Source organism: Micromonospora sp. NPDC048999, assembly GCF_040649295.1.
In the GTDB taxonomy this organism is placed as follows: domain Bacteria; phylum Actinomycetota; class Actinomycetes; order Mycobacteriales; family Micromonosporaceae; genus Micromonospora.
Genome location: NZ_JBEZFI010000001.1, coordinates 170,435 through 225,020, shown reverse-complemented (window position 1 = coordinate 225,020; position 54,586 = coordinate 170,435). Strand labels below are relative to the sequence as shown.

Here is a 54,586-nt window from a genome sequence, read left to right as displayed (position 1 = left end):
CTGCAGCGACCAGTCGCAGGCCCGGCCCTTCGGGTGCTCCCACGGCCCGCCGGGGCGGTAGCAGCTCACGAAGCGGTTGAAGCCGGCCCGCTTGACCTCCTTGTAGGCGTGCAGGGTGCGCGGGGTGATGTAGCCCGAGGTGGTGGGGTCCTTCGCAGTGCGTGACTCGGGCTTCCACGTCCCGTCGGAGTTGCGACCGGGCCCGATCCGGGCGACCGGCGAGGTGGCCGAGACCAGGCCGCCGGTGAAGCCGCGGCCACCGACCAGCGCCAGCGACTTCTCCGCCTCGGCCTTCGCGCGGGCCATCGCGTTGGTCTGCTTCAGCTGCTCGCGTACCTCGGCGTCGAGCGCGGTCTTGGCCTGCTCCGCGCGGGTCTTCGCCTCGTTGATCGCCGCGAGCTTCTGCGCGTTGACGAGGTTCAGCTCGTCCAGGCCGGCGGCCCGCTCGACGAACGCGTCGGGGGTGTTGCTCTCCAGCAGTACGGCCAGTACGCCGATCCGGCCGGTGCGGTAAGACTGCGCGGCGATCTGGCCGACCTGTGGGCGCAGCGCGTCGAGTTCGGCCCGCGCCGCGTTCACCTCGAGGGCCAGTTGAAGCTGGCGCTTCTCCGAAGCCTTGAGCTTTGCCTTGGCCTGGAGATAGGCGCGGTTCGCGGCGTCGATGACGTCCGTGATGAGCGGAGGGTCGTCGTCCTCCTCGTGCCCGGACGGGTTGGGGCTGGGGGGCGCGGCCGGGGCCGGGATCGGCCCGGCGACGATGGCAAACGCGGTCAGCACGGCCACCACGGGTGTCAACCAGCGGCGCAGGGGTGCCGTCACAATCGTTCCTTCCTTCGACCGCCGACCGGGTTAGCTGCCGGGTTCGGGGCGGAACTGGCCCCTACCGCTCGCGCGGATTCACCCCAGGTACCTGGTTCCCCGGCTCGCCCTCGGGCGATTGGGCGGCGGCACCGCAGGCGCCGATGCGCGCCTTCGGCGGTGACCGGCAGCGACGTTACCTGAGAGCCCCTGCGTCGATCTACGCCCGGAAGCCGGCCAATAGCGCGATTTCGTCGTAGCCCTGCGTGATCAGTATCGCGTTGGAAATCGGTGGTTACGCTGCGCAGCGTCACCATGCAACCTGCGTGCTGCCGTCCGGGCTTCGGCCCGGCCCCGGCTCCTGGTCAGCCGCGTTTCATCAGCCGGCCGACGGCGGCCATCATCTCGGTGGCCATCTCGTCGGCGCGGCCCTCGGCGGCACCCTCCCGCATGCAGTGCCGGGCGTGCCCGTCGAGCAACCCGAGGCCGACCTTGTCCAGGGCGGCCTGGATGGCGGAGATCTGGGTCAGCACGTCGATGCAGTAGCGGTCGTCCTCGACCATCTTTTCGATGCCGCGGACCTGGCCCTCGATACGGCGGAGCCGCGCGAGCAGCTGTTCCTTGCTGGCGGTGTAGCCCCGGGTCGGGGTCGTCGGTGCGGTCATGACGTCGAGGATAGCGTACCCCTAGGGGGTATGGTACGTTCGCTGTCGGGGGTCGATACCCCCACCGGGTAGCGGTAATGGAAGGAAAAACTCGCGATGGTTACCACCACGTACCAGGTGCAGGGCATGACCTGTGAGCACTGCGTCAAGTCGGTCAGCGCCGAGGTGGGCGCGATCCCGGGCGTCAGTGACGTCCAGGTCGACCTGGCCGCCGGCAGTGTCACGGTCACCAGCGAGGGCCCGTTGGACACGGACGCCGTCCGCGCCGCCGTGGACGAGGCCGGTTACGACCTCCAGTGAACACGGTGACGAAGGTGGGCGGTTTCATCCTCGGCCTCGTGGCGGTGTTCGGCACGGCGTACGGGGTCGGCCAGCTGACCGGCCCCGTCACGCCCGCCGTCGAGACCCGCCACGACGCCACCGACCCCGGCCACCCCGGCGATGGGCGGTCCCCGGACGCCGAGCATGGCGTCCACGATCACGGGCACAATTGACCGGAGGTGCCGCGATGACATCAACCGCTTCGTCCCTGCCGCTCGCGCCGAACCTGATCGAGCTCACGATCGGCGGCATGACCTGCGCCTCCTGCGCCGCCCGGATCGAGAAGAAGCTCAACCGGATGGACGGCGTCGAGGCCACGGTCAACTACGCCACCGAGAAGGCCGCCGTCCGGTACGCCGACGACGTCACCCCGGCCGACCTGATCGCCACGGTGGAGAAGACCGGCTACACGGCCGCCGTGCCACCGCCGCCAGCCCAGGCCCCGGCCGAGGCGCCCGCCGAGCCGGCGGACGAGCTGGGCGGGCTGCGTACCCGGCTCTGGGTGTCGGCCGTGCTGGCCGTGCCGGTGATCCTGCTCGCCATGGTGCCGGCCTGGCAGTTCACCTCCTGGCAGTGGGCATCGCTGACCCTGGCCGCACCGGTCGTGGTCTACGGCGGGCTGCCGTTCCACCGGGCCGCCTGGATCAACCTGCGGCACGGCGCGGCGACCATGGACACCCTGGTGTCGCTCGGCACGCTCGCCGCGTTCGGCTGGTCACTCTGGGCGCTCTTCCTCGGCGACGCCGGGATACCCGGAATGACCCATCCGTTCCGCCTCGACATCACCCGCACCGACGGCGCCGGCAACATCTACCTGGAGGCGGCGGCCGGGGTGACCGTCTTCATCCTGGCGGGGCGCTACTTCGAGGCCCGGTCCAAGCGGACCGCCGGGGCCGCCCTGCGGGCGCTGCTCGAACTGGGCGCCAAGAACGTCGCGGTGCTCCGCGACGGGCAGGAGACCCGGATCCCGGTGGACCAGCTCGCGGTCGGCGACCGGTTCGTGGTCCGGCCGGGCGAGAAGATCGCCACCGACGGCGTCGTCGAGGAGGGCACCTCGGCGGTGGACGCCAGCATGCTCACCGGCGAGTCCGTGCCGGTCGAGGTCGGGCCCGGTGACACCGTCGTCGGGGCCACCGTCAACGCCGGCGGCCGGCTGGTCGTCCGGGCCACCCGGATCGGCGGCGACACCCAGCTCGCCCAGATGGCGAAGCTGGTGGAGCAGGCGCAGACCGGCAAGGCGGCCGTGCAGCGGCTCGCCGACCGGATCTCCGGGGTGTTCGTGCCGATCGTGATCGCGCTGGCCGTCGGCACGCTGGGCTGGTGGCTCGGCGCCGGAGGCGGGGCGACGGCCGCCTTCACCGCGGCGGTGGCTGTGCTGATCATCGCCTGCCCGTGCGCCCTCGGCCTGGCCACCCCGACCGCGCTGCTGGTCGGCACCGGGCGGGGCGCCCAGCTCGGCATCCTGATCAAGGGACCGGAGGTGCTGGAGTCCACCCGCCAGGTCGACACCGTGGTGCTGGACAAGACCGGCACCGTCACCACCGGGCGGATGACCCTGGTGGAGGTGCTTCCCGCCGCCGGCCAGGACGCCGACGAGTTGCTGCGGCTGGCCGGCGCGCTGGAGGCGGCCTCCGAGCACCCGATCGCCCGGGCGGTCGCCGAGGGCGCGGCACAGGTGGGACCGCTGCCGGCGGTCACCGGCTTCGCCAACGCCGAGGGGCTCGGCGTGACCGGGTCGGTCGACGGCCGGGACCTGGTGGTCGGGCGGCTCCGGCTGCTTCGGGAGCGAGGCCTCGACGTACCGGAGGCGGTCGTGCAGGCTGCGGCCGACGCGGAGGCCGCCGGGCGGACGGCGGTCCTCGCCGGCTGGGACGGCCGGGCCCGTGGCGTGCTCGCGGTGGCCGACGTGGTGAAACCGACCAGCCGGGCCGCGGTCGCGCGGCTGCGCGAACTGGGGCTTGCCCCGGTGCTGCTGACCGGTGACAACACCACGGTCGCCCGGGCGGTGGCCGCCGAGGTCGGCATCGATCAGGTGATCGCCGAGGTGCTGCCCGCCGACAAGGTGGACGTGGTGCGGCGCCTCCAGGCCGAGGGGCGGACGGTCGCGATGGTCGGCGACGGCATCAACGACGCCGCCGCGCTGGCCCAGGCCGACCTCGGGCTGGCCATGGGTACCGGCGCCGACGTGGCGATCGAGGCGTCCGACCTGACGCTGGTCCGGGGCGACCTGACGGCCGCGGTAGACGCCATCCAGCTCTCTCGCCGGACGCTGCGCATCATCAAGGGCAACCTGTTCTGGGCCTTCGCCTACAACGTGGCGGCCCTGCCGCTGGCCGCCGCCGGCCTGCTCAACCCGATGATCGCCGGTGCCGCGATGGCCTTCTCGTCGGTGTTCGTGGTGGCGAACAGCCTCCGGCTGCGCCGTTTCCGCCCGGCCGCCTGAGCTGGCGCGTCGCGTCACCTCTGTGAAATCGGCGATTGAGTGGCCGGATGGCGGGGTATCTCCATCGCGTCACGGAAACCGCTGAGTGGAGGTTCCCATGGGCATGGATGACAAGATCAACAATGCGGCCGAGAAGAGCGCCGGCAAGATCAAGGAGAGTGCCGGCCGGGCCACCGACAACGAGCGTCTCGAGGCCGAGGGCCGCGCCGACCAGACCAAGGCCAACCTCAAGCAGGCCGGTGAAAAGATCAAGGACGCCTTCAAGAGCTGACGTACGTTCCTACGCGCGCCTGGCCGGCACCCCGCCGACCAGGCGCGCGGCGCGTAGCTCCAGATAGCGCTGCTCGGGCCGGCTGGTGGTCGCCCGCGCGGCGGCCAGGTACGACTCCCGCGCCTCGTCGCGCTCGCCGGCCAGCTCCAGCAGGTGCGCGCGGACGGCGGCGAGCCGGTGGTGCCCGGCGATGCGCTCGTCGGCGGCCAGCGGCGCCAGCAGGGCGAGCCCGGCCCGGGGGCCGTCCACCATGGCCACCGCGGCGGCCTGGTTGAGGGTGACCATCGGGTTCGGTGCGATCCGGGCGAGTACCCGGTAGAGCCCGACGATCTGCTGCCAGTCCGTCTCCGCCGCCGTCGACGCCTCGGCGTGCACCGCCGCGATCGCCGCCTGCACCTGGTACTGCCCGGGTGGCGACCAGGTCAACGCCGCGGTCACCAGGGCGATCCCCTCCTCGATCTCCCGCCGGTCCCAGCGGGTGCGGTCCTGCTCGGACAGGGGGACCAGGTCCCCGGCCGGGCCGGTCCGGGCGGCCCGGTGCGCGTCGGTGAGCAGCATCAACGCCAGCAGTCCGGTGACCTCGCCGTCGTCCGGGAGCAGCCGGTGCAGGTCCCGGGCCAGCCGGATCGCCTCGCCGGTCAGCTCAGCCCGATGCAGCTCACCGCCGCTGGAGGCGGTGTAGCCCTCATTGAAGATCAGATATAGGACGTGCAGCACGGCGCGCAGCCGCTCGTCGCGGTCGGCGGCCGACGGCAACACGAAGCGGGCGCCCGCCGCCTCGACCCGCTGTTTGGCGCGGCGGATCCGCTGGCTCATCGTCGCCTCAGGCACCAGGTATGCCCGAGCGATCTCCGCCGTGCTCAGCCCGCCGACCGCCCGCAACGTGAGCGCCACCTGGGCGGCGCCGGTGAGCGCCGGATGGCAGCAGAGGAACAGCAGCTTCAGCGTGTCGTCCCCGGTCGGCGGCTCCTCGTCGGCGGCCGGTGCGACCGCCGCGTACGCCGGCTCCCGGATCGCCACCGCGACCTCGCGGTTGCGGCGGGCCCGCTCACTGCGCCACTCGTCGGTGAGCCGGCGGGTCGCCACGGTGACCAGCCACGAGCGGGGGCGGTCCGGGATGCCCTGCTCCGGCCACTGGGTGGCGGCGGCGACCAGCGCCTCCTGGACGGCGTCCTCGCACGCGTAGAACTGGCCGTGCCGGCGGACGAGCACGCCGAGGACCTGCGGCGCGAGGCTGCGCAGCAGGTCCTCGACGCGCGCGGATGTCACATCTCCGCCCCGGCCTGGTGCATCAACGCGCGGATCTCCAGCGCACCGAAGCCATGCCGCACGTCCGGCCAGTTCGCGGCGATCTCCGCGGCCCGCTGCGGGGTCTCGCAGTCGACCATCAGGTAGCCGGCGAACTGCTCCTTGCTCTCCACGAACGGCCCGTCGGTGATCTCGACGCCACCGGCCTGGGGCCGGACCGTACGGGTCTGCGACGGGTGGGCCAGCGCCTCGCCGCCGACCAGTTCCCCGGACTCGGTCAGCTCCTTCATGATCACGTCGACCTCGCCGAAGATCGCATTCCGCTCCTCCTCGGACAGCCCCTCGACGAAGCCGGGCCGGTTCCAGATCAACAGCATGTATTTCACGGGTTTCTCCTCGGGTACGGACCACCGGCGGTGGCGCTTCTCGTGGTACGGGTCGGAGCCGGGACGTCCGATCCGACATCTTTCCCGAGAAATGTCAGCGACCGGGACGCACCGCGCGGCGCGTCTCGGCCGGATGACCGGCCTGCGGACGGGTGGCCAGAGTGATAACGTCCAATATCCACGCTGGACTCGCGGGGGGAGCGCAGATTGACGACGTCGGTTGAGACGGAAACCCTGCGAGGCGCGGCCGAGTCCTACCTGTTGTACGGCAAACAGCTGCACGACGACGTGGCCAACTCGCTGCCCAGGTGCTCGATCCCGGGCACGGCGATTCCGACCCCCGACTGCGGGTTCACCGCGACATACTCGGCCGCCTACACCGCCGCTGACCTCGGCGCACGGGCCTGCGCCGACGTGTTCACCTCGATCGGTAACGCCCTGCTCCGGGTGGCGAACCACTACGACGGCCAGGAGGCCGAGAACGCCAAGATGTTCGGCGGCAAGCCGATCCCGGCGCCTTCCTTTCCCGTGCCGCGCGAGATGTCGACGTCGGCGAGCGGCGGCGAGGCGGCCCGGTTCGTCGCCATGGAGGGCGGCATCGTCATCGCGCTGGAGACCGCGACCGTCGGTTTGATGATCGCCGCCGCCGCGATTCCGGCGCTCTTCGTCCACTTCGCCGGCATCGCCGCGCTGGCCCTGCTCAAGGACCCGATCCCGTATTTCGACGCTGCTGGCGGCTGGGGCGAGATGGAGCAGCACCTGTCGCTCGCCGCCGCGCAGGCCCTGCCGCTCGCCGAGCGTGTCGTAAATGAGGCGAAGTGGGCGGGTGACGGCGCTGCCGCGTTCGTCAACTACGTCGCCAATCAGTTCGGTCCGACGGTCGACCAGCTCTCCTCGCTGGTCAGCGAACTCAAGAACCAGTGCATGGCGATGGGCGTAATGATGTCGCTCGCCGACACGAGTTACCTCGTGGGCACCGCCGTCATCACCTGCGGGCTCATCGCCGCCGCCCTCGACCCGGAGCCGATCTCGCGCGAGACGCTCGGCTGGACGCTCTCGGCGCAGTATGTGCTGGAGGTCGGCGGCCTGATCGTCGAGGTCGCCGGCACCGCCACCGCCGTGGCGCTGACCAGCGGCGCGATCGTCAGTGAGACGCAGAAGCTCAACGGATACTTCGGGCAGCAGAGCGACCACATGACCGTCAACTCCGCCGCGCTCACCCCCCAGCGGATGACCGAGATCCAGACGTGGGAGAAGGGCGGCTGGACGAACGACAAGGTTCCCTACCCCGCGAAGCAGCCGTCGTCAACTTCTCGGCCCTGAAGGACCGAGCTTGCTCGGTCCTTCAGGGTGGTTGACCAGCCCTAGGAACCTCTGGAAGGGAGGTGACTACGTTGCATACAGGTCGGAAGACCCACTCCGGGGTGCTTCCTCAGCCCCGGACCCTGGAATCCGTGTCAGCAGACACGGCCCCGAGAAGCCACGAAACGGGACACGGACGCCGCACGGCAGCCGGTGTGCGACATGGGCGAGGGGAGACCGGCGTGAGCCGGCGTCACCCGGCACCCGCCTCGGCGGGGACCGGCGAGGGCCGTGAGGCCCACACTCATCCGGTGGTGTTCGTGGTTGACCGACATCACCGGCCGCTGCAACCATGCGGCCCGGCGCGGGCCCGGAAGCTGCTCGCCTGCGGCCGTGCGGTGGTGCACCGGCACACCCCGTTCGTGATCCGGCTCAAGGACCGTGAGGTCGCCGACTCGCAGGTGGGCGGGGTTGAGCTCGGCGTTGACCCGGGTTCGAAGTTCACCGGTATCGCCGTCTTCCGCGCCGACAACGACGTACGTACGGGTCTGTTCGCGATCGAAGTCCGCCACAGGGGCGGGCAGATTCGTGACAAGCTGGCCGCTCGCGCTGCGGCCCGCCGTGGCCGCCGGTCACGGAACCTGCGCTACCGGGCACCCCGGTTTCTGAACCGCCGCAAGCCGGACGGGTGGTTGGCGCCGTCGCTGCGGCACCGGATCGACAACACCATGTCCTGGGTCCAGCGGCTGCGCCGGTGGGCCCCCGTGACCGGCCTGCATGTGGAGCGGGTCGCGTTCGACACCCAACTCATGCAGGACCCGGACATCGCCGGGGTCGAGTACCAGCACGGCACCCTGCACGGGTACGAGGTACGTGAGTATCTGCTGGCCACGTGGGGACGCACGTGCGCTTACTGCGATGCCACGGGGGTGCCGTTGAACATTGACCACATCGTGCCGCGTTCGCGGCGCGGCTCGGACCGGGTGTCGAACCTGACCCTGGCCTGTGTGCCGTGCAACCAGGCGAAGGGCGCCACCCCGGTCGACGTTTTCCTCGCGGACCGGCCCGCTGTGCTGGCCCGGATCCGACGCCAAGCGAAACTGCCGCTGCGGGACGCCGCGGCCGTGTCGGCAACCCGGCGGGCGCTGTGGCAAGCCCTAGCGGCCACCGGCCTGCCGGTGGAGGTAGCCACCGGCGGGCGCACCAAGTGGAACCGGCACCAGACCGGCGCGCCAAAAACCCACACCCTCGACGCCCTCCACGTCGGGACCATCACCGCCGTGCGGTCCTGCCCGGGGCAGGTGCTGGTCGCCGCCGCGACCGGACGCGGCTGCTACGCCCGCACACGCTGCGACCGGTACGGATTTCCCCGGCTGCGGATGCCAAGGAGCAAATCGGCGTACGGGTTCCAAACCGGCGACTTGGTGCACGCTGTCGTACCCGCCGGCAAGAACAAGGGCCGGCACGTTGGTCGGGTCGCTGTGCGAACCACCGGGCGCTTCAACATCCGCACCAGCCACGCCCTTGTGCAGAGCATCCATCAACGGCACGTCCGACTGCTGCAACGCGCCGACGGATGGGCCTACACCCGAGAGGAGGAGCGGCGTTTCCTCCCGACCCTGAACGGCCGGGTTTCCACGCGGCAACGCGGATGACGGACGTCCGCACCCAACGTAACCGCGTCCTGGCCCAGGTGCTGCCGCTGCTCGCACTGGCGTTGGTCGTCTCCGGCGTCGCGGCCTACCTGCTGCTCGGCCCGTCCGAGGTCGCCGGCTGGATCGTCGCCGCGGTCGGCCTGGCGATCGCCGTCGCCGCGATCGTGCTGTTCCACCGCTTCCCGACCGCCGAGGCCCGCAAGCTGTACCCGCCGGGCCAACTCGGCCTCGCCCGGGTCGGCTTCTGGTGGCTGGCGGCGCTGTCGCAGGGGCCGGCCTTCATCGCGCTGACCCTTCTCATGGACCGGAGCTGATCACCCGTGAACGAGTTCGTCGAACGGTTCCTCGAGACCAGCGAGCGCTACTATCGCAGCGAGAGCGCGCCGGAGAAGCTCACCGAGGCGGCACGCGACTTCCAGGCCGGCCTGACCGAGCTGATGAGCCAGACGGCGTCGGCGACGGACCAGCGCGGCTACGTCGATGCGACGGTCTCCCTCGGCCGCAAGGTCGTCAAGACGCACATCAGCCCCCACGCCATGCGCGACCTCGACGCCTGGGAGCTCGGCGAGGCGTGCAAGGAGGCGATCGCCGAGGCTCGGCTGGTCGCCGCCGAACAGTTCAAGGCCCAGGTGGGCGACTTCCCCGACCGGTTCAAGCACCTCGACCCGGCCGAGCTTGTCCGCAGGAACAGGGTGTGACATGACGACAAGGGACCCGCACGAGATCGTCGAGGCGCTGCGCAACCTGGTTGACGACCCGGAAGGCCTCCAGCGCCGCGTCCAGGGCGTCGTCAGCGACGTACAGGGCGAGACCTTCACCGGCACCGCCCTCGACGGTGCCGTCACCGCCACGGTCAGCGGCCTCGGCGCCCTACAGTCGATCGAGATCAGCACCATGGCGAAGCGCACCACCGACAACCTGACCCTCGGCGACGCCGTCACCGAGGCGGTCGCTGCCGCAGAGCACAATGCCCGCGCCACCCTCGTCAGCCGAGTCGTCGGTGACGCCATGCGCCAGCGCTTCGGCGTTCTCCTCGACGAATCCCGCCTCCGCCGGCTCATCCCCGAGTAGCCCGGTCCCTTGCCGCCGATCCTTGGCCCGGTCAGTGGCCTCGGCGAATCGGCCGGCGTGCCGGAGCGCCGACGTCGAGCGAGGCCCGGTCGGCGGCGGAGGTGCCCGAGCTCCAGCCTGCGGCGTCGCGCACCTGGAGTCGGTGCCGGGTGACGCCGGGAAAGAGCTGGTCGACGCGTTCCCGGACGGCGTCCGAGCGGGCGGCGAGCACCGGCAGCAGCCGTTGGCCACCCGGCTCCTCGGCCGCCTCCTGGTCCGCCGCCGCGGTGGCCGTCCGCAGCCGTTCCCCGATCCGCAGCGCGAACGCGTTGAGGAACGACTCGTCGTACGCCTTGGTGCGCCGGCCGCTGCCCGCCCGGCCGCTGCCCGCCCGGCCGTTGCCGGCGTGGTGCTCCGCCCGGCCGCGCAGCATTGCCGCGGTCGCCTGCACCAGCAGCGAGGTGTGCAGCAGCTCGACCGCCGCCAGGTCGGCGGGGAAGCCGAGCACGGTGGCGAAACCGAGGTCGTCGGACCACACCGACTCGCACCGGTTCGCCGCCGCCACCTCCTGGATCAGCAGTGCCTTGGCCGCCGCGTACGGGGCGTCGGTGCCGAGCCGGACGCCGCTGGGCTGGTCCGGCCGTTCGGCGGTCGCGTCGAGCAGCGCCGCGTCGATGCTGTGCCGGGCCATCAGCTCCTGCGCCTTCCCGGTGAGCGCCTCCGCCTCGGCCGGGAAGGTGGTCGACTCGGCCTTGGCCAGCAGCGCGCGTACCCGGTCCAGCATCCGCGACCCGCTGGCCGAGACGGCGGCGCGTGGGGCGGCGGCCGGGCCGCCGGGTGGCGGGCGGAGTACCGCGATCGGTGGCAGCCCCTCGACGAGCACCAGCGCGTCGACGGCGTCCCGCAGCGCGCTGATCCGGTCGCCCTCGGCCCGCCGGTCCAGCCATTCGGCGTCGCCGTCCCACCGCGCGTCGAGCTCGGCCAACTGGTCGTCGAACCACGGCGGAACCGGGCCGGGCTGCTCCCGGCGCTGGGCGGCCAGCCCGTCGCGGAGCAGCCGCGCGCCGCGCGGCGTCAGCCGCCGGGTCACGATCCGGTCCAGGTCGACCGGCTGCCAGCCTCGTGGCCAGAGTCGCCCCAGGCCGCGGACCAGGCGGGCGAGCAGCGCCGCGTCCGCCGCCGGACCGTCGGCGACCACCAGCCGGTCCAGCGCGCGCTCGGCCTGGCGTACGTCGGTGCCGCGCGCCGCCGCGAGGGCGTCGGCGAGCAGTTGCTCCGCGTCCGACACGCGTGGGCCTCCTCTACTCCGGGGCACCTGACCGGATCGCCGGGCGAGGCCCACATGATCCACTGGGGGTGCGGCAAATCGGGTTGTCGTGCAAAATGGGACGCCGCGAGATGACGCCGGTCGTACCGGCCGCCGCGGGGCCGCCCCAGAAGGAACGGTACCGGCGGGCCGGGCACCGCCGGCGGTGAGCGCCCTCACCTCGGGCGATCAACCGCCCGGCCCGGCGTCCGTACTCCCGGCAGACCGAGACGAAGTGGATCGGAGATCGACGTGGGCAGGCGGGCAAGGCGGGACCGGGGTCTGCACCGGCGTCGCGCGTCCCGCGCGGGCTCCCTGCCGTTGCTGGCGCTGGTGATCGCGGTCGGGCTGGCCGCCGGTGGCGCGTACGCCATCCGGCGTGGCGCCGCCGACCTGTTGGCCACCGCGGGCACCCCGACGACCGTCCCGTCCCGGACGACCACCGCCGGCACCCGACCGGACGCCTCGCGTCCGGCGTCGACCGCGCCCGTCCCGGCCGCCGGTCGGGTCGCCCCCGCGCCGAAGATCACCTACCCGCCCCAGGGCACGGGCGGCTTCCGCACCGCCACCACCTCGGGCAAGGTGGCGGGGCGCGGCGGCCGGCTGCTCCGCTACCGGGTGGCGGTGGAGGGGGGCATCCGCAACGTCGACGTCGAGTCCTTCGCCCGACAGGTGGAGACGATCCTGTCCGATCCGCGTGGCTGGACCGGCGGCGGCGAGTGGCGGCTGCAACGGGTCGGCCGGGACGACGCGGCCAATTTCACCGTGCTGCTGACGACCCCGGTGACCCGGGGACAACTCTGCGCCGACACCACCGACCACTACACCTCATGCCGCGTCGGTGACCGGGTGGTGATCAACGTGGCTCGCTGGGCCCACGGCGTGCCGTATTTTCCCGATCTCGGCCAGTACCGCCAGTATCTGATCAACCACGAGGTCGGGCACCGGCTGGGCCGGGGTCACGAGCGCTGCCCCCGGGCCGGCGGCCCGGCGCCGGTGATGCAGCAGCAGACGCTCGGCCTGCACGGCTGCACCCCGAACGCCTGGCCCCGGGTCGACGGCGCGCTGCACACCGGCCCGAGCGGCCAGTACGCCGACCCGATCCCGCCGGAGGCCTGAGCCGCCTCGAATATCCCGGTGGGCCGTCCACACCGCCGGCGGCCCGGAGGTGTCGGCTACAGGGATATCTGCTGTGGTCGATCTCACGTTAGCGTCTCCGCACGCCGGCCGTCCCGCCGGCTCCCCGACGGGAGAACGCTATGAAAACACCGTGGAAAGCCGCCGCCACCCTCGCCGCGGCCCTCCTGCTGGCCCTGCCCGGCGGGACCGCCGCCCGGGCGGCGAGCACGCCCTACACCAAGACCCCGGTCGCCGGCTCGCTCAGCGCCTACCACGTCTCGGCCGTGTACGCGGCCGGGGTCTCCTCCGGTGGGTACATGGCCACCCAGCTCCAGGTCGCGTACTCGTCCCGGATCCGGGGCGCGGCCGTCTTCGCCGCCGGCCCGTACTACTGCGCCCAGAACAACGTCGCCCAGGCGCTCTACGGCTGCGGCGACAACAGCTACCCGACGTACGTGTCGACCCTGGAGAGCTACACCCGCACCTGGGCGGCGTACGGCTGGGTCGACGGGACCGGCAACCTCTCCGGCCAGCCGGTGTACGTCTACCACGGCGGCAACGACAACGCGGTGAAGAAGTCCGTCACCGACGACCTGGCCCGCTACTACCAGGACTTCGGCGCCAGCGTCCGGTACGACTCCGGCAGTGCCGCCGGCCACGCCTGGGTCACCCCGTACGGCACGGTCGGCTGCACCGCGACCGCCTCGCCGTTCCTCAACGACTGCGGCACCGACCCGCAGAACGCCTTCCTCGGCAAGCTGCTCGGCGGGGTTTCCGCGCCGAACACCGGCCCGCTCGGCGGCACGCTCATCCGGTTCAGCCAGGACAGCTTCGCGGTCAACGGCTGGGCCAACGGGCTGAGCCTGGACGCCAGCGGCTTCGCGTACGTGCCGAGCGCCTGCGCCGCCGGCCAGACCTGCCGGCTACTGGTCGCCCTGCACGGCTGCGCCCAGGGGTACGCCAAGGTCGGCACCGCGTTCGTCGACCGGGCCAACCTCAACCAGTACGCCGACACCAACAAGTTGATCGTGCTCTACCCGCAGGCGGTCGCCACCGGGGTGAACCCGAACGGCTGCTGGGACTGGTGGGGCTACCTCGGTGCCACCAACTATCCGATCAAGGGCGGCGCCCAGGTCGAGACGATCATGAACATGGTTCGCCGGTTGGGCGGCTGACGGCGCCACTCGCACGGCCGGGGCCGGTGTCGCCCGGGCGTCGGTCAGGCCGCCCAGCGGTCGGCGGCCCGGGCGGAGCCGGGGTACGGCGGCGGCAGCAGCCGCAACCCGGGTGACTCCGGTTGCTCCTCGGCGGGCAGGCGCCAGCGCGGCCCCTCCGGGCGCTCGCGGTTAGCCGGTCCGCCGGGCCGTGGCAGGGCGCGGGACAGCGCGACGACGACCCCGTATCCGGCGAGCAGGAGCCCGTGGCTGATCAGGCGGGCGATCTCCACCCGCCCGGTGGCCAGATCGTTGACCGAGAGCAGCACCAGCGTGCCGACGAACGCCGACAGCATCGGCACCAGCCCCGTCGGCGGTGTGCGTCGCGTCGCGACGAACAGGAAACCGGCGCCGACGGCGACGTTCCAGGCCGCCGACTCGTGCCACAGGTGCCCCGACGCCAGCGCGCCGGCCGCCGCGTGGGCGTGCGCGTCGGTCGCTCCCCGCCCGATCTGCGTCAGGCCGAGGATGACCTGCAGCGCGCCGATCAGCCCCAGCGCCGTCCGCAGGGTGAGCGCGAGCCGCGTCCGCCGGCGTGGAGCCGGTGCGGGCAGCTCGGCGAGGATGATGTCGGTGAGGTCGTCGCCGGCCACGGTGACCGACAGCCGGGCCCGGCGGGTCACTGCGGCGGCCCGGTCGTACCAGGTCCGGCAGTCGCCGCATTCGTTCAGGTGGGTCTCCGCGGTCACCCGCTCGGCGGGGGTCTCCTCCCCGTCCAACTGTGCCGACAGCACTTCGCGCCAGTGGTCACACCCCATGTACCGGTAGTCGTTCCGGGGGTGGTGTCGGTTCCCGCGTATTTTTGCTGAGTCGTCGTTTTGGCGTAGGTCACCCGGGGGTGCCCCGGTCAGCCGGCCGCGCCGCCGCCGCGCCGCGCGCCCGTCGCGGGGCTGTTCGCTGCGGCGACGAGGTCCTCGCGGGCCCGGGCGACCCGGGAGCGGATGGTGCCGACCGGGCAGCCGCACACCTCCGCCGCCTCGGCGTAGGACATGCCGAGGACCTGGGTGGCGACGAACGCCTCGCGCCGGTCCGCCGGCAGCGCGGCGATGAGCCGCTCCAGCACCACCTGCCGGTCGAAGTCGCTGCGGCGCGCGTCGGGGGCGTCGTAACCGTCGACCATCGGCACCGTCCGCGGGCGCGACGCCGCGGCCCGTACGTGATCCACCGCGACCCGGCGGGCGATGGCGAGCAGCCAGGTCCGCGCCGAGGACCGTCCGGCGAACGACGGGAGCGACCGCACTGCGCGCAGGAAGGTCTCCTGGGCCAGATCCTCGGCCTCGGACGGGGAGGTCAGCGCGGCGAGGAACCGTCGGACCTGCTGCTGCGTCGCGCGGACGAACCGGGCGGCGGCCTCCCGGTCACCCCGACCGGCGGCCAACGCCCACGCGGTGACCTCCGCGTCATCGTCCGCCATTCAACACCTCCGAGTCGGGCTGGTGGAGGATACGCACCCGACCGCAGTCACGACAAGCTGTAGTAGTGACTGTACGGTAGCTTACCGCGATCGGCGCTGCCCACCGCCCCCGCCGGGTGGGGCTACCTAGGTTTCCTTCTGCGTCTGCCAGCGGTCGATGAGCGCCGGCAGCTCGCGCCACAGGTAGTCGTAGAAGTCGCGCATCTCGGCCAGCCGCCGGCCCGCCGCATCGCCGTCCTCACCTATGCCGTACATACGATGGCCGGCCCGATCGGCGTTGATGGTCTTCGCTACCTCTCGCCATTCCACTACTGCGAGGGAGGGGAACCATTGCGTCACGGCTTCCAGTGGGCGCACCTCGCGGCCCTCGCCGGGGTCACCACGCTCATCCTGGCCGTCGCGATGCCCCGCGCCGGCCGCGATCGGCGGTGCGGCCAGCCGCAGATCGACCGCCAAGGACGACGTAAGCTGCTGCCGATCGTGGCGACCGACAAATGCAAACAGGGTCTTTGTAGCTCACTGCACCTTTATCTGATCTACGTTGCAGAGCGGCCGGCAGGCTAACCTGCTCCGTACATCTGGCGGTTCCTGCAAAGTCATCAATTTGCGTTTAGGTTCCCCCATCCATCCCCTATCGGAGGCGCAGCTTTGAAGCTCCGAAACAGGCACCCCCTCAGCGCGTTGGGCATCCTCGTCACAAGCAGTGCCCTCGCCCTGACCGGCGGTGTTCCCGCCCTCGCCGCCGCCGAGACGGCGACGACCTCGTTCACCAGCGAAGTTCACTACGACAACGTCGGCAGCGACCACACCCCGGTCGTGGCGGGCATCAGCAACAGCGCGAATCCGGTCAACCTGCAGCTGCTCGGCATCAACGACTTCCACGGCCGGCTGGAGTCCCCGGCCACCGTGGGTGGTCAGCCGGCCGGCGGCGCCGCTCAGCTCGCCGGCCTGGTCGGTCAGCTGCGGGCGCAGAACCCGAACACGGCGTTCTTCTCCGCCGGTGACAACATCGGCGCGTCCACCTTCGTCTCGGCGATCGACGGGGACACCCCGACGATCGACGCGCTGAACGCCATGGGGCTGGTCGCCTCGGCGGTGGGTAACCACGAGTTCGACAAGGGCGTCGCCGACCTCAGCAGCCGGGTCTCCGACCGCGCCGCCTTCCCGTACCTGGGTGCCAACGTCTACCGCGGCAACGACCGGGTACTGCCCCCGTACTCCATCTCCAACATTGGTGGGGTCCGGGTCGGCTTCGTCGGTGTGGTGACCGAGCAGACCGCGTCGCTGGTCAGCCCGGACGGCATCGCCGGCCTGACCTTCCGTGACCCGGTGGCCGAGGCCAACCTGGTGGCCCGCCAGCTCAAGGACGGCAACCCGGACAACGGCGAGGCCGACGTGGTGGTGCTGCTCGCGCACGAGGGCGCCGCGACGGAGAACATCGCCTCCGCCGAGGCGTTGGCCAACGACCCGGTCTTCGGCAAGTTCACCCGGGTCGACGCCAACATCGACGCGATCTTCAGCGGCCACACCCACCAGCCGTACGCCTTCATGATGCCGGTGCCCGGGACGAGCAAGCTGCGTCCGGTGGTGCAGGCCGAGGACTACGGCGTGAAGCTGGGCAAGGTCAACCTCACCTTCGACCCGAGCACGAAGTCGGTGACCGCGGCCGACGCGAAGCTGCTCGACGTGGTCGGCGCGCCGCAGGACCCGAAGGTGGCCGACATCGTGGCCGCCGCCAAGGTCAAGGCGACTGAGCTGGGCAAGCAGAAGCTCGGTTCGATCACCGCGAACATCACGCGGGCCTACACCAACGGCAACGAGGACCGGGGCAAGGAGTCGGCGCTGGGCAACTTCATCGCCGACGTGCAGCTCGCCGGCACCAAGGACGCCGGCCGGGGCGGGGCGCAGATCGCGTTCATGAACGCCGGTGGCCTGCGGTCGGACCTGCTGTACGGGGCCGACGGCACGGTGACCTACTCCGACGCCTTCGCGGTCCAGCCGTTCTCCAACGACGTGGTCACCAAGGGCTACACCGGTGCCCAGATCAAGCAGGTGCTGGAGGAGCAGTGGCAGCCGGAGGGCGCGTCCCGCCCGGTGCTGTGGCTGGGCGTCTCGAAGGGGTTCAGCTACACCTACAACCCCGAGGCGGCCAAGGGCTCGCGGATCACCTCGGTGAAGCTCAATGGCACGCCGCTCAACCCGTCGGGCACGTACCGGGTCACGATGAACTCGTTCCTCGCCGCCGGCGGTGACAACTTCACCACCCTCGGCGGGGGCACGAACCCGATGACCACCGGCGACAACGACCTGACCATGCTGGTGAGCTACCTGGCGGCGAACTCGCCGGTCACCGCGGACACCCAGCCGCGGTCGGCCATCGGCCAGGCCGGGCCGCAGTGCACCACGACGATCACCGGCAAGTACAGCAAGCCGCTGGTGGTCAGCGCGGGCCTGGTCTGCCTGGAGAACGCCACGGTCTCGGGCCCGGTCACGGTCAACCCGGGTGCCTCGCTGGTCGTCATCGGCGGCACCATCAGCGGCCCGGTGTCGGCCACCCGCCCGGTGCTGTTCGAGATCTCCGGCGCGACGGTGTCCGGCCCGGTCACGGTGACCGGCGCGACCGGTGGGCTGAAGATCAGCGACGGCAAGGTGAACGGTCCGGTGTCGATCACCACCAACAGCGGTGGGGTACGGATCGACTCGGTCACCGCAAGTGGTCCGGTCACCGTCACCGGCAACACCGGCAGCCAGCCGGTTGTCGTCGCCGCGAACACCGTCAGCGGGCCGCTGGCCTGCTCCGGCAACACCCCCGCCCCGGTGAACGAGAGCCGGCCGAACAGCGTGAAGGGCCCGGCCTCGGGTCAGTGCGCGAAGCTGTAGTCCGGATGTGAACACCGGTCCGCGGCCGGAGCCTCACAGGCTCCGGCCGCGGACCCTTTTTGCCCGGCCGGCGTTGCCCGGCTCGCCGGCAGGCGAGCCGGGCGACCGCGCGTCAGAGCTGGTCGAGCCAGATCACGATGCCGGTCAGGTCGTTGAGCACGGCCGCGACGCCCGCCCTGATGGCGGCCGCGCAACGCTCCGTGGTGAACGAGTCGGGGTCGTACGTCGAGGACGCGCCGAGCCCCTCGCCACGGAACGAGGCGCCGGACCAGTCGACCGCCGTGACGTTGTGGGTCGGCTCGGCCAGTTCCGCGCCCACCACCAGGAACTGCTGCGACAGGTGGCTCGCGGTGACCAACGCGAGGGGGTCGACGAGGTCGTTGCCCACGCTGACGATGAGGTCCGGGCCCATCTCAAGGGCCCGGGTGATGCCGGGCACGAGGTCGTTGCCGTCTCCGGCGACCACCGTTCTGAGGTCGACGTGCTCGTGCTCGGCCCAGTCCTTCACCGCGGTCACGAGCGCCCGGGTCGGGCGGTCGTCACCTGCGGTGAGCAGCACCACCCGGTAGCCCTTCGACGGGCGGACCCCGGCCCAGGAGCCGGGCTGGGGGGTGACGGTCCCCTCCGGGGTGGGCGGGGCGGCGGGGTCGATGAACCCCGGGCCGAGGGTGCCGACGGCGATGGGCTTGGGGTGTGGCCGTGACCAGTCGCTGCCGGAGTTGCATCCGGTGACCAGTGCGGCGGCCGTGGCCAGCACGGCGACAGCTCTCAGCGGGGGACGCAAGGCGATCGTCCTTTCGGGTGCTCGCAGGTGGTGGGCGGCTCCTTCCTATCCCAGTTCCGGCCGAGGTCAATCCGCTCGCCGCCGTTCCGACGGACTGTTCTTCAACGGTTCGCCGGCGGTCCGACCCGTGTTCAGCCGTGCCGGGCACGGTGCACTCGCCAAGCAAAGGAGTGCCATGTCAACACGTGTCCGCCGGGCCGCCGTCGCCACCGTGGTCGGGGTCATCGCGGCGGTGTCCGTTGTGCTGAGCGCCGGGCCGGCGCTCGCCCACGGGTTCACGTCGACCGTGTACGTCCACGTCACCGAGGGTGACGGGGAGCGCGTGCGGACGAAGCTGGAACTCGAGTACGACCTCTACGTGGTGTCCGCCGCCGACTACCAGCGCGACGATCCCCTCTTCCGGACGGGAATCGCCGCCTTCGACGCCGGTGACACCGCCGGGCAGGCCGCGGCGCTCACCGCCCATGCGAAGTCGGCCGTCGGGTACGTCGCCGAGCGCTTCTCCGTCACCTCCGGCGGCCGGCCCTGCACGCCGAGCCAGGTCGGCGACTTCACGATGGGCGAGCGGGAGGACGTGCCGTACGCCGAGCTGCTGCTCGACTGGGCCTGTGCCGAGCGCGGCGACGAGCACGAGGTACGCAGCGCGCTGTTCCCCGACGCCGAGGGCTACGTCAAGGGCACCAAGACGATCGTCACCTACGACATCGACGGCCGGTCGGGCAGCGCCGCGCTCGACGCCGGCCGTCCGTCCTTCTCGACCGGCCAGGCCTGGTACGAGCGGTTCTGGGAGTTCTTCCACCTGGGCGGGGAACACCTGCTGACCGGGATCGACCACATCCTGTTCCTGCTGGCGCTCATCGCCGGGTCACGGCGCCTGCGCGAGGTCGTGCTCGCCGCCACGAGTTTCACCCTGGCGCACTCGGTGACGTTCATGCTCGCCGCGCTCGGGCTGGTCGACGTGCCGGCGAGCATTGTGGAGCCGGTGATCGCGCTGTCGATCGCCGTTGTGGCCGGCTGGCACCTGTGGCGGCTCTGGCGGCGCGGCGACCACGCGGCCGACCTCGAGACGCCGGGAGGCGGTCACTTTCGGCTGGACCGCGCGGGCTGGACCCGCCTCGGGGTGGTGTTCTGTTTCGGCCTCGTACACGGCCTGGGTTTCGCCAGCGCGTTGGGGATCAACGAGGCGTGGTCGTGGACCCTGCTGTGGTCCCTGCTGGTATTCAACGTCGGACTTGAGGCCGTGCAGTTGGCGATCATCGCGGTCGTCTTCCCGCTGCTGGTCGTGTTGCGGCACCGTATCCCGAAGGTCGGTCTCTGGGCGACTGGCGCGATTTCCGCAGGCGTTTCGGTCATGGGACTGATCTGGTTCGTGCAGAGGGTCCTCGAATCCTGAAAGAGCAGCAGGTTTCCGGGAGGGGCAACCGCTTCGCCCCGTCGGATTCACGGCCGGTTCATCGAGCCGCGAAACCTTGAGTCCGCATTTCCGCACCTCTCTCCTCTCTAGAAAAGGGACGGAATCGATGAGATTGAGCACCCCAGTGCAGGCCCCCGGGCTTGTGCGACGCCGCGTGGCCGCCGGGGCCACGGCGGCGGTCCTGGGCCTCGCCGCCGCCGTCGGCAGCAGCCTGGGCATCAGCGCCAGCGCCGCCGAGACCAGTGCCCTCACCGGCATCATCCTCGGCGTGGGCGCTGACGAGTCCCAGCGCATCGTGACCTGGTACTCCTCGGCCGACACCGCGCAGGTGGTCCAGCTCGCCCCGACCGCCTCGCTCGTCAACGGCGAGTTCCCGGCCGACGCCGTCACCTTCGCCGCCACCGGCGGGGCGAACTTCGTTGCCAGCAGCGGCTTCAACCGGCACGCGACGATCACCAACCTGCGGGAGCACAAGGCGTACTCCTACCGGGTCGGCACCGAGGGCAACTGGTCCCCGACCTACTCCTTCAAGACGCAGGACTTCGAGGGCGACTACGACTTCCTGTTCTTCGGCGACCCGCAGATCGGCTCCTCCGGCAACGTGCCGAAGGACCAGGCCGGCTGGGAGGAGACCCTGAAGGTCGCCACCGCGGCCAACCCGAACGCCGAGCTGCTGGTGTCGGGCGGCGACCACGTCGAGACCGCCGGCACCGAGACCCAGTGGAACGCGTTCCTCGCCCCCGACCAGCTGCGTCAGGTCCCGGTCGCCGCGACCATCGGCAACCACGACGTCGGCGCGAAGTCCTTCGAGCAGCACCACTTCACCCCGAACACCGACCGGTCGGGCGCGCTGTACTCGAACGGCAACCCGGCCTCCAACACGTCGGGCGGTGACTACTGGTTCATCTACAAGGACGTGCTGTTCATCGACATCAACAGCAACAGCTACGCCACCAGCTCGGGTGGCGGCGGTGACGCGGCGCACGTCGCCTACATCACCGATGTCGTCAACAAGCACGGGGCCGAGGCCAAGTGGAAGGTGCTCGTCTTCCACCACGCGATGTACTCGCCGGCCAGCCACGCCAAGGACTCCGACGCCAAGGTGCGTCGGGTCGACTTCCCGACCGCCTTCTCCAAGCTCGGCATCGACATGGTGATGGCGGGTCACGACCACGCGTACTCCCGCAGCTACCTGCTCAAGAACGGCGAGAAGGCGAACCCGGACGAGCAGCCCGGCGCGGCCGACGTGGTCGCCGGCCCGGGCGGGGTGCTCTACGTGACGGCCAACTCGGCCTCCGGCTCGAAGTACTACGACATCACCAAGCCTGACAACAGCGGCACGAGCGGCACCGGCAACGGCGCCGACCCGTTGAACCCGGACAGCTACTGGTACAACTCGTCGCAGAACCAGGAGCACGTCCGCAGCTACGTCAAGGTTCAGGTGCGCAACGACAAGCTCGTCGTTGAGAACGTCCGCAGCGGCACCTGCGCGGCGCCGAACGCGTCGGTGGAGCTGGGTCTCAAGTGCACCAACACCGCCGAGGGCCAGCCGATTGGCTCGATCACCGACAAGGTCACCGTGCACCCGTACCAGGGTGAGGGCCAGAACATCCAGGTCAACGTGCCCAACGCCGCTCCGGGCGAGTTCGGCTGGACGATCGACGGCTACAACGGCCTGGTGGACCTCGGCCTCGCCGAGGAGCACAACGGCGACTACTTCTCGGCGACCGGCCAGATCAACCCGATCGTCGTGTCGGATGGCCGCCGCTCGCTCGCCCCGTGGTCGATCTCGGCCAGCGTGGGTGACTTCCGCGACGGCGACAAGTCGTTCTCCGGCGCCTACCTCGGCTGGACGCCGAAGGTGCTCGAGGACGGCGCCGGCGCCCAGGCCAGCGGTTCGGTGGCCTCCGCCTACGACGACCGCGGCGCGGGCCTGTCCGTCGCGCGCGGCCTTGGCTGGGCCACCCAGGGCCACCCCCGGGGCACGGCCAAGCTCGGCGCCGACCTGGACCTGAAGATCCCGGGCAGCGTCGACAAGGGTAGCTACCGCGCCACCCTCACGATCACTGCGCTGAGCAGCTGATCGGACCCGTTTCACCCGGCGGGGTAGGCACCTTCGGGTGCCCGCCCCGCCGGGCCTGCCCGATCCGCCCAAGATCGCCCGAGGACCCCGAGATGCCCGCGCCCACACCGCGCCGAAAGACCACCACCACCGCCCTCGCCCGTACCGTCGCCCTGGCCCTGCTCGCCGCCGTCGCGGCCGTCGGTCTCGGTGCCGGCCCCGCTCTGGCCCAGACCGGCGACGTCACCTGGACGGTCCGGACCGCCGCGAACAGCTACGGCGCCGACCGGTCGAGCTTCAGCTATGCCGTCATCCCGGGCGGCCTGGTCAAGGACGCCCTGGTCGTGGCCAACCGGGGCCAGGCTCCACTCGACCTGGCCGTCTACACCGCCGACGGCTTCACCACCGGCACAGGCCAGCTCGACCTGCTCACCAGGGACAAGAAGTCCGTCGGGGTCGGTGCCTGGGTCCACGCCGACCGCGACCGCGTGGTGATCCCGCCGGGAAAGACCGTCGAGGTCCCCTTCGAGGCCACCATCCCGGACAACGCCACGCCCGGCGACTACGCGGGCGGCATCGTCACCTCGCTGACCCAGGCCGACGCGGCCGAGGGGATCAATGTGGACCGGCGCCTCGGCATCCGGATCAAGCTGCGGGTCGGCGGCGAGCTCAAGCCGAACCTCACGATCGATGACCTGCACGTCGACTACGCCGGCTCGGCCAACCCGTTCGGCAAGGGCGATGCCACCATCACGTACCGGATCCACAACACCGGCAACGCCATCCTGTCCGGCCAACAGACGGTGTCGATCTCGGGCCCGTTCGGCTGGCTGCGGGCCGACGCGGGCGAGATCGCCTCGCCGCCGGAACTGCTTCCGGGCGAGAGCTGGCAGGTGACGGTGCCCGTCCACGACATGGCGCCCGTGGTCAGGCTGGCCGCGACCGTGACCCTCACGCCGCTGCTCACCGACGCCTCCGGCTCCACCACCCTGCGCGAGCCGATCTCGGTCACCGCGCACGGCTGGGCCCTCCCGTGGACGCTGTCGCTGCTGGTCGCTCTGCTGATCGCCGGCATCGTCGTCGCGCTTCTGCTCGCCCGCCGCAACCGCGTACGGCGCAAGCTGCGCGAGGATGCCCGCGTGGAGCAGGCCGTGGAGCGGGCGCTCCGAACGCAGGAGACGCAGACGCGCTAGAGGTGGAGGGTGGTCCGGGCCTCGTTCTCCTCGAGCAGGTCGGCGGTGAGTTCGGTCAGGAACTGCAGCCGTTCCAGGCCGGCCTGCTCGAACCACGTCTCCGGGTACGCGGTGTCCACGCCGCCGAGCGTGACCGCCACCACGACCGTCTCCGCCCCGGTGTCCGGATCGGTCATCGGCATCAGGGCCCCGTCGCTCAGGTTGCCGCGCTCACCGTTCTGGGCGAGTCGGACGAACGTCGGGTACTTGGCCGCGATCTGTCGCACGAACCGCTCCGGCGCCCCGTCGAGGTCGTCGATCAGCACATTGATCTCGTCCTCCAGGTTGGCCACGAACGCGACCTGCCGTGGACCGTTGGGAACGACGTAGGCGACCAGGCACGTGCCGTCGTCGAGCCGGGTCTCCAGTTCAAGGTAGTTGTCGGTGCTGCGTACGCCGAAGGCGCCGTCAACCATGTCCTGTAGGCCGTGACCGCGACGTTCCTGGACGAAGAATCGCATGTGGACTCCTCTCGGGGCTTGGGATCCTACGTCAGTCAGGCAAACGGGCGGCACCGCGAGCTGTTCAGCCGATCCGTGCGGGGGACCCGGCCCGGCAGCGTCAACGGAACGGCGGGGCCGGACGAGTACCCGGGCGGTGAGGAGGGGTGCGATGACCACGACCCCCGGCGCCTGGGCAGATCGCCAGGGGAGCCAATACATCCGGGTCGAAGGCGGCTTCGGCTACGGCGTGATCGGCGCCGACATCCACGTCTTCGGGGATGGCCTCCCGGTGTACGTGCTGCGGAGCTGGCAGCCGCCCGAGGAGGTCGACGACGCACACCTGACCGAACTGCCCAGCCGGATGCTCAACGCGCGGCATGAGGTCGTCCCGTTCAGCGGGCGCGCCGATGACCTGGCCGAACTCCGCCGCTGGCGGGCCTCGCCCGGCAGGCTGGCGTTGCGATGGCTGCACGGACCGGGCGGGCAGGGCAAGACCCGCCTCGCCGCCCGGTTCGCCGCGGACTCCGCCGCTGCCGGCTGGAGGGTGGTCACCGCCGTCCACGGGCCCGGCACCGTTCTGCCGCCGCCGGGCAGCCAGGATCTGCGCCTGGACGGCGCGGCCGGAGTGCTGCTCCTGGTCGACTACGCCGACCGGTGGCCGTTGGCGCACCTGACCTGGTTGCTCAGCAACGCCCTGCTGCATCGTCCCGGCGTACCGGCACGGGTGCTGCTGCTGGCCCGTGGCACCGAGGCGTGGCCGGCGGTACGCGCCGCCGTGGCCAACCTGGCGGCGGCGACCTCCAGCCAGGCGCTGGGACCGCTTCCCGGGGAGACGGGCGCCCGGGATGACATGTTCCGAGCGGCGCGCGACGCGTTCGCGTCCCGCTACGGCCTGACCGATCGGCACGCGATCACGCCGCCGGGCTCGCTGGAGCATCCGGACATGGCCCTGACTCTGGCCATCCACCTGGCCGCGCTGGTGGCCGTCGACGCGTACGCCACCGGAATCCGGCCGCCGCCCGGCGACTACGGCAGGCTCACGCTGTATCTGCTCGACCGCGAGCATCAGCACTGGGCCACCCGCTACGGCGACGCCGCCCACGACCTCGACCCGACCCGCGGCTCCTACCGCACCCCACCCGCGATCATGAACCAGGCGGTGTTCGTGGCTGCCCTCGCGGGCAGCAGCGCGCGGCCCGCCGCAGCCGCCCTGATCGACCGGCTGGACATCACCACCGACCCGGGCCGACTTCTCGACGACCATGCGCAGTGCTACCCGCCCGCTGGCCCGGACCGGGCAACGGTCCTGGAGCCGCTGTACCCGGACCGGCTCGCCGAGGACTTCCTGGCTCTCACCATCGAGGGGCACGACTCCGACTATCCGGCCCTGCCGTGGGCGGCCAGGCACGCGACCGCGTTGCTGGCACCAAGCAGTCAGCAGGCATGGCACCTGGCCCGATCGGTGATCTTCCTCGCCTCCTCCGCCGCCCGCTGGCCGCACGTCGGTACCCGGCTGCTGATACCCCGGCTACGCGTGGACCCGTCCCTCGCGGTCGCGGCCGGCAGCTCTGGCCTCAGTCTCATCGCCGCCCTGCCCACGATCGACCTGCCGCTGTTGCAGGCGATCGACGCCGTGCTGGAGTTCGAGTCACACAGCGAGCTGGACGTCGGCGCCGCCGCGCTCGCCGACCGGCTCGTCCCGCAGCTGATCGCCGCGACCAGCGACGAGAGCGAGCAGGCCACCCTGTTGGCCCAGTGGGCGTTCCGGCTCGTCAACGCGGGTCGGCTCATCGAGGCCGAGCAGGTCTACCAGCGCGCGGCGGCAACGCGGCGGCGCACCGCCGCAGCCGACCCGCGCCAGCTGCCGGCGCTGGCCTTCGTTCTGACGAACCTGGCCCTGCTGCGGGCCAAGCGGGGCGCCCTCGGGGATGGGGTCGCGCTGGCCCGGGAAGCCTGCGACATCTACAGTCGCGTCACCGACCCGGACGTCCAGGTGTTGCGGGGCCGTGCCGCAGCACTGGCTTCCCTCGCCGGTATCGTCCGCGACCTCGGCCGATCGGACGAATCGTTGGCGGGAGCGCTACAGGCTGTCGACGCATGGCAGGACCTGCTGGAGGTCGACGAACGGTTCGTCCCCGAGTACGTCGATGCGCTCGCCATCGCCGGACCGTTGCTGTCGGACGCCGGCCGCCACGACGACGCGCTCGCCACGCTGGAACAAGCCACGTACTACGGCCGGCGAATCGCCGCCGCAGCCCCGGCCCGCTGGCTGCCCGTGCTGGCCACCGCGCTGCGCGAATTCGGCCGGGCGCTGAGCCGAGCGGGTCGGCCCGTCGAGGCGATCGCCATCCTCGCCGAGGCCGTCGCGGTCGACCGTCAGCTCGTCGAACTCAACCCGGCCGCGCGCGCACCGGCGCTCGCCGACGATCTGCAGACGCTCACCGCGGCATTCGCCGAGTCCGGTCGCTGGTCGGACGCGCTCGGCGCCGCCGAGGAGGCACTGGCCGTGCTTGAGCAGCTCGCAGCCATCGACCCGGCCGCCTACCGGGCTCAGCTCGGCACCTCCCGCAAGGCGCTCGGCGAGATTCTGGCCGCCCTCGGCAGCCCGATCGAGGCGCTGCGGGCGACCGAGGAGGCGGTCGCGGCACACCGAGCCGAGGTCGAGGTCGCGCCGGAGGGCAATCTCCGCTGGCTCGCCGAGAGCCTGGAGGCGTACGCCAACCGACTGTCCGAGGTGGGGCGTCACGAAGAGTCGCTCGACGTGGCCGCCGAGGTGCTGCGGATCAGCCGGCAACTCGCCGCCGCCTCGCCCCGCTCGCACGGCGCCGCCCTGGCCCGGGCGCAGTACAACCTCGGCATCCGGCAGGCCCGCGTCGGGCAGCTGGAGGCCGGGTTGGTCGGTGTCGAGGAGGCGGCGGCCACCTACCGACGGTTGGTCCACGAGAACGAGGACGCCCACCTGCCCGGCCTGGGTGAGTGCCTGACCGGGCAGAGCATGATCTACGGCCAACTCGGCCGGCGGACCGAAGCGCTGGCGAGGGCCACCGAGGCCGTGACGGCCTTCAGACGACTACGCCACGACCGGCCCGACGCCTTCGCGTCGTCGCTCGCGTTCGCGCTCAACAATCTCGCGGCGGCCCACGGACGGCTCGGCCAGGTGCGGGAAGCGGTGTCAGCCGCGGAGGAGTCGGTCGACATTCTCCGCGGAATCGGCACCCCCAACCCGGAAGCGGCCGACGCCTTTGCCCGCGCGCTCAACAACCTGGCCCTCGTGCTGGCGGAGAGCGGTCAGCACGCCCGCGCGGCGGCGCTGAGCGCCGAGTCGGTGCAGATCCGGCAGGCGCTCGCCGCCGAGTCGAGCACGCCGGTCTCGGCGGATCTGGGCGGGGCGCTGTTGGGGTTCGCCCTCGTGCGCGCTTCCGGCGGATTCGACCTCGACGACGCGTGGGCGGCTGCGACCGAGGCGGTGGGCATCTACGAACAACTGGTCGAGCAGCACCCCGACGTCCACGGCGACCAGCTGGTGACCGCGTACCTGGTCATCGCCGAACTCCTCGACCGTGCCGGTCGTCGTCGGGAGGCCGCCGCCCTGCGCCGCCGGCTTGACGGCCGGGCCGAATGAGCCGCACTAACGGATTGGTGACAAAGGCTTGCCCATTCATTGGGCTCCGGCGATTGTGCTCGTTATGCCACCCACCCGAGTCGTACGCGGCTCGATCGCAACCGTCGTCGGTCTCATGGTTGCGGTCGTCGGTATCACCTGGCTGTTTCTCGGCATGCGTGCGGTTATGGCGATCGGCGGTTCGTGTGCCGATGGCGGCCCGTACGTGAGTGCCCGTCCCTGTCCGGACGGCGCGGCGGGCACCATGATCGGCGGCGTGTTCGGCGGGCTCGCCGGCCTGTTCGTATATGCGGCGCTCGGCCTGCGGGCCGGGCCCCGGCTGATCTGGCTCGCCTGGCCGGCACTCTTCCTGAGCCTGGGTTGGAACTTCCTCGACTACGGCCTCAACCCGGCAGGCCGGCACGGCGTGGACGTCGGTCTGCTCGTCGTCGCGGGGGTGTTCGCCGCGATGGGCGGGCTGCCGCTGCTGTTCCTGTTCAACCGCCGCACCCTGCGCGCCGTTTTCTGGGCCGATGCCGAGGCCGACTCGACGCTAAGTCCGACGTTCGACGCACGGGAGCTCCGCGATCTCCGCGCGCATGCTGTCGGCCCTGATTCGACGCCAGGCCGAGAAGATGCTCGCGCGCCGGCTCCCAGGGTCGGGCCCGAGGTTGGCTCCGCCGATGAGCTGGCCGGGGCGCTGGAGCGGATGCACCAGCTCTATGTGGAGGGCGCATTGACCGCCGACGAGTACGCGGCGGTCAAGCGCCGCCTGTTGGGCCGGGAGGCGTCATGACGGAACCGCGATCACCGCAGATCGGTCTCAAGGCATGGTCGGTGATCCTCCACCTCGTTGCGATCGTCGCCGGGATCTGGCTCGGTGTGCTGACCTTCGGGTGGCTCACCAATTGACCTGGCGGCGAGCACCACCTGCACGGGCACGTACACGGTTACGGCAGCCGACGTGGCGGCTGGGGAGATCGTGAATACCGCGCATGCGACGGGCCGGTTCCATGACCAGACGGTGTCGTCCAACGATGCCACCTTCACCGTCACCACTCGGGCGGTGCAGGCCAGCCTGTCGATCGACAAGATGGCCCGGGTCGAGTCGGAATGCAAGAACGAGTGCGAGAACGACGGCTTCGCGGTAAAGGGCGACCAGATCTTCTACACCTACCGGGTGACCAACACCGGCACGGTGACGATCACCAACGTCACGGTCGACGACCCGACCGCCGGGCCCGTGGTCTGCAACAACACCACGCTGGCCCCGGGCACCAGCACCGACTGCCACGCGGTCAACCCGTATGTGGTGACCAAGGCCGACGTCAAGAAGGGCAAGGTCGTCAACACCGCTCGCGCGACCGGCAGGTTCGACGGCTTCGCCGTGGTGTCCGATCCAGCCACGGTCACCATCTGCATCCGCCATGGCAAGTTCGACCACCGCGAGGAGCTGCCGGTAACCGGTGACAGCTCCGCCAACACCCTCGCCCTCGGCGGGGGCCTGGTAGCCGCAGGTGGCGCCCTGCTCGGAGCAAGCCGAATCCGACGCAAGACACCGATCCACTCCTGATCAACACGGCAAACACTCCGGGCGCCGTTCCAAGTGCCCGGAGTGTTCTGCTGATGAAGTTACCGAGGCGGGCAGCAGGACCGGATCGAGACCGAAACTTTCGGCGTCCTGGCCGTAGATTTCATCCATCGGGCGAGACTTCCTCCGAGGGCTTTCCGGGTTCGCCGATTAGCCAAGCCGAGTTACCAGGCGAAACGCAACTTCGGTGAGCCTGGGCCGAGGATGGTCTCTCGCGGTCCTTCCGGAAATCGTTGACAGTCATGTGGGTCCGACCAATACTGCCACCATCGATGAACTTCGACGATCGGCGACTTCAGGCCACGACCCACAACAACGTCGAGTCGTGTCACGCGGTCTTGGCCTCCGGGCCGGTCTTGATGAGAGGACCGCACATGAACGACTCCCCGACCCGCCCGAAGCGCCACGGGCGCGACCGCATCAGGCTGCTCATCGGCGGCGCCTGCGCCGTCGTGCTGGCCGCAGCCTCGGTGACCCTGGCCGGCACCGCCCATGCCGAGGCCGACCGGACCCTCACCTCGAACTCGACCGGCACCCACAACGGCTTCTTCTACTCGTACTGGAAGGACAACGGCAACGTCAGCATGACCATGGGTGCCGGCGGCCAGTACAGCGTCCAGTGGAGCAACATGAACAACATGGTCGTCGGCAAGGGCTGGAACCCCGGCTCGAGCCACACCGTGAACTACTCGGGCACCTTCAGCCCGAACGGCAACGGCTACCTGGCGTTGTACGGGTGGACGACCAACCCGCTCATCGAGTACTACGTCGTGGAGAACTTCGGCAGCTACAACCCGAGCACGGGCGCCACCCGGCTGGGTTCCGTCACCACCGACGGCAGCACCTACGACATCTACCGCACCCAGCGCGTCAACCAGCCCTCCATCATCGGGACGGCGACGTTCTACCAGTACTGGAGTGTGCGGCAGCAGAAGCGGACCGGCGGCACCATCACCACCGCCAACCACTTCAACGCGTGGGCCAGCCTCGGCCTGAACCTCGGCACCCACAACTACCAGATCCTCGCGACCGAGGGCTACCAGAGCAGCGGTAGCTCCAACATCACCGTGAGCGAGGGCGCCGGCGGTGGCCCGTCAACCGGCCCGACCACGCCGGCCCCGACCACGCCAGCCCCCACGACGAGCCCGACGTCGGGCGGCAGCAAGACCTGCCGGGTGACCAACGACGTCAACGCGTGGAACAACGGACTGACCGACAACATCACCATCACCAACACCGGCACGGCCGCCATCAACGGCTGGTCGCTGAAGTTCAACCTCGGGTCCGGGCAGACCATCACCTCCGGCTGGAACGCCACGTTCGCGCCGACCAGCGGCCAGGTGACCGCGACCAACCTCAGCTACAACGCCGCCATTCCACCGGGCGGGTCGACGCAGATCGGCTTCCAGGCCACCCATTCCGGCAACGGCGCCGCGCCGAGCGGGTTCAACCTCAACGGCACCGCCTGCAGCTGAGACAACGATCGGGGCCGCCTTCGCGAAGAAGGCGGCCCCGATCGCTCTACTGTCGGATCAGCCGATGCTCTTCCACGGGCCATAGGGCTGGCCGGGGACCTGGTTACGGGTCCACCACTGGGCGACGTACTTCTTGCCCTGGTAGACGACGGTTTCCCCGGTGTCGAAGATGCGCGACGGGGTCCAGATGGCGGTGCCGTCGGCGGCGGTCGCCATCTCCTGCCACGGGCCGTAGGGGTCACCCGGGGTCTGGTTCTGGGTCCACCAGAGCGCCAGCCAGGTGGAGCCCCGGTAGGAGACCTGGTCGCCGGTGTTGTACACCTTCGAGGCGGTCCAGGCCGGTACGGCCGGCGTCACCGGCGGGTTCAGCCCGACGACGACCGGGTTGTGGTCCGACGCCGAGAACGGGTCGTTGCCGTTGAACAGCAGCGTGGCGTTGTAATTGTAGCGGCTGTAGCCGTAGGCCACCGCCTCCTGGGCGTTGATCTGCCACACGTCCGCCCCGGTGACCAGCGCGCGGGCGGCCGCGTTGGCCAGCACGTGGTCGAGCGAGCCCTGCAGACCGTTGTAGGAGTACGTCGCCTCCGTCGCGTCGAAGGTAGCGGCCAGGTCGGTGTAGCCCTTGGCGTACAGCACCTGCATCGGGTCCTCCTGCGTGTAGGCGTTGAAGTCGCCCAGCAGGAAGATCCGGTTCGTGCCCAGGCTCTCCGCCACCTGCGCGGCGAAGGCGGTCGTGTCCTGCGCCTGCCGCACCCGGGTCGCGTTGAACGAACCCTGGTTCACCGCCGGCGAGGACGTGTTCTCGGCGTCGCCGTCGTACAGCGGGGTCCCGCTGCCCTTGGACTTCCAGTGGTTGGCGACGGCCAGGAACGCATCGGCGTCGGTCGCGCCGACCTTCTTGAAGCCCTGTGCCAGCGGCTGGCGAGCGATCGAGAACGGCTGGCCGGGGCCCGAGTCACCGGTGAGCACGACCGACGACCCGACGGGGGCGACCTCCGCCGGCTTGTAGATGAACGCCGTGCGGATCACGTCCTGCTGGGAGAGCGGCGGCAGCTTGTCCTCGGCCGGCGAGGGCACGTACGCCCACACCGTCGAGCCGGCGGCAGCGTTGAGCGCGTCGACGAGGCCGGCGAGCGCGGTGTCCCGCGGCTGGCCGAACTTGACGGAGTTCTCGACTTCCTCCAGCGACACGATGCTGGCACCGAGCCGGCTGATGCCGACGAGGATCTTCGCCTGCTGCCGTTGGAAGTTGGCGTCGTCGGCGGCACCGCGCGGTCCGGAGCTGTTTCCGGGGCCGGAGCAGGTCTTCACGGTGATGCGGTTGCCGGCCCGGTCGGTGTAGTAGGTGCAGGTGCCCAGACCCTTGGCGACGTACGCCTGCCCGGTCGTCGGGAAGTAGTTCTGCACGTTGAACGTCGCCAGGCGGGCGCTGCCACCGACGGCGGCCGGCTGCTGGTTCTCGGCCCGGGTGTCGCTGAAGGTCGCGACCGCGTGGCCGTCGTCGGTCACCTGCTGCGTCGGCTGGAAGTTCCACAGCGAGAACCGGTAGTCGAGGATCAGCGGCTGGTGGAAGGTGACCTTCGAACCGATGCGGACGGGGTTGTTCTGGGTGAACCACGGCAGCGGCGTGCCGGTGTACGTGCTGGTGCTGTAGTTCCAGCTCGAGCCGTCGTCCAGGGTCACCGTCCGCCCGGCGTTGTCGGCGACCACGGCATACGCCTGGGCGCTTCCAGCAGGGCCGACGTCGGTGGGCTGGCGCAGCGGGGTGTTGCCGGCGGCGAGGGTGAAGGAGCCGTACCAGTTCGCGTTGTAGTTGTCCGCCACGGTGAAATCACCCTGGGGCGCGATCAGCTCGCCCTCGTGCGCTGCCTTCTGAGCATCCGTCGCGAGGCGGGACCACGGGATCACGAGCGGCTTGACGGCGGGCAACGCCGTGGCGAGCTTCGTGACCGTCGGGAAGCTGATCTCGGTCTTGCCCTGGTACTCCTGCACGGTGCCGGTGACCTGGACGCTCTCGCCGATGCTGACCTGGCCAGCCGCGTCGGAGCCGAACACGAAGACCGCGTCGGAGGCGCCCGGCGTGGCGTCTTCCGCCTCGGTGCCGCCGGCGCCGCCGGTCTGCAGGAAGAAGCCGTTGAACCCGCCGGTGGCGTAGGCAGCGGTCACGACGCCTTCGGTCGTCACGGTCTTGTTGAGGTACGGCGACGTGTCGGTGTTCGTGCCCCGGATCTCGGCGATCGGCAGGACCTTCGTCACGGCCACGACGTAGTAGTTGAAGGACGCCGAGCCGCTCGCGCCGGTCGAGTCGGTCGCGGTGACCGTCACCGAGGACGTGCCGGCCGAGGTCGGGGTGCCGGAGACGACCCCGGCCGAGGAGATCACCAGGCCTGCGGGCAGCCCGGTCGCCGTCCACGTGTACGGCGTGGTGCCACCCGAGGCGTTGAGGGTCAGCGGCGCGATCGAGGCGCCGACCGTCGCGTTCTGGTTGCCGGGGTTCGTCACCGTGACGGCCACCGTGCCGCCGTCGGAGGCCGCGTTCTGCGGCGTCGGGGTGGCGACGCGGAAGTCGGCGGCGTTGTTGTCCGTGTCCGTACCGGCCGCGTCGCGCTGATAGCTCAGGACGACCGAGTTGCCGTTAGCGGCGCTGCCCTCCGGGGAGTTGCTGTTCCCCCAGCCGATCTTGTCGATGACGGCCGCGTCGGTGGGCAGCACACCCGAGGTGCTGGCCGCGATGAAGAGCGTGCCACCGCCCGCGCCCGGGTTGATGCTGCCGCCGGTGTTGAGGTCGGGTGTGGGCAGTGCCTCGCCACCGGTGCCGTTGCTCGGCAGCTGGATGAGGAAGTGGCCGTGCGCGGCCACCGTCCCCGACAGCGCGAACACCTGCGCGCCGCTCGGCACGACCGTGCTCGTGGGCGCGCGATACTGCAGGGTGTCGCCGGTGAGGGAGATCGCCTTCGACGTCGGGTTGTAGAGCTCGATGAACTTGTTGAGGTGACTCGCGCCGGACGAGCCGCCGTTGACGTACGCCTCGCTGATGACCAGACCCGTACCGTCCGGATTGGCCGATGCCGGGGCGGTGAGCAACGGGGAGGCTAAGCCAGCCGTTGACAAGGACAGGGCGAGGATCACTCGCCGGATGAGCGCACGGGGCATGGAGTCTGGACCTCCTAGGGGTGGTGATTCGGCTCCGACATTCTGCGGGCCGACCTACGCGGACGCTAGGCGTCTGACAGCGACCCGTCGGCAGATGGGAGCTGAACGCCGCGTAACAGCCTCAGGCACCTTTGCAGAATTGATGCGGTGCTACCGCAGATCAAGTTCAGAAAGGTCCTGAGTCGGCATGAGTGTCACATACGCTGCGGTGCTGTCGATACGCGAGGAGACCGTGCGCGGCATCCCTGGTGGCGCGCGGCGGAGGGTGGTTCAGCCGCTACGAACTTGATGACCTGAACGACTCAACCGATGGCCGGCCGTCGGTGACGGTGGCCGGGTGAGCCAGCGCAGTGATTGCCGAGAACTACGGGGTGCCGTCCGACAATGGACAGCACCCCGTGTTCCGGAACTCAGTTGCCGGACGTCGGGTGCTTCAGGCCGTTGACGAAGTGTGACCATGCCGCCTGGCTGAACGTGAGGGCCGGGCCGCTCACGTCCTTGCTGTCCCGTACGCCGACCTTGCCGGCCAGGTCATCCGCGACCTCGACGCAGTTGCCGGATCCGTTGCTGCGGGTGCTCTTCCGCCAGGTCACGGGGGTCGTGCTGAGCTCCGTCACCGCGCCCGTCCTCTCATAGCTCGTCGATCGCCCCCTGGATCAGGTCGCGCGACTCCCGAGCGCTTGCCGCCGTGGCGACCAGGTGCTCAAAAACCCGGCTGTACTCCCTGACCTGTTGGCCTTCGAGATAGAGGCTACCGGCGCGGGTTTCGATGTAGACGATCCCGGGATCGGCCGGCTCCGGGAAAGCCAGCACGCTGAACGCGCTGCCCATCGAGCCATACTCGCCAGCGCCGAAGGTCAGGATCTGGATGGTGCGGCGGGGCTGCTCCGACTCCTCGGCCAGCCGCTTCAACTGCGCCTTGAACGCCTCGACTCCGCCGACCGGCCGCCGCAGGGCCGCCTCGTCCAACACCACCCAGAGCTTTGGCGGCGTGTCGCTCGTCTGGCGGCGCATTCGCAGCTCGACCCGGCGCTCGACCTCCTCCTTCGGCGCGTCCGGGTGTTCGGCCCGGATGACCGTACGGGCGTAGTCGGCGGTCTGCAGCAGGCCCGGGACCAGTTGGGACTCGAACGCGCGGATCTCCGACGCCTCCGCCTCCAGCCCGACGTAGACCTCGAACCAGTCCGGCAGCACATCGTCGTACGCCTGCCACCAGCCGCGCTTGCGCGCGTCCCGGGCCACCTGGACGAGGGCGGCGACCTCCTCGCCCTCGACGCCGTACAGCTCAAGAAGGCTGCGGGCGACCGGTGGCAGCACGGAGACCTGGGCGTTCTCGACCCGGCTCAGCGCGGACTTCGAGATGCCGATTTCCTTCGCCGCCTGGTCGGCGGTCAGTCCGGTCTGCTCGCGCAGCCGGCGCAGGGCGGCGGCCAGACGCCGCCGACGAACGGTCGGGCTTCCAGTCATGACGACCAGTGTGGACCGAACAGGACTCGACACGCAATGACCCCAAACCAAATCGGGAGTTGCGAAAAGGGATCAGGCCGTTGCACGATGAGTGAGGCTACGGATCGCCTGAGTGATCATGGCGGCCCGAAAGTCGATGAAGCTGCCCTGCTGTCGTACCGCTGATCGTCAGGCTGCGGTGGCAGGTGCCCGGGGTGGGTCCGCCGGTACGCGGCGGGCCGACGGGCCTGCCCCTTCCACAGGTCAATCTCGACGGTGAGAGGCAGGTCCTGCCATGCGTGGTTTCTTCCGGCGTAACCGGCGTCCGCAGCGGTCGGCCAGCGGGCCGACCTGCTACCGCTCGGCGGCCTACCATCCGCTGCGGCCGTGGCAGGTGCGCGGGCAGCGGTTCCGGTCGACGCCGATGGGTCGGCGCGGGCTCGACCCGGGGGAGGTGACGGAGTTCCTCGACCGGGTCGCCGGTGACCTGGCCGCCGTCTACGACGCGCTCGCGCAGAGCCGCCGGGAGACCGACCGGATCAAGGATGCGCTGCGCCGGTGGCAGTCCGAGCAGGCCCGTGCCCGTAACGAGCGGAGCCAGGGACGATGAGCGAACGTTGGATCATCCACCTGCCGGTGGTCGTGACTGACCTGGTCGCCGCGCAGCGGCTGGCCCGGGTGGTGGCGCACTGGACGCACGTGCTGCCGCAGACCGAACCCGGCGGCACCACCGTCTCACCCGAAGACGACCAGAACGTACGCCATTGGGTCTTCTGCGACCGGATCCTTCCCGGCGGCCAGCGGTGCCTGCTGCGGCCGGACCACGACGGCGAGTGCTCCCGCCGGTTCCGGCCGCGCTGAGCGTGGTGGCTCTGAACTCGGATGTCGCTCGTCTGGTTGGCGTGGGTTCGGGACAACGCAGGTCAACGTGGGTCACTCCCTGCCACCCCGGGTCTCTGCGCGGGTCGCTAGACTAGGCCCTCGCGCCCTCGTAGCTCAGGGGATAGAGCATCGGTTTCCTAAACCGTGTGTCGCAGGTTCGAATCCTGCCGGGGGCACCAGGCAAAACGTAGATCATCTTGCTGGCTACGAACTTCGCATGGTCACAGCACCTTCGTGAGAAGCGACAATTTGGCTCATGACGTGCTGCTGGGCACGCATCCCCCGCCTGCTCTCCGGAGCCAGCTACGACGTAGCCACCTACGGCTTCGTAGACCTCCAGCTCTACCGCGAGGTCGCCCAACCGGCCGAGCGCCGGTCACTGCGCGAAGAGGTCGCCGAAGGAGCCCTTCGAGACCAGGCCGTGCTACACAAGTGGGCTGGCATGCTGCCCTCGCCGGTCGAGCCCAAGTTCTGAAGGCCAAGAAGCATGCCACCTCCGCACCACACCACAGGTGCGTCGGCGCGCTCCCCTGCGCCATGCAACCCCGCTCGCTCGCGAATCGTCAGTGGGCTGTGGGAGTGAAGGAGGGCTTATATGAAAACCGAGCGTGACGAGCAGTTCCACAGCTTCGTGCTCAGCCGGCGAGCCGGGCTCGTACGCACGGCGACGCTGCTGACCGCGGGCGACGCGCATCTGGCCGAGGATCTGGTCCAGTCCACCCTGACCAAGCTGTACGTCGCCTGGCCGGCGTTTCAGCGGGCGGACAACATCGAGGGCTACCTGCGCCGGACCCTGGTCAACGCGCTCACCGACGAACGCCGTCGGTGGTGGCGCCGCCACGAACTCTCGGTGGCGGAACTTCCGGACCGGCCCCGCGCCGAACCGGACAGCAGCGGCGACCTCGACGACGGCCTGCGCGGGGCCCTGCGCGATCTGCCACCGAAGATGCGCGCTGCACTGGTGTTCCGCTACTTCTATGACCTTCCCGTAGCCGACACCGCCGACGCCCTCGGTTGCTCCGAGGGAACGGTGAAGAGCCAGACCGCCCGCGCCCTGGACCGGATGCGGGCTGCCCTTGCCGAGTTTCCCCTGACAGGAGCCACCCGATGATGGATCTGCACGACCGGCTCGCTCGCATCGCCGGCCCGGCCGCCGAGCCGTCGGCCGCCGAGGCCGACGCCGACCTGGCCCGGGGCCGCCGAGCGCTGCGCCGCCGCCGGTCCGTCCGCGCGCTCGGTACCTCGGCCTTCGCGGTCGCCGCGCTGGCCGTCGCCGTCACCTACGGCCCAGCCACCACCCCTCCCGACAAGGCGCCGGCCCAGGTCATCGCTACCCGCCTCGTGGCCTACGAGGGCAAGCAGCCACAAGGCTTCACGATCGACAAAGTTCCAGCGGGTTGGGAGATCCAGGGCGGCGATGTCGCCAGCCTGACGATTGCTCCCCAGAACGCGGCGGACAAGAACCCGGACAACTTCGTCGACAAGATCGCCATCACGCTGCAGTCGAAGGACGACCACTCCACCCCGACCGGTACGCAGCTTGAGGTCGGCGGCAAGCCCAGCGTGCTCAAAGAACAGGACGGATGCCTACCCGAGGGTCCCGCAGCGACTCCGCCTGTGACGGCGTCCGCGCCGAACACGACCGGGCCGCCCTGTGTTGCCCAGGGCAAGGACCTGTGGGTCAAGCAGCCCGATGGCATCTGGATGCTGGTGCAGATCTGGGACGCCCACGGCTGGACCCAGCAGGACATTGTCGAGTTCGCCGATGGCATCCACGTCCAGCCGGGCGCCGAACGCGGCGTCGGCTGACGGTCCGTACCCCGCCGCGCGCCTCCACACGGGAGCGCGCGGCGGGCTACGCACGCGGTCCGTCCGCCGGGCTGCTTCGGTGTGCAGCGAGCACGCCCCCCGACCCGAATCGATGGATGCCTAGAAAGAGGCTTCCTCGATGGTTGCTGCATCGACGGCCGCTGCTGCCGAGCCTGCCTTGATCTGGGCGACCGGTACATACTCTTCGACATGCGTCTGCCGAGCTTTCGGCGTGGTCGGTTCCCAGGTGACCGATCTGCGATCGCCATGCACACCGTCATCCGGGGCGAACTTCCGGCGCTCGTCGTTGCCAGGTCTGACGATGACCTGTGGCTCGTCGGCGACGGTGTCAACGAGCCGGACTCCGCCGAGATTATGGATCTTGTCCATCTGAGCCATCTTGTAGAGCTTGACCGAACGCTTCTCGAACTCGCGGACCTTGAGCGCGGACAGCAGGCCGATCGGGAGACCCTCGGCTCACCTTGGGTGCGCAGCCCCTTCCAGTGGCTTGATGAAGAGGAGTGAGGGCTTGCAAGCGCAGTAGGCAAGATCCGGAGCAGGCGCGGAATGATCAAGGCTTCGCGTTGCGGCGCCCGACCTGTTCTGCCTGGTAGATCCAACGGTCCGCAGCTTGCCGCTGAACCCTTCCTAAACCGTGTGTCGCAGGTTCGATTCCTGTCGGGGGCACCTCGAAGATCAGCTTCAACGCGTCGCGTCCTGACGCTGATCGGCTGCGGACCCCTTCGTCCGGGCCCGAGCAAGTCGATCCGCTGCTACCCTCCGCCAAGGACATAATGCTCAGCGTGATGCTCAGGGCTCGCGGCCGACGGATGGTCACCGTCGGTACCCTGCAAGTTGGCCTGCCCGCGAGACATGGTGGTACTTGATGAACGATCTTCGAGTGGTGGCGTTCGACCTCGACGACACCCTGGCTGTCTCCAAGTCCCAGATCGATCGTCGGATGGCGGAGCTTCTCGGCCACCTGCTGGGCGAGGTCGACGTCCTGATCATCTCCGGCGGCCGATTCGAGCAGTTCGAGGCGCAGGTCCTGGCCCACCTTGATCTCCCGGAGGACAAGCTGCGTCGGCTGCACCTGATGCCGACCTGCGGCACCCGGTACCTCCGCTGGCAGGACGGCGACTGGCGGCAGATCTACGCCGAGGATCTGAGCGAGGCGGACAAGGCCCGCATCATCACGGCGCTCACCGAGTCGGCCAAGGCGCTCGACCTCTGGGAGGCGAAGACCTGGGGCGACATCGTCGAGGACCGGGGCAGCCAGATCACCTTCTCCGCGCTGGGCCAGTCTGCCCCGCCCGCCGAGAAGTACGGCTGGGACCCGGACGGCAGCAAGAAGCAGCGGCTCCGGGACGCCGTCGCCGAGCAGCTGCCGGATCTGGAGGTCCGCGGCGGCGGCTCCACCTCCATCGACGTCACGCGCAAGGGCGTGGACAAGGCGTACGGCATGCGCAAGCTGCTCGAATGCCTGGACCTGCAGCACGACAACGTGCTCTTCGTCGGTGACCGGCTGGACCACGGCGGCAACGACTACCCGGTCAAGGCGATGGGCATCAAGTGCCACTCGGTGACCTGCTGGCAGGAGACGGCCGACTATGTCGAGGCCCTCGTCGACGGCCTGGTGAAGCGGCGTACCGAGCCCGCGTAGGCGAGCGGAAGTTGGGGCCTCCAACGAGTCGCCGAGGCCCCAACTTCCCAAAACATCGGGTCAGAGCGCGGCGCGGACCGCCTCGGCGAGGGTCGTCGGCGTGCGGCCGAGCAGCTTCGCCAGGTCGTGCCCGGCTACCTCCAGCTCGCCCTGGGCCAGACCGCGGTCGCCGTCGGCGAGCACGGCCGCGTACCCCTCCGGCAGGCCCGCCCCGACCAGCAGTTCGGTGTACTTGTCGACCGGCAGGTCGAGGTACGACACGGTGTTGCCGCTCTGCCGGGAGACCTCGGCGGCCAGTTCGGTCAGGGTGAAGGGCGCACCGCCCAGCTCGTACACCTTGCCGGTGTGCCCCTCGGTGGTGAGCACCACGGCGGCAGCCTCGGCGTAGTCGGCGCGGGTGGCTGCGCTGACCCGGCCGTCGTTCGCCGCGCCCGCGACGCCGTGCTGGAGGTACGTCGGGAGCTGCGCGGTGTAGTTCTCCAGGTACCAGCTGTTGCGTAGGAAGACGTGGGGCAGCCCGGCGTCCAGGATCAGCTGCTCGGTGGCCTTGTGCTCGGCGGCGAGCACCAGGCTGGAGGTGTCCGCCTTGGGGATGCTGGTGTAGACGACCAGCCCCACGCCGGCCTCTCGGGCGGCGGTGACGACGTTGCCGTGCTGTAGCACGCGCCGGCCGACCTCGCTGCCGGAGACGAACATCAGCTTCTCGGCGCCGGCGAAGGCGGCCTGCAGCGACTCGGGGTCGTCGTAGTCGGCTCGCTGGGTGACTACCCCGCGCTCGGCGAGGCCGGCCAGCCGGTCGATGTCGCGGCCGACCGCCACGATCTGGCCGGCCGGTACGCCCCGGTCGAGCAGCGACGTGACGATCAGGCGACCGAGGTGGCCGCTGGCGCCGGTGACGACGATGGACATGGGAACTCCCTGTGGTCGTTCGGTAGAACACTGTCTTCGCACAGCAACGGGAACACCATGGCTTTACTTCCCGTTGGAGAGTAGGCACCTTGAAGTTCGATACGCACTGAGAGAGAGTGAAGCCGTGCAGGCAGACCCGTTCAACCGGAACTGCGGCAGCCGGAAGGTCCTCGACCGGATCGGCGACCGCTGGAGCGTGCTGATCGTGCTCACCCTCGCCGGCGGCGACAAGCGCTACGGCGAGCTGGCCGAGCGGGTCGACGGCATCAGCCAGAAGATGCTCACCCAGACCCTGCGCGGCCTGGAGCGCGACGGCATCGTCACCCGTACCGTGCACGCCAGCGTGCCGCCTCGGGTCGACTACGCGCTCACCGACCTCGGCCGCAGCCTGCTCGACCTGGTCGCGGGCCTGGAAGCATGGGCCACCACCCACCTGGCCGAGGTCGAGGCCGCCCGCGCCCGCTACGACGGCCGCTGACGGTTCCGGAACCGGCGGTCCCTGGCGCGATGGGCGTCGATGGAGTAGGAACAGGGCAACCGGCCGGAGAGCGTTCTCCTGGCGCTCGGTGGCCGCCGTCCCAGTCCCCATCGACAGGCAGGCAGATGAGATCACTCGACCGCTCCCGCCGCCGCTTCCTCACCGTCACCGCCGCCTCGGCCGCGTCGCTCACCGCCGTCGGGCTTCCCGCCCTCCCGGCCGCCGCCGCGCCCGCCCCCCGCCCCGACACCACCGACCCCGACCTTGGCCCGAACGTCTTCGTGTACGGCCCGTCCACCCCGGCCGCGCAGATCCAGTCCAACCTGGACCAGATCTTCGCCGCGCAGGAACACAACGAGATGGGCGCCAACCGGTACGCCGTACTCTTCAAGCCCGGCCGGTACGAGGTCGACGCGAAGCTCGGCTACTACACCACCGTCGCAGGCCTCGGCGCCCACCCGGACGACGTGGACATCCACGGCGCGGTGCGGGTTGTCGGCCAGCCCGACCCGAACTCGGCGGCCGGGATCTCCGCGCTCACCAACTTCTGGCGTTCGGCGGAGAACCTCGCCGTCACCCCGACCGACTGGTCGAACCAGTGGGCGGTCTCCCAGGCGTCCCCGATGCGCCGGGTGCACATCAAGGGCATTCTCTGGCTGGAGCCGGGCAACGGCGGCTACTCCAGCGGCGGCTACCTGGCCGACTCCAAAGTGGATGGCATCACCATCAACGGCTCCCAGCAGCAGTGGCTGACCCGGGACAGCGAACTCGGCGGCGACTGGACCAACGGGGTGTGGAACCAGGTCTTCTCCGGGGTGATCGGCGCGCCCGGGCAGGGCTTCCCGGATCCGCCGTACACCACGCTGGCGACCAGCCCGGTCACCCGGGAGAAGCCGTACCTCTTCGTCGACGGCGCGGGCCGGTGGCGGGTGGCCGTGCCCGGGCTGCGCCGCGACAGCGCCGGCACCACCTGGGGCGCGAACGCCCGGTCGGTGCCGTCGCTGCCGTTGACCGACTTCTTCATCGCCAAACCCACCGACTCGGCGAAGCGGATCAACCAGGAGCTGACCCCGGGCCGGCACCTGCTGCTCACCCCGGGCGTCTACCACCTCGACCGGGCGCTGCGGGTCAAGCACCCCGACACCGTCGTACTCGGCCTCGGCATGCCCAGCCTCGCCCCGACCACCGGCGACGCGGCGCTGTGCATCGAGGACGTGGACGGCGTACGCGTCGCCGGGGTGCTGGTCGACGCCGGGCCGGTCGAGTCGGAGGTGCTGGTCGAGGTCGGCAAGCGCAACAGCAACCGGTCGCACGCTGCCAACCCGATCTCGCTCCAGGACGTCTTCTTCCGGATCGGCGGCCCGTACGCGGGTCGGGCGGCCACCAGCCTGGTGGTCAACAGCCGGCACACCCTGATCGACAACATCTGGGCCTGGCGCGGTGACCACGGCAGGCCGGGCACCATCGGCTGGACCGTCAACACCGCCGAGACCGGCGTGGTGGTCAACGGTGACGACGTGACCGCGTACGGGCTCTTCGTCGAGCACTACCAGCGGTGGCAGACCGTCTGGAACGGCGAGCGCGGGCGGACCATCTTCTACCAGAGCGAACTGCCCTACGACCCACCGAGCCAGGCCGCCTGGCGCAGCCCGACCGGCAAGGGCTGGGCGTCTTACAAGGTCGCCGACCACGTCCGCGAGCACGAGGCGTGGGGCCTCGGCGTCTACTCGTATTTCAACCAGAAGGTGGACATCCGCTGCGACCGGGCGATCGAGGCGCCCCGCCGAGCCGGGGTGCGCTTCCACGACGCGGTCACCGTCTTCCTCGACGGCAGCGGCGGCATCGAGCGCACCATCAACGAGGCCGGCACCCCGGTCGTCGGTTCGTACGGCACCAGCGCGTTGATCAGCTACCCCTGAGACGAGCGCGGGCGGCCGGCGGGAGCATCCTGCCGGCCGGTCCCGCACCCTCAGGCCGGAAGCTGCTCGGCGCGGGTGATGACCTGGTCGATCAGGCCGTAGTCGCGGGCCTGCTCGGCGGTGAACCAACGGTCCCGGTCCCAGTCCCGCTGGATCTCGTCCACCGTGTGCCCGCTGTGCTGGGCGGTCAACTCCTGCATGGTCCGCTTCACGTGCAGCATGTTCTCCGCCTGGATGGTGATGTCGGCGGCCGTGCCACCCATCCCGCCGGACGGCTGGTGCATCATGATCCGCGAGTGGGGGAGCGCGAAGCGTTTGCCGGCCGCCCCGGCGCAGAGCAGGAACTGCCCCATCGAGCCGGCCAGCCCGAGCGCCAGGGTCGCCACGTCGTTCTTGACGTAGCGCATGGTGTCGTAGACCGCCATTCCGGCGCTGACCGAGCCGCCCGGCGAGTTGACGTACAGGAAGATGTCCCGTTCCGGGTCCTCGGCGGCGAGCAGCAGGATCTGCGCGCAGATCTGGTTGGCCGAGGCGTCGGTGACCTCGGTGCCGAGGAAGATGATGCGCTCCTTGAGCAGCCGCTCAAAGACCTGGTCGCCGAAGGACGGCTGCCCGCCGTCCAACATCCAGATGCCGTACCCCATGACCTGACCACCCTCCGTGCCGCCGGTGGGCGACGGACCGCCCGGCAACCGGCGGTCTCCAGCCTGCGGCGGCCGGCAGTCCTGGGACCAGCGCTTCTGCCGCCGGCAGATCCGCCGTGGGCAGAACTACGCGGCGGTCAGCCGTCGCCGGCCGGCTCGGGCGCGTTGCCGGGCCAGCATGACCGAGGTACGCGGACGACGGCGCACGGCCGGCGCGGACGGGATCAGCCAGATCCGGGTGCCCGTACCGAAGATCGTCGGCGACGCGTACCCGATCTCCGGGCCGACGGGTGTCGGCGCGGTGGCCGGCAGCCGCAGCGCCCCGCCGAGCAGCGGGGTCGGGGTGGTGGGACGCCGGGTGACGTGCAGCCGCGGCCCACCGCCGACCCGCAGTTGCGGGCCGGTACGCGCGCCACGCGCCGCCGGCGCCCGCTCCAGCCGGGCCAGCGCCGGCCCGGAGGCCACCGGCGCCCGCCGCTCGGCTCGGCGCAGCTCGTCGCGGGCCTCCTCCAGCAGGTCGGAGAGGTGGATGCCGAGGGCGCGGCAGATCGCCGCCAGCACCTCCGAGGAGGCCTCCTTGCGCCCGCGCTCCACCTCCGAGAGGTACGGCAGCGAGACGCCGGCCGCCTGGGCGACCTCGCGCAGCGTGCGGCCCTGCCGCAGGCGTACCCGGCGGAGCACCCCGCCGATCACCCGTCGCAGCAACGACATGCGGCCTCCTCGCGGTCGTCGGCCCGACGCCCCCCATCATGCCCCGTCCGACCGCCCGGGAGGGAACCCGACCCGAGAGGGCGGGCAGCGACGTAGGGGCTATGTTGTGCACGTGCAGGCGGCGACGGCGGTGGGGCGGGGCTGACGGTGATCCATTTTCCGGCGCACCGGCGGGCGCCGTTGAGTGCGCTCAGTCTGCGCCTGCTCAGCGCGCTGGCCCTGGTCTGCGCCACGGTGGCGGTGGTCTGGTTCGGCCGGGACGGCTACCACGACGGCAACAACGAGGGCGGGCTGACTCTCCTCGACTGCTTCTACTACTCGGTGGTCTCGCTCTCCACCACCGGCTACGGGGATGTCACCCCGGCCAGCCAGTTGGCGCGGCTGGTCAACGTGCTGTTCGTCGCTCCGGCCCGGGTGCTCTTCCTGGTCATCCTGGTCGGTACCACCCTGGAAGTCCTGACTGACCAGTACCGGAACGGTCGTCGCCTGATCCGCTGGAGGAAGACCGTGAAGGACCACGTGATCATCTGCGGCTACGGCACCAAGGGGCGCAGCGCCGTCTCCGCGCTGCTGGAGAACGGGACGGACAAGTCCCGGATCGTGGTGGTGGAGCGGAACGGCACCGCGCTGCGGCAGGCCACCTCGGCCGGGCTGGTCACCGTCGAGGGCTCGGCGACCCGCTCGGCGGTGCTGGAGGAGGCACACGTGCGGACGGCCAAGGCGGTGATCATCGCGACCGACAGTGACGACTCGTCCGTGATGGTGGCGCTCACCACCCGGCAGCTCACCGCCGGTCAGGTCCGGATCATCGCCGCCGTACGTGAGGCGGAGAACGCGCCGCTGCTCAAGCAGAGCGGCGCGCACCACGTGATCGTCTCCTCGGCGACCGCCGGCCGGCTGCTCGGCCTCTCCACCTCCGCCCCGCCGCTGATCGAGGTGGTGGAGGATCTGCTCACCCCGGGGCAGGGCATGGCGCTGGCCATGCGCTCGGCCGACCGCGACGAGGTGGGCCGGTCGCCGCGCGAGCTGGACTCACTGGTCATCGCCCTGGTCCGCCGGGGCCGGGTGGTGACGCTCACCGACCAGGCCGGTGCCGAGATCGAGACCGGCGACATGCTCGTCTACGTGCGCGACGACCGCTCCACGCCCGCTGTCTCGATCTGAGCCGCCCGTTCGGGGCGGTGCCCCCGCAACTTCGGGGAAGTTGCCGCCTCCCGGTGCCGGGACACAGCAACTTCCCCACAAGTGCGCGGATCTTGGCGGGTGAACCGGACGCTAGTCGATCGTCCAGGTGTCGCCGGTGGCGAGGAGGCCGGCGAGTTGCTGCTCGGGGGTTTCGTCGGTCTTCGCCTTGGCGGCGGCGACCTGCTCCTGCACCGCGTTGTCGTAGGTGGGGCGGGTGACGGAGCGGAACACGCCGATGGGGGTGTTCCGCAGGTCCAGGTCGGGCAGGCGGGACAGGGCGAACGCGTACGCCGGGTCGGTCACGCCCGCGTCGTGGACCACGATCTGGTCGGCCGGGGTGGTGGCGGTGTCGCGTACCTCCAGCCCGAAGCCGCCCGGCGGGTGTACGACGCAGTGCTGGCCGTCCTTGCCGAACGTGATCGGTTGGCCGTGCTCCAGCCGGACCAGGTAGTCGTCGCGGGTGGCCGGCTCCTTGAGCGGGTCGAAGGCGCCGTCGTTGAAGATGTTGCAGTTCTGGTAGATCTCCACGAACGCGGAGCCCTGGTGTTCGGCGGCGGCCCGCAGCACCGACTGCAGGTGCTTGCGGTCGGAGTCGATGGTGCGGGCGACGAAGGTGGCCTCTGCGCCGAGCGCCAGGGACAGGGGGTTGAACGGGGCGTCCGCCGAGCCGACCGGGGTCGACTTGGTGATCTTGCCGACCTCGGAGGTCGGTGAGTACTGCCCCTTGGTCAGGCCGTAGATCCGGTTGTTGAACAGCAGGATCTTGAGGTTGACGTTGCGGCGCAGCGCGTGGATGAGGTGGTTGCCGCCGATGGACAGGGCGTCGCCGTCGCCGGTGACGACCCACACGGACAGGTCGGGCCGGGTGGCGGACAGGCCGGTGGCGATCGCCGGGGCGCGGCCGTGGATGGAGTGCATCCCGTAGGTGTTCATGTAGTACGGGAAACGCGACGAGCAGCCGATCCCGGAGATGAACACGATCCGCTCGCGCGGGATGTTCAGCTCCGGCATGAAGCCCTGGACGGCTGCGAGGATGGCGTAGTCGCCGCAGCCGGGGCACCAGCGCACTTCCTGGTCGGACTTGAAGTCCTTGGCGGTGAGCTTGAGGGCGACGGGCTCAGACATTCTTGCAGACCTCTTCCAGCATCGTCTCCAGCTCGGCGGCGGTGAACGGCAGGCCGCGGACCTGGTTGTAGCCGATCGCGTCGACCAGGTACTTCGCCCGGATCACGTGGGCGAGCTGGCCGAGGTTCATCTCGGGGATGACCACCCGGTCGTAGGCGCGCAGCACCTCGCCCAGGTTGGCCGGCATCGGCGCCAGATGCCGCAGGTGGGCCTGCGCGACGGGCAGACCACGCTGGCGCAGGCTGCGGCAGGCCGCGCCGATCGGCCCGTAGGTGGAGCCCCAGCCGAGCACCAGCACCCGGGCGTCACCGTCGGGGTCCTCCACCTCCACGTCCGGCACCGGGATCGTCTCGATGCGCGCCGCGCGGGTGCGGACCATGAAGTCGTGGTTGGCCGGGTCGTAGGAGATGTCACCGGTCTTGTCGGCCTTCTCCAGGCCGCCGATGCGGTGCTCCAGCCCGGCGGTGCCCGGGACCGCCCACGGGCGCGCGAGGGTCTGCGGATCCCGCAGATACGGCAGGAACGTGGTGCCGTCCTCGCCGTTGGGGGCGGTGGCGAACTCCACCCGCAGATCCGGCAGGGACGCCACGTCGGGCAGCAGCCACGGCTCCGAGCCGTTGGCGACGTAGTTGTCGGACAGCAGGATCACCGGGGTGCGGTAGGTCAGCGCGATCCGCGCCGCCTCCAGCGCGGCGTAGAAGCAGTCCGACGGGGAGCGGGGGGCGATCACCGCGACCGGGGCCTCACCGTGCCGGCCGTACAGGGCCATGTTCAGGTCGGCCTGCTCGGTCTTGGTCGGCATGCCCGTCGACGGGCCGGCCCGCTGCACGTCCACGATCAGCAGCGGCAGCTCCAACGCCACCGCCAGGGAGATGGTCTCACTCTTGAGCGCCACGCCCGGGCCGCTCGTGGTGGTCACCCCCAGGGAGCCGCCGTAGGAGGCGCCCAACGCGGCACCCACGGCGGCGATCTCGTCCTCGGCCTGCATCGTGATCACGCCGAAGCGCTTGTGCTTGCTCAGCTCGTGCAGGATGTCCGACGCCGGGGTGATCGGATACGCCCCGAGGAACACCGGCAGCCCCGAGCGCACCCCCGCGGCCACCAGACCCAGCGACAGCGCCTGGTTGCCGGTGATGTTCCGGTAGGTGCCCGGCAGCATCCGCGCCGGCTTCACCTCGTACCGGACGGAGAAGTCCTCGGTGGTCTCGCCGAAGTTCCAACCGGCCCGGAACGCGGCCACGTTCGCCGCGACCAGCTCCGGGCGGGCGGCGAACTTGCGCTCCAGGAAGCGCAGCGTCGACTCGTACGGCCGCGAGTACATCCACGACAGCAGGCCGAGCGCGAACATGTTCTTGGCCCGCTCGGCGTCCTTCTTGGACACCTCGTGTTCGGCCAGGGCGCCGATCGTCATCGAGGTCAACGCGACCGGGTGCACGACGTATCCGTCGAGGGAACCGTCCTCCAGCGGGCTGGACGTGTAGCCGACCTTGGTCAGGTTCCGCTTGGTGAACTCATCGGTGTTGACGATGATGTCCGCCCCGCGCGGCAGATCCGTCAGGTTGGCCTTCAACGCCGCCGGGTTCATCGCGACCAGCACGTTCGGCGCGTCGCCCGGGGTGAGGATGTCGTAGTCGGCGAAGTGCACCTGGAAACTCGACACGCCCGGCAATGTGCCGGCAGGGGCCCGAATCTCCGCCGGGAAGTTGGGCAACGTGGAGATGTCGTTGCCCAACTGGGCCGTCTCCGACGTGAATCGGTCACCGGTGAGCTGCATGCCGTCACCCGAGTCACCGGCGAACCGGATCACCACCCGGTCCAGCTGACGGATCTGCTTGGTCACGCCCGCACCTCGCTTCGCTCAGCGCCGTCGCAGGGGCGGCTGAACATGATGGTGACCCCGCCTTGCCCAGCCACGTGCCCTCCTAGACGCGCTGTTGCCGGCCGGCCGTCCCCGGGGCCCGGCCCGCTTCAATTCTCACGTCAGAGCCTACGTCGGCCCCTTAGGGCAACCTTGGTCGAGGTCCGACGTATGGGACCCGATCAGGTCACTGTATGCCCGTCTTTGTGACGCTTGGTGCCGCTGCTCGGTAATTCACATCACCGCACGATCGGAGAAGGGCGGCGCGGGCCACGCGTCGGTGACCGGACCGCCGGGCCGGTAGGCTGCCGGCCGTGACCGATTACCTCGGCTCGTACGCCACGCTCGGTCTCCTGCTGCTTGCCGCCGTGCTCTTCTTCGTGACGGCGTTCTCGGCCAACCGGTTGCTACGTCCCGGCCGCCCGGCCGACCCGTGGGGCAAGCGGGCCGGCTACGAGTGCGGCATCGACCCGGTCGGCGGCGACTGGGCGCAGATGCAGATCCGCTACTACGTCTACGCCTACCTGTACGTGCTCTTCGCGGTGGAGGCGGTCTTCCTCTTCCCCTGGGCGCTGGTCTTCGCCCGGCCCGGGTTCGGCGCGACCACCGTGGTGGAGATGGCGGTCTTCGTCGCCGTGGTGGCGCTGGGCATCCTCTACGCCTGGCGCAAGAACGTCCTCCGCTGGGCCTGACAACCCGACGGCTCAGGCCAGGCCGCGGCGGGTCAGCGCCGGTGGCCGGTCCCCCTTGATCGACGCCACCATGTCCAGCACCCGTCGGGTCTCGCGGACCTGGTGGGCGCGGAACACCCGGGCGCCCAGCCAGGCCGACACGGCGGTGGCGGCCAGCGTGCCCTCCAACCGGTCCGGTACCGGCAGGTCCAGCGTCTCGCCGATGAAGTCCTTGTTCGACAGGGCGACCAGCAGCGGCCACCCGGTGTCGGCGAGTTCGGCCAGCCGCCGGGTGATCTCCAGCGAGTGCCGGGTGTTCTTGCCGAAGTCGTGCGCCGGGTCGATCAGGATCCCGTCCGGGCGTACGCCGAGGGCGACCGCGCGCTCGGCGAGCCCGGTCACCGTGGCGACCACGTCGGCCACCACGTCGTCGAACGCGGCCCGGTGTGGTCGGGTCCGCGGCGCGAGGCCGCCCGCGTGCGAGCAGACCAGCCCGGCGCCGGTCGCCGCGGCGACCCGCGCCAGCGCGGGATCCGCCCCCGACCAGGTGTCGTTGAGCAGGTCGGCGCCGGCCGCCACCGCCTCCACCGCCACCTCGGCCCGCCAGGTGTCGATCGAGATGATCACATCGGGGAAGGCGGCCCGGACCGCGGCGATGGTGTCCACCGTCCGCCGGATCTCCTCGGCCACGTCCACCTCGTCGCCCGGCCCGGCCTTGACCCCGCCGATGTCGATGATCTCCGCGCCCTCGGCCACCGCCCGCTCCACCGCGCGCAGCGCGCTGTCCTGAGCGAAGGTGGCGCCCCGGTCGAAGAACGAGTCCGGCGTGCGGTTGACGATCGCCATAACCATCAGCTCACCGGGGGAGAACGTCCGCCCGCCGAGCCGTAGCGCCCCGGTCATGCCGCCTCCTGATATCCGCCCGCCGCCCGCCGCCCCCGACGCTATCCGGTCCCGCCCCGGCCGGCCCGCCCGGTACGCCGGGGCGTCGAATCATCATCGAAGCGCTTGGAGGGCTCGCCCGATGCCGGCGCGCATGCCACGATCTGTCCATGGGTCAGGTTCTGCTCCTCTTGGTCGTCGGGCTGACTGTCGCGGCGGTGGTGTTCGGAGTGACGGTGCTGGTGTCCGGGCGCGATCCGGGCCTGGTGCCCGTCGAGCCGGACGGACGGGCCGTGCCCTTGCCGGGCAGCCGTCCGCTGCACGAGTCGGACGTCGGCGAGGTGCGCTTCGACACCGCGTTGCGCGGCTACCGGATGGCCCAGGTCGACCAGGCGATGCGGCGGGCCGCGTACGACATCGGCTACAAGGCCGAGCTGATCGGCGTGCTGGAGGCCGAGGTCGCCGCGCTCCGCGAGGGGCGGGCCGAGGAGGCCGAGGCGCTGCGCCGCACCAGGGAGGAGTCCGCCGGGGCCGCCCCGACGGCCGACCGACCTGACGCCGACCGCCCGGCCGACGAGGTCGAGGCGGCCGACGAGGCCGGGGTGGCCGCCGCGCCGGCCGCGGCCGCCGTCGAGGACGAGAAGGCGCCGGCCGGTCCGCTCGCCCCGGTCGCCGGGCCGGTCGACCGGGAGCCGGCCGACCGGCCGCTCTCCCTGCGTCCGCCGGCCTCGGCCACCGAGCCCAGCGCCCCGGAGGCCACCGACGTTGACCTCGATGACGCGGACGCCGACGGCGACCGAGAGCGCGGTGGGGTGGTCCGGTCGGAGTCGGCGTGACCGGCCCGGAGGGCGACGGCTTCGCCGAGGCGGCCCGGCCCGGCGCCGGGGAGGTCACCGCGACGGTGATCGTCAACGCGCGCGCCGAGCGGGTCTTCGCCGCGCTGACCGCCTGGGAGCGACAGTCCGACTGGATTCCGTTCACCACCGTCCGGGTGGTCGAGGGGGATGGCGGCGAGGGGAGCCTGGTCGAGGCGGTCACCACGCTCGGCCCAGCCGTGCTGCGGGACGAGATACGGGTGGTCCGGGTGGACGCCCCGTACGAGGTCGGGGTGGTGCACTGCGGCAAGCTGCTGCGCGGCCCCGGCGTGCTGCGCTGCACCCCGGTCGAACGGGACCGGACCCAGGTGGTCTGGCACGAGTGGTTCCACCTGCCCGGCGGGACCGCCGGCCGGGTGGCCCGGCCGGTGGTCTGGCCCGGCTCGAAGTTCGGCCTCACCCAGGCGTTGAAGAAGTTCGCCCGGCTGGTGGAGCAGGGCCGGCTGCCCTGACCGGCGGGGCGCGACCCGCTGTCGGTGGGCAGGCCTACCGTGTACGCCGTGACTGACCTGGTTACGGGCGCCGACGGGCTGCCCCGCTGCGCCTGGGGGGCGAGCACCCCCGACTATGCCGTCTACCACGACCGGGAGTGGGGCCGACCGCTGCGCGGCGACGACGCGCTCTACGAGCGGCTGACCCTGGAGGCGTTCCAGTCCGGCCTGTCCTGGCTGACCATTCTCCGCAAGCGTCCGGCGTTCCGGCTCGCCTTCGACGAGTTCCGGATCGAGAAGGTCGCCGGCTACGGCGAGGCCGACGTCGCCCGGCTGCTCGCCGATGCGGGGATCGTGCGCAATCGGGCCAAGATCGAGGCGGCCATCGCCAACGCCCGCGCCGCCCTGGAGTTGCCCGACGGCCTCTCCGCGCTGCTCTGGTCGTACGCGCCGTCGCCCCGGCCGGCCCGGCCGCGATCATTCGCCGAGGTGCCGGCGCTCACTCCGGACTCCACCGCGTTGGCCAAGGCGCTCAAGAAGCGCGGCTTCCGGTTCGTCGGACCGACCACCGCGTACGCGCTGATGCAGGCCACCGGCATGGTCGACGACCACCTCGCCGGCTGCCACGTCGCCGCCGGGCCGGCACGGGCGTGAGCCGGGCGGGGCCTGCGGACGTGCCGGGAGCTGCCCCGGCCGGGCGTGATGGGATGGGGCCATGACCGACACCGACCTTCGGACGAGCGGGACCATCGAGCCGTCGGACGGGCCCGGCGCCTGGGCGGTGCTGCTGCCCGCCGAGCGGTACGAGGCCGAGCGGCTGGTGCACCACGACACGCTGGAGCTGACCGGGCTCGACGACGTTGCCCGGCCCCGGCCGGGTGACCTGGTCGCGGTGCTGGTCGACGAGCCGTTGCGGCTGGTGGCCCTCGGTCGGGTCGCCCTGGCCACCGGGGAGACCCGGGAGGATCCGGACGATCCGCAGTCCGAGGCCGGCCCGGGGGTGCTGGCGGTGTCGTACACCCGGCGGTTGCTCGACGAGCCGGTGCCGGTCGACGGCCTGGCCCTCGACGGGCCGGTGACCCGGCTCGACCCGGCGCTCTGGCGGGGGCTGGCCGACCGGCTCGGCCCGCCCCCGGCCCGCCGGTCCTGGCTGGTCAGCCTCGACCTGCCGATCGAGGCGGCCTCACCCGCCGAGGCGGTCCGGATCTTCTGGTCGTACGTGCAGGAGCTGGGCCCCCGGGAGCTGCCCGCCTTCGTCTCGCCTACCGGCGACGAGCTGGCCATGCAGGCTTTCGTGCTCGGGGCCGAGGCCAACCAGGATCCGGAAGAGGACGACTGATCCTCGCCGCCCCGGTCAGCGGCCCTCGAAGGTCGGCTTCTGCTTGTTGACGAACGCCATGGTGGATGCCCGGTGGTCGACGGTGGCGCCGCAGGTCGACTGCGCCTGCGCCTCGGCGGCGAGCGCGTCGGCGAGCGTGCCGGCTTCGGCGACGGAGAGCTGGCGCTTGATCTCCCCGTACGCGACGGTCGGGCCGGCGGCGAGCCGGGCGGCGAGTTCCTGCGCGGTCGGCAGCACCTGCTCGTCGTCGGCCACCAGCCTGGTGAGCAGGCCGAGCCGGGAGGCCTCCTCGGCGCCCACCGGCTCGGCGAGCATCAGCAGCTCGACGGCCTTGGCGTGGCCGACCAGCCGGGGCAGCGTCCAGGAGGCGCCGGTGTCGGCGGCGAGCCCGACCCCGGCGAAGGCCATCAGGAACCTCGTCTTCGGGCCGCCGATCCGGAAGTCGGCGAGGAACGCCAGCGAGGCGCCGGCCCCGGCGGCCATGCCCCGGACCGCGGCGATCACCGGCTTGGGCAGGTTGGCCAGCCGGGCGGCGATCGGGTTGTAGTGGGCCCGAACGGTGCTCAGCGGGTCCGCGTCGGCGGCCTCCAGGCTCTGCACGTGCTCCCGCAGGTCCTGCCCGGCGCTGAACGAGCCGCCCGCGCCGGCCAGCACGACCGCCCGGCAGGACGGGTCGTTCTCCAGCTCGGCCAGGGTGTCGCGGAGCGCTTCCTTGAGCGCGACGTCGAGCGAGTTCATCGCCGTCGGGCGGTTGAGCGTCAGGGTGACGACGGCGTCGGTGCGGTCGACGAGCAGCGGCTCGGTCACGTTCTAACGACCCTTCTGTCGGGCAGGGCGGTGGTTGCCGTCGAGGCACTGCTCGACGTAGCGGTCGGCGGCCGGTCGCAGCCGGGCCGCGTGCCGGTCGAAGAAGCTGGCCGCGCTGCTGCCCGGCCAACGTTCGGGCAGCAGCGCCGAGGGCAGCTGCGGGTCCCGGAAGAGGAAGGTACGCCACGCGTGTACGAGCCGGAACCGGGCCGCGTACGCGTCCTCGTCGCTGCTGCGCCCGGTGACCCCGGACAGCAGCCGCTTCTGCTCGGCGACGAACCGCTCGTACGCCCGGCCGATCTCGGCGAGGTTCCAGGCGCGGCGGACCACCCTGATCGCGCCGGGGGTGCCGGCGGCGTGGGCGGCGGTGAACCGCTCGTAGCGCACGCCCGCCTCGGCGAGCAGGATGTCCACGTCCTCGCCGGGCCGGGTGGCCACCCAGGTGCAGTCGTCGAGCGTGCCGTAGCCGAGGTAGGTCAGGTTGGCGGCGAGCCGTTGTCGGTCCCGTCGGGAGGCGGCGGCCTCCAGCACCAGTAGGTCGAACCGGCCGTCCCAGCTGTGCCGGCCGGTGCGGTAGATCCGGGCCGCCGCCTCGTCGAGTCGTCGGGCCGCTTTCGGTGTGATCGAATATCCCGGTCCGGTGGCGAGCCGGAGCGGTTCGAGCCAACCCTGTCGGACCATCCGGGAGACTGCGGTGCGTACCGCCGGAGGGGCGATCCCCAACGGCGCCAGCAGCTTGACCAGGGCAGCGACCGGTGCCCGCCCACCCCTGGCTCGGAGGTGGTCGCCGTACAGGTCGAAGAGTGCCGACCGTGCCTGCATGACCGCACATTGTGACAGGCCTATCCAAGATATGCTAGGTGCTGTTACATCAAAGCTGCTTCGGTTTGGGTCCGGCGGTGTTCATCAGGGAAAATCGTTGGGCGACGCCCCCGCGACGGTTGCGGGTGGTTGTGGCGAAGTGGCTGTGGGGCAACCCACCGACCCTGGTGTAGGTCTGAGGGGAGACGACATGGCGGCGATGAAGCCGCGGACGGGCGACGGTCCGCTGGAAGTCACCAAGGAGGGCCGGGGCATCGTCATGCGGGTCCCGCTGGAGGGTGGTGGCCGGCTCGTCGTCGAGAT

At 70.9% G+C, this 54,586-nt stretch carries 56 protein-coding genes, 1 tRNA gene and 1 riboswitch (2 of these 58 cut by a window edge); of the genes, 35 read left to right on the top strand and 22 right to left on the bottom strand.

The window, feature by feature from the left end; translation table 11 throughout:
• Together AB0C02_RS01110 and AB0C02_RS01105 are read right to left on the bottom strand one after the other, a co-directional pair.
• Window positions 1-819, bottom strand: partial view of a hypothetical protein gene (locus AB0C02_RS01110; RefSeq protein WP_357539806.1) — the 5' portion only. 201 nt of this gene lie to the left of the window's left edge; 819 of the gene's 1,020 nt are visible here — the first part of the coding sequence; it begins with the start codon at window positions 817-819; its stop codon lies off the left edge, out of view.
• A gap of 3 nt (window positions 820-822) precedes the next feature.
• A riboswitch (cyclic di-AMP (ydaO/yuaA leader) is annotated at window positions 823-954 on the bottom strand.
• 209 nt (window positions 955-1,163) lie between these two features.
• The gene (locus tag AB0C02_RS01105; protein ID WP_357539804.1) at window positions 1,164-1,463 is read right to left on the bottom strand and encodes a metal-sensitive transcriptional regulator; all 300 of its coding nucleotides are present in this window, start codon (window positions 1,461-1,463) and stop codon (window positions 1,164-1,166) included.
• 96 nt (window positions 1,464-1,559) lie between these two features.
• Here AB0C02_RS01105 and AB0C02_RS01100 point away from each other — a divergent pair, with 96 nt between their 5' ends.
• The 4 genes from AB0C02_RS01100 (at window position 1,560) to AB0C02_RS01085 (ending at window position 4,498) form a co-directional block, all read left to right on the top strand.
• Window positions 1,560-1,763 carry a copper ion binding protein gene (locus tag AB0C02_RS01100; RefSeq protein WP_357539802.1) on the top strand — a complete coding sequence of 68 codons (204 nt, stop codon included), beginning with the start codon at window positions 1,560-1,562 and terminating at the stop codon, window positions 1,761-1,763.
• Entirely contained in the window at window positions 1,760-1,957 is a 198-nt protein-coding gene (locus AB0C02_RS01095) for a hypothetical protein (protein ID WP_357539800.1), read from the top strand. The genes AB0C02_RS01100 and AB0C02_RS01095 overlap by 4 nt, the downstream gene beginning before the upstream one ends.
• A 14-nt stretch (window positions 1,958-1,971) precedes the next feature.
• Window positions 1,972-4,227 (top strand): heavy metal translocating P-type ATPase, encoded by a 2,256-nt coding sequence (locus tag AB0C02_RS01090; protein WP_357539799.1) that lies wholly within the window; start codon window positions 1,972-1,974, stop codon window positions 4,225-4,227.
• Window positions 4,228-4,324: 97 nt separating this feature from the next.
• Window positions 4,325-4,498 carry a CsbD family protein gene (locus tag AB0C02_RS01085; RefSeq protein ID WP_357539797.1) on the top strand — a complete coding sequence of 58 codons (174 nt, stop codon included), beginning with the start codon at window positions 4,325-4,327 and terminating at the stop codon, window positions 4,496-4,498.
• A 9-nt stretch (window positions 4,499-4,507) separates the two neighbouring features.
• Here AB0C02_RS01085 and AB0C02_RS01080 read toward each other — a convergent pair whose 3' ends face one another.
• Both AB0C02_RS01080 and AB0C02_RS01075 read right to left on the bottom strand, forming a co-directional pair.
• Complete coding sequence (locus tag AB0C02_RS01080) at window positions 4,508-5,767, bottom strand: sigma-70 family RNA polymerase sigma factor (RefSeq protein ID WP_357539795.1); 1,260 nt, start codon at window positions 5,765-5,767, stop codon at window positions 4,508-4,510.
• Window positions 5,764-6,123: a YciI family protein gene (locus AB0C02_RS01075; RefSeq protein ID WP_357540962.1), complete on the bottom strand. Its 360-nt coding sequence runs from the start codon at window positions 6,121-6,123 to the stop codon at window positions 5,764-5,766. Before AB0C02_RS01075 ends, AB0C02_RS01080 begins: the two co-directional genes overlap by 4 nt.
• Before the next feature lie 216 nt (window positions 6,124-6,339).
• Between AB0C02_RS01075 and AB0C02_RS01070 the strand changes: the two genes are divergently transcribed.
• From AB0C02_RS01070 to AB0C02_RS01050, 5 genes are all read left to right on the top strand, one after another.
• Entirely contained in the window at window positions 6,340-7,455 is a 1,116-nt protein-coding gene (locus AB0C02_RS01070; protein WP_357539793.1) for a hypothetical protein, read from the top strand.
• Between the two features lie 290 nt (window positions 7,456-7,745).
• Complete coding sequence (iscB, locus tag AB0C02_RS01065; RefSeq protein ID WP_357539791.1) at window positions 7,746-9,089, top strand: RNA-guided endonuclease IscB; 1,344 nt, start codon at window positions 7,746-7,748, stop codon at window positions 9,087-9,089.
• Complete coding sequence (locus AB0C02_RS01060) at window positions 9,086-9,403, top strand: hypothetical protein (RefSeq protein WP_357539789.1); 318 nt, start codon at window positions 9,086-9,088, stop codon at window positions 9,401-9,403. Before iscB ends, AB0C02_RS01060 begins: the two co-directional genes overlap by 4 nt.
• 6 nt (window positions 9,404-9,409) lie before the next feature.
• A complete protein-coding gene (locus AB0C02_RS01055) occupies window positions 9,410-9,787 on the top strand; it encodes a YbaB/EbfC family nucleoid-associated protein (protein ID WP_357539787.1) in 378 nt (125 codons plus the stop codon).
• A gap of 1 nt (window position 9,788) precedes the next feature.
• Entirely contained in the window at window positions 9,789-10,160 is a 372-nt protein-coding gene (locus tag AB0C02_RS01050; RefSeq protein WP_357539785.1) for a YbaB/EbfC family nucleoid-associated protein, read from the top strand.
• A 31-nt stretch (window positions 10,161-10,191) separates the two neighbouring features.
• On the opposite strand, the gene AB0C02_RS01045 is transcribed toward AB0C02_RS01050, so the two are convergent.
• Window positions 10,192-11,427, bottom strand: a complete 1,236-nt coding sequence (locus tag AB0C02_RS01045) for a DUF2786 domain-containing protein (protein WP_357539783.1) — start codon at window positions 11,425-11,427, stop codon at window positions 10,192-10,194.
• A 270-nt stretch (window positions 11,428-11,697) separates the two neighbouring features.
• Here AB0C02_RS01045 and AB0C02_RS01040 point away from each other — a divergent pair, with 270 nt between their 5' ends.
• Window positions 11,698-12,564, top strand: coding sequence for a DUF3152 domain-containing protein (locus AB0C02_RS01040; protein ID WP_357539781.1), 867 nt, complete (start codon window positions 11,698-11,700; stop codon window positions 12,562-12,564).
• Window positions 12,565-12,704: 140 nt separating this feature from the next.
• Window positions 12,705-13,739 carry a PHB depolymerase family esterase gene (locus AB0C02_RS01035; protein WP_357539779.1) on the top strand — a complete coding sequence of 345 codons (1,035 nt, stop codon included), beginning with the start codon at window positions 12,705-12,707 and terminating at the stop codon, window positions 13,737-13,739.
• A gap of 44 nt (window positions 13,740-13,783) precedes the next feature.
• On the opposite strand, the gene AB0C02_RS01030 is transcribed toward AB0C02_RS01035, so the two are convergent.
• The 3 genes from AB0C02_RS01030 to AB0C02_RS01020 form a co-directional block, all read right to left on the bottom strand.
• Window positions 13,784-14,536 (bottom strand): zf-HC2 domain-containing protein, encoded by a 753-nt coding sequence (locus AB0C02_RS01030; protein WP_357539777.1) that lies wholly within the window; start codon window positions 14,534-14,536, stop codon window positions 13,784-13,786.
• Between the two features lie 89 nt (window positions 14,537-14,625).
• Complete coding sequence (locus AB0C02_RS01025) at window positions 14,626-15,192, bottom strand: sigma-70 family RNA polymerase sigma factor (protein WP_357539775.1); 567 nt, start codon at window positions 15,190-15,192, stop codon at window positions 14,626-14,628.
• Between the two features lie 126 nt (window positions 15,193-15,318).
• On the bottom strand, window positions 15,319-15,648 hold the full coding sequence (locus AB0C02_RS01020; RefSeq protein ID WP_357539773.1) for a hypothetical protein: 330 nt from the start codon (window positions 15,646-15,648) through the stop codon (window positions 15,319-15,321).
• 225 nt (window positions 15,649-15,873) lie between these two features.
• On the opposite strand from AB0C02_RS01020, the gene AB0C02_RS01015 reads away from it, so the two are divergent.
• Window positions 15,874-18,072, top strand: a complete 2,199-nt coding sequence (locus AB0C02_RS01015; protein WP_357539771.1) for a bifunctional UDP-sugar hydrolase/5'-nucleotidase — start codon at window positions 15,874-15,876, stop codon at window positions 18,070-18,072.
• A 112-nt stretch (window positions 18,073-18,184) separates the two neighbouring features.
• On the opposite strand, the gene AB0C02_RS01010 is transcribed toward AB0C02_RS01015, so the two are convergent.
• Window positions 18,185-18,856: a hypothetical protein gene (locus AB0C02_RS01010; protein WP_357539769.1), complete on the bottom strand. Its 672-nt coding sequence runs from the start codon at window positions 18,854-18,856 to the stop codon at window positions 18,185-18,187.
• A gap of 175 nt (window positions 18,857-19,031) precedes the next feature.
• On the opposite strand from AB0C02_RS01010, the gene AB0C02_RS01005 reads away from it, so the two are divergent.
• The 3 genes from AB0C02_RS01005 to AB0C02_RS00995 all read left to right on the top strand — a co-directional run bounded on the left by AB0C02_RS01005 (window position 19,032) and on the right by AB0C02_RS00995 (window position 23,525).
• Window positions 19,032-20,249 (top strand): HupE/UreJ family protein, encoded by a 1,218-nt coding sequence (locus AB0C02_RS01005; RefSeq protein WP_357539767.1) that lies wholly within the window; start codon window positions 19,032-19,034, stop codon window positions 20,247-20,249.
• Between the two features lie 127 nt (window positions 20,250-20,376).
• Window positions 20,377-22,353: a metallophosphoesterase family protein gene (locus AB0C02_RS01000; RefSeq protein WP_357539765.1), complete on the top strand. Its 1,977-nt coding sequence runs from the start codon at window positions 20,377-20,379 to the stop codon at window positions 22,351-22,353.
• A 92-nt stretch (window positions 22,354-22,445) separates the two neighbouring features.
• Entirely contained in the window at window positions 22,446-23,525 is a 1,080-nt protein-coding gene (locus AB0C02_RS00995) for a DUF916 domain-containing protein (protein ID WP_357539763.1), read from the top strand.
• Here the strand turns inward: AB0C02_RS00995 and AB0C02_RS00990 are convergent.
• Window positions 23,522-24,025 (bottom strand): hypothetical protein, encoded by a 504-nt coding sequence (locus AB0C02_RS00990; RefSeq protein ID WP_357539761.1) that lies wholly within the window; start codon window positions 24,023-24,025, stop codon window positions 23,522-23,524. The genes AB0C02_RS00995 and AB0C02_RS00990 overlap by 4 nt on opposite strands.
• A gap of 151 nt (window positions 24,026-24,176) precedes the next feature.
• Between AB0C02_RS00990 and AB0C02_RS00985 the strand changes: the two genes are divergently transcribed.
• From AB0C02_RS00985 to AB0C02_RS00970, 4 genes are all read left to right on the top strand, one after another.
• Window positions 24,177-27,629 (top strand): tetratricopeptide repeat protein, encoded by a 3,453-nt coding sequence (locus AB0C02_RS00985; RefSeq protein ID WP_357539759.1) that lies wholly within the window; start codon window positions 24,177-24,179, stop codon window positions 27,627-27,629.
• Window positions 27,630-27,744: 115 nt separating this feature from the next.
• Window positions 27,745-28,404, top strand: a complete 660-nt coding sequence (locus AB0C02_RS00980) for a hypothetical protein (protein ID WP_357539757.1) — start codon at window positions 27,745-27,747, stop codon at window positions 28,402-28,404.
• Between the two features lie 186 nt (window positions 28,405-28,590).
• Window positions 28,591-29,181 (top strand): LPXTG cell wall anchor domain-containing protein, encoded by a 591-nt coding sequence (locus AB0C02_RS00975; protein WP_357539755.1) that lies wholly within the window; start codon window positions 28,591-28,593, stop codon window positions 29,179-29,181.
• Between the two features lie 392 nt (window positions 29,182-29,573).
• A complete protein-coding gene (locus AB0C02_RS00970; protein ID WP_357539753.1) occupies window positions 29,574-30,674 on the top strand; it encodes a glycoside hydrolase family 11 protein in 1,101 nt (366 codons plus the stop codon).
• A gap of 57 nt (window positions 30,675-30,731) precedes the next feature.
• Here the strand turns inward: AB0C02_RS00970 and AB0C02_RS00965 are convergent, their stop codons facing one another.
• The 3 genes from AB0C02_RS00965 to AB0C02_RS00955 form a co-directional block, all read right to left on the bottom strand.
• Window positions 30,732-33,758, bottom strand: coding sequence for an ExeM/NucH family extracellular endonuclease (locus AB0C02_RS00965; RefSeq protein WP_357539752.1), 3,027 nt, complete (start codon window positions 33,756-33,758; stop codon window positions 30,732-30,734).
• A gap of 479 nt (window positions 33,759-34,237) precedes the next feature.
• The gene (locus AB0C02_RS00960; protein ID WP_357539750.1) at window positions 34,238-34,444 is read right to left on the bottom strand and encodes a DUF397 domain-containing protein; all 207 of its coding nucleotides are present in this window, start codon (window positions 34,442-34,444) and stop codon (window positions 34,238-34,240) included.
• Window positions 34,445-34,457: 13 nt separating this feature from the next.
• Window positions 34,458-35,294 (bottom strand): helix-turn-helix transcriptional regulator, encoded by an 837-nt coding sequence (locus AB0C02_RS00955; RefSeq protein ID WP_357539748.1) that lies wholly within the window; start codon window positions 35,292-35,294, stop codon window positions 34,458-34,460.
• A 274-nt stretch (window positions 35,295-35,568) separates the two neighbouring features.
• On the opposite strand from AB0C02_RS00955, the gene AB0C02_RS00950 reads away from it, so the two are divergent.
• The 6 genes from AB0C02_RS00950 (at window position 35,569) to AB0C02_RS00925 (ending at window position 37,964) form a co-directional block, all read left to right on the top strand.
• Window positions 35,569-35,883 (top strand): DivIVA domain-containing protein, encoded by a 315-nt coding sequence (locus tag AB0C02_RS00950; RefSeq protein ID WP_357539746.1) that lies wholly within the window; start codon window positions 35,569-35,571, stop codon window positions 35,881-35,883.
• Window positions 35,880-36,134: a hypothetical protein gene (locus AB0C02_RS00945; protein WP_357539744.1), complete on the top strand. Its 255-nt coding sequence runs from the start codon at window positions 35,880-35,882 to the stop codon at window positions 36,132-36,134. The genes AB0C02_RS00950 and AB0C02_RS00945 overlap by 4 nt, the downstream gene beginning before the upstream one ends.
• A 124-nt stretch (window positions 36,135-36,258) precedes the next feature.
• Window positions 36,259-36,334, top strand: a tRNA-Arg gene (locus AB0C02_RS00940).
• A 77-nt stretch (window positions 36,335-36,411) separates the two neighbouring features.
• Window positions 36,412-36,630: a hypothetical protein gene (locus AB0C02_RS00935; protein ID WP_357539742.1), complete on the top strand. Its 219-nt coding sequence runs from the start codon at window positions 36,412-36,414 to the stop codon at window positions 36,628-36,630.
• A 120-nt stretch (window positions 36,631-36,750) separates the two neighbouring features.
• Entirely contained in the window at window positions 36,751-37,266 is a 516-nt protein-coding gene (locus tag AB0C02_RS00930) for a SigE family RNA polymerase sigma factor (protein WP_357539740.1), read from the top strand.
• Window positions 37,263-37,964, top strand: coding sequence for a hypothetical protein (locus tag AB0C02_RS00925; RefSeq protein ID WP_357539738.1), 702 nt, complete (start codon window positions 37,263-37,265; stop codon window positions 37,962-37,964). Before AB0C02_RS00930 ends, AB0C02_RS00925 begins: the two co-directional genes overlap by 4 nt.
• Before the next feature lie 120 nt (window positions 37,965-38,084).
• On the opposite strand, the gene AB0C02_RS00920 is transcribed toward AB0C02_RS00925, so the two are convergent.
• Window positions 38,085-38,354 (bottom strand): hypothetical protein, encoded by a 270-nt coding sequence (locus AB0C02_RS00920; protein WP_357539736.1) that lies wholly within the window; start codon window positions 38,352-38,354, stop codon window positions 38,085-38,087.
• Window positions 38,355-38,850: 496 nt separating this feature from the next.
• On the opposite strand from AB0C02_RS00920, the gene AB0C02_RS00915 reads away from it, so the two are divergent.
• Complete coding sequence (locus AB0C02_RS00915; protein ID WP_357539734.1) at window positions 38,851-39,627, top strand: HAD-IIB family hydrolase; 777 nt, start codon at window positions 38,851-38,853, stop codon at window positions 39,625-39,627.
• A 60-nt stretch (window positions 39,628-39,687) separates the two neighbouring features.
• Here the strand turns inward: AB0C02_RS00915 and AB0C02_RS00910 are convergent, their stop codons facing one another.
• Window positions 39,688-40,536 (bottom strand): SDR family oxidoreductase, encoded by an 849-nt coding sequence (locus AB0C02_RS00910; RefSeq protein WP_357539732.1) that lies wholly within the window; start codon window positions 40,534-40,536, stop codon window positions 39,688-39,690.
• A gap of 124 nt (window positions 40,537-40,660) precedes the next feature.
• Between AB0C02_RS00910 and AB0C02_RS00905 the strand changes: the two genes are divergently transcribed.
• Together AB0C02_RS00905 and AB0C02_RS00900 are read left to right on the top strand one after the other, a co-directional pair.
• The gene (locus AB0C02_RS00905; protein ID WP_357539730.1) at window positions 40,661-41,014 is read left to right on the top strand and encodes a helix-turn-helix domain-containing protein; all 354 of its coding nucleotides are present in this window, start codon (window positions 40,661-40,663) and stop codon (window positions 41,012-41,014) included.
• A gap of 125 nt (window positions 41,015-41,139) precedes the next feature.
• Complete coding sequence (locus AB0C02_RS00900) at window positions 41,140-42,933, top strand: adenylyl cyclase (RefSeq protein ID WP_357539728.1); 1,794 nt, start codon at window positions 41,140-41,142, stop codon at window positions 42,931-42,933.
• Between the two features lie 50 nt (window positions 42,934-42,983).
• Here AB0C02_RS00900 and AB0C02_RS00895 read toward each other — a convergent pair whose 3' ends face one another.
• Together AB0C02_RS00895 and AB0C02_RS00890 are read right to left on the bottom strand one after the other, a co-directional pair.
• Window positions 42,984-43,577: an ATP-dependent Clp protease proteolytic subunit gene (locus AB0C02_RS00895; RefSeq protein ID WP_357539726.1), complete on the bottom strand. Its 594-nt coding sequence runs from the start codon at window positions 43,575-43,577 to the stop codon at window positions 42,984-42,986.
• Between the two features lie 126 nt (window positions 43,578-43,703).
• The gene (locus AB0C02_RS00890; protein ID WP_357539724.1) at window positions 43,704-44,288 is read right to left on the bottom strand and encodes a helix-turn-helix transcriptional regulator; all 585 of its coding nucleotides are present in this window, start codon (window positions 44,286-44,288) and stop codon (window positions 43,704-43,706) included.
• Between the two features lie 147 nt (window positions 44,289-44,435).
• On the opposite strand from AB0C02_RS00890, the gene AB0C02_RS00885 reads away from it, so the two are divergent.
• Complete coding sequence (locus tag AB0C02_RS00885; RefSeq protein ID WP_357539722.1) at window positions 44,436-45,452, top strand: potassium channel family protein; 1,017 nt, start codon at window positions 44,436-44,438, stop codon at window positions 45,450-45,452.
• 111 nt (window positions 45,453-45,563) lie between these two features.
• Here the strand turns inward: AB0C02_RS00885 and AB0C02_RS00880 are convergent, their stop codons facing one another.
• Window positions 45,564-46,598, bottom strand: a complete 1,035-nt coding sequence (locus tag AB0C02_RS00880) for a 2-oxoacid:ferredoxin oxidoreductase subunit beta (RefSeq protein WP_357539720.1) — start codon at window positions 46,596-46,598, stop codon at window positions 45,564-45,566.
• Complete coding sequence (locus AB0C02_RS00875; protein ID WP_357539718.1) at window positions 46,591-48,438, bottom strand: 2-oxoacid:acceptor oxidoreductase subunit alpha; 1,848 nt, start codon at window positions 48,436-48,438, stop codon at window positions 46,591-46,593. The genes AB0C02_RS00880 and AB0C02_RS00875 overlap by 8 nt, the downstream gene beginning before the upstream one ends.
• A gap of 332 nt (window positions 48,439-48,770) precedes the next feature.
• Here AB0C02_RS00875 and ndhC point away from each other — a divergent pair, with 332 nt between their 5' ends.
• On the top strand, window positions 48,771-49,148 hold the full coding sequence (gene ndhC / locus AB0C02_RS00870) for an NADH-quinone oxidoreductase subunit A (RefSeq protein ID WP_357539716.1): 378 nt from the start codon (window positions 48,771-48,773) through the stop codon (window positions 49,146-49,148).
• Window positions 49,149-49,160: 12 nt separating this feature from the next.
• Here ndhC and folP read toward each other — a convergent pair whose 3' ends face one another.
• Window positions 49,161-50,030, bottom strand: coding sequence for a dihydropteroate synthase (gene folP / locus AB0C02_RS00865; protein ID WP_357539714.1), 870 nt, complete (start codon window positions 50,028-50,030; stop codon window positions 49,161-49,163).
• 149 nt (window positions 50,031-50,179) lie between these two features.
• Here folP and AB0C02_RS00860 point away from each other — a divergent pair, with 149 nt between their 5' ends.
• From AB0C02_RS00860 to AB0C02_RS00845, 4 genes are all read left to right on the top strand, one after another.
• Window positions 50,180-50,845 (top strand): DivIVA domain-containing protein, encoded by a 666-nt coding sequence (locus AB0C02_RS00860; RefSeq protein ID WP_357539712.1) that lies wholly within the window; start codon window positions 50,180-50,182, stop codon window positions 50,843-50,845.
• Entirely contained in the window at window positions 50,842-51,336 is a 495-nt protein-coding gene (locus AB0C02_RS00855) for an SRPBCC family protein (RefSeq protein WP_357539710.1), read from the top strand. The genes AB0C02_RS00860 and AB0C02_RS00855 overlap by 4 nt, the downstream gene beginning before the upstream one ends.
• Window positions 51,337-51,384: 48 nt before the next feature.
• Entirely contained in the window at window positions 51,385-51,969 is a 585-nt protein-coding gene (locus tag AB0C02_RS00850; protein WP_357539708.1) for a DNA-3-methyladenine glycosylase I, read from the top strand.
• Window positions 51,970-52,030: 61 nt separating this feature from the next.
• A complete protein-coding gene (locus tag AB0C02_RS00845; RefSeq protein WP_357539706.1) occupies window positions 52,031-52,654 on the top strand; it encodes a hypothetical protein in 624 nt (207 codons plus the stop codon).
• A 15-nt stretch (window positions 52,655-52,669) separates the two neighbouring features.
• On the opposite strand, the gene AB0C02_RS00840 is transcribed toward AB0C02_RS00845, so the two are convergent.
• Window positions 52,670-53,461, bottom strand: a complete 792-nt coding sequence (locus AB0C02_RS00840) for an enoyl-CoA hydratase-related protein (RefSeq protein ID WP_357539704.1) — start codon at window positions 53,459-53,461, stop codon at window positions 52,670-52,672.
• 3 nt (window positions 53,462-53,464) lie between these two features.
• The gene (locus AB0C02_RS00835) at window positions 53,465-54,283 is read right to left on the bottom strand and encodes a PaaX family transcriptional regulator C-terminal domain-containing protein (RefSeq protein WP_357539702.1); all 819 of its coding nucleotides are present in this window, start codon (window positions 54,281-54,283) and stop codon (window positions 53,465-53,467) included.
• Window positions 54,284-54,473: 190 nt separating this feature from the next.
• On the opposite strand from AB0C02_RS00835, the gene AB0C02_RS00830 reads away from it, so the two are divergent.
• A protein-coding gene (locus tag AB0C02_RS00830; protein ID WP_203990634.1) for a DUF3117 domain-containing protein crosses the window boundary here: on the top strand, window positions 54,474-54,586 show its 5' portion. 55 nt of this gene lie beyond the right edge of the window; 113 of the gene's 168 nt are visible here — the first part of the coding sequence; it begins with the start codon at window positions 54,474-54,476; its stop codon lies off the right edge, out of view.

Excerpts from the sequence above, each read along its gene's own strand:
- AB0C02_RS00845 (WP_357539706.1), top strand. The coding sequence starts at position 52,031 with ATGACCGACACCGACCTTCGGACGAGCGGGACCATCGAGCCGTCGGAC.
- AB0C02_RS00890 (WP_357539724.1), bottom strand. The coding sequence starts at position 44,288 with ATGTCGTTGCTGCGACGGGTGATCGGCGGGGTGCTCCGCCGGGTACGC.
- AB0C02_RS00980 (WP_357539757.1), top strand. The coding sequence starts at position 27,745 with ATGGTTGCGGTCGTCGGTATCACCTGGCTGTTTCTCGGCATGCGTGCG.
- AB0C02_RS01035 (WP_357539779.1), top strand. The coding sequence starts at position 12,705 with ATGAAAACACCGTGGAAAGCCGCCGCCACCCTCGCCGCGGCCCTCCTG.
- AB0C02_RS01050 (WP_357539785.1), top strand. The coding sequence starts at position 9,789 with ATGACGACAAGGGACCCGCACGAGATCGTCGAGGCGCTGCGCAACCTG.
- AB0C02_RS01100 (WP_357539802.1), top strand. The coding sequence starts at position 1,560 with ATGGTTACCACCACGTACCAGGTGCAGGGCATGACCTGTGAGCACTGC.
- AB0C02_RS00860 (WP_357539712.1), top strand. The coding sequence starts at position 50,180 with ATGGGTCAGGTTCTGCTCCTCTTGGTCGTCGGGCTGACTGTCGCGGCG.
- AB0C02_RS00985 (WP_357539759.1), top strand. The coding sequence starts at position 24,177 with ATGACCACGACCCCCGGCGCCTGGGCAGATCGCCAGGGGAGCCAATAC.
- AB0C02_RS00915 (WP_357539734.1), top strand. The coding sequence starts at position 38,851 with ATGAACGATCTTCGAGTGGTGGCGTTCGACCTCGACGACACCCTGGCT.
- AB0C02_RS00970 (WP_357539753.1), top strand. The coding sequence starts at position 29,574 with ATGAACGACTCCCCGACCCGCCCGAAGCGCCACGGGCGCGACCGCATC.
- folP (WP_357539714.1), bottom strand. The coding sequence starts at position 50,030 with ATGACCGGGGCGCTACGGCTCGGCGGGCGGACGTTCTCCCCCGGTGAG.
- AB0C02_RS00945 (WP_357539744.1), top strand. The coding sequence starts at position 35,880 with ATGAGCGAACGTTGGATCATCCACCTGCCGGTGGTCGTGACTGACCTG.
- AB0C02_RS00990 (WP_357539761.1), bottom strand. The coding sequence starts at position 24,025 with ATGCGATTCTTCGTCCAGGAACGTCGCGGTCACGGCCTACAGGACATG.
- AB0C02_RS00955 (WP_357539748.1), bottom strand. The coding sequence starts at position 35,294 with ATGACTGGAAGCCCGACCGTTCGTCGGCGGCGTCTGGCCGCCGCCCTG.
- AB0C02_RS00900 (WP_357539728.1), top strand. The coding sequence starts at position 41,140 with ATGAGATCACTCGACCGCTCCCGCCGCCGCTTCCTCACCGTCACCGCC.
- AB0C02_RS00920 (WP_357539736.1), bottom strand. The coding sequence starts at position 38,354 with ATGGACAAGATCCATAATCTCGGCGGAGTCCGGCTCGTTGACACCGTC.
- AB0C02_RS01000 (WP_357539765.1), top strand. The coding sequence starts at position 20,377 with ATGAGATTGAGCACCCCAGTGCAGGCCCCCGGGCTTGTGCGACGCCGC.
- AB0C02_RS00835 (WP_357539702.1), bottom strand. The coding sequence starts at position 54,283 with ATGCAGGCACGGTCGGCACTCTTCGACCTGTACGGCGACCACCTCCGA.
- AB0C02_RS01105 (WP_357539804.1), bottom strand. The coding sequence starts at position 1,463 with ATGACCGCACCGACGACCCCGACCCGGGGCTACACCGCCAGCAAGGAA.
- AB0C02_RS00910 (WP_357539732.1), bottom strand. The coding sequence starts at position 40,536 with ATGTCCATCGTCGTCACCGGCGCCAGCGGCCACCTCGGTCGCCTGATC.
- AB0C02_RS00935 (WP_357539742.1), top strand. The coding sequence starts at position 36,412 with ATGACGTGCTGCTGGGCACGCATCCCCCGCCTGCTCTCCGGAGCCAGC.
- AB0C02_RS00995 (WP_357539763.1), top strand. The coding sequence starts at position 22,446 with ATGCCCGCGCCCACACCGCGCCGAAAGACCACCACCACCGCCCTCGCC.
- AB0C02_RS01060 (WP_357539789.1), top strand. The coding sequence starts at position 9,086 with ATGACGGACGTCCGCACCCAACGTAACCGCGTCCTGGCCCAGGTGCTG.
- AB0C02_RS01090 (WP_357539799.1), top strand. The coding sequence starts at position 1,972 with ATGACATCAACCGCTTCGTCCCTGCCGCTCGCGCCGAACCTGATCGAG.
- AB0C02_RS00950 (WP_357539746.1), top strand. The coding sequence starts at position 35,569 with ATGCGTGGTTTCTTCCGGCGTAACCGGCGTCCGCAGCGGTCGGCCAGC.
- AB0C02_RS00925 (WP_357539738.1), top strand. The coding sequence starts at position 37,263 with ATGATGGATCTGCACGACCGGCTCGCTCGCATCGCCGGCCCGGCCGCC.
- AB0C02_RS01025 (WP_357539775.1), bottom strand. The coding sequence starts at position 15,192 with ATGGCGGACGATGACGCGGAGGTCACCGCGTGGGCGTTGGCCGCCGGT.
- AB0C02_RS00880 (WP_357539720.1), bottom strand. The coding sequence starts at position 46,598 with ATGTCTGAGCCCGTCGCCCTCAAGCTCACCGCCAAGGACTTCAAGTCC.
- AB0C02_RS00930 (WP_357539740.1), top strand. The coding sequence starts at position 36,751 with ATGAAAACCGAGCGTGACGAGCAGTTCCACAGCTTCGTGCTCAGCCGG.
- AB0C02_RS00895 (WP_357539726.1), bottom strand. The coding sequence starts at position 43,577 with ATGGGGTACGGCATCTGGATGTTGGACGGCGGGCAGCCGTCCTTCGGC.
- AB0C02_RS01005 (WP_357539767.1), top strand. The coding sequence starts at position 19,032 with ATGTCAACACGTGTCCGCCGGGCCGCCGTCGCCACCGTGGTCGGGGTC.
- AB0C02_RS01030 (WP_357539777.1), bottom strand. The coding sequence starts at position 14,536 with ATGGGGTGTGACCACTGGCGCGAAGTGCTGTCGGCACAGTTGGACGGG.
- AB0C02_RS01075 (WP_357540962.1), bottom strand. The coding sequence starts at position 6,123 with ATGCTGTTGATCTGGAACCGGCCCGGCTTCGTCGAGGGGCTGTCCGAG.
- AB0C02_RS01085 (WP_357539797.1), top strand. The coding sequence starts at position 4,325 with ATGGGCATGGATGACAAGATCAACAATGCGGCCGAGAAGAGCGCCGGC.